General features: G+C 60.6%; 41 protein-coding genes (2 of these 41 running past the window's edge). 15 read left to right on the top strand and 26 right to left on the bottom strand.

Going from position 1 to position 57,671, the window contains the following annotated elements; all coding sequences use genetic code 11:
- The 5 genes from E5334_RS02345 to rsgA all read right to left on the bottom strand — a co-directional run.
- On the bottom strand, positions 1-224 hold the 5' end (the start) of the coding sequence (locus tag E5334_RS02345; RefSeq protein WP_136011988.1) for a type II secretion system F family protein. It extends 697 nt beyond the left edge of the window; only the first 224 of its 921 coding nucleotides appear in the window; it begins with the start codon at positions 222-224; its stop codon lies beyond the left edge, outside the window.
- Complete coding sequence (locus tag E5334_RS02340) at positions 200-1,519, bottom strand: TadA family conjugal transfer-associated ATPase (RefSeq protein WP_136011987.1); 1,320 nt, start codon at positions 1,517-1,519, stop codon at positions 200-202. Before E5334_RS02340 ends, E5334_RS02345 begins: the two co-directional genes overlap by 25 nt.
- The gene (locus E5334_RS02335; protein ID WP_136011986.1) at positions 1,519-2,841 is read right to left on the bottom strand and encodes a CpaE/TadZ family protein; all 1,323 of its coding nucleotides are present in this window, start codon (positions 2,839-2,841) and stop codon (positions 1,519-1,521) included. Before E5334_RS02335 ends, E5334_RS02340 begins: the two co-directional genes overlap by 1 nt.
- A 15-nt stretch (positions 2,842-2,856) precedes the next feature.
- Complete coding sequence (gene cpaB / locus E5334_RS02330; protein ID WP_136011985.1) at positions 2,857-3,528, bottom strand: Flp pilus assembly protein CpaB; 672 nt, start codon at positions 3,526-3,528, stop codon at positions 2,857-2,859.
- 400 nt (positions 3,529-3,928) lie between these two features.
- On the bottom strand, positions 3,929-5,131 hold the full coding sequence (rsgA, locus tag E5334_RS02325; protein WP_136011984.1) for a ribosome small subunit-dependent GTPase A: 1,203 nt from the start codon (positions 5,129-5,131) through the stop codon (positions 3,929-3,931).
- Between the two features lie 230 nt (positions 5,132-5,361).
- Here rsgA and E5334_RS02320 point away from each other — a divergent pair, with 230 nt between their 5' ends.
- Positions 5,362-6,456 (top strand): glycerol dehydrogenase, encoded by a 1,095-nt coding sequence (locus tag E5334_RS02320; RefSeq protein ID WP_136011983.1) that lies wholly within the window; start codon positions 5,362-5,364, stop codon positions 6,454-6,456.
- A 187-nt stretch (positions 6,457-6,643) separates the two neighbouring features.
- Here the strand turns inward: E5334_RS02320 and E5334_RS02315 are convergent, their stop codons facing one another.
- Complete coding sequence (locus tag E5334_RS02315; protein WP_136011982.1) at positions 6,644-9,337, bottom strand: calcium-translocating P-type ATPase, PMCA-type; 2,694 nt, start codon at positions 9,335-9,337, stop codon at positions 6,644-6,646.
- 445 nt (positions 9,338-9,782) lie between these two features.
- Between E5334_RS02315 and E5334_RS02310 the strand changes: the two genes are divergently transcribed.
- On the top strand, positions 9,783-10,781 hold the full coding sequence (locus tag E5334_RS02310; RefSeq protein WP_136011981.1) for a 2-hydroxyacid dehydrogenase: 999 nt from the start codon (positions 9,783-9,785) through the stop codon (positions 10,779-10,781).
- Positions 10,782-10,949: 168 nt separating this feature from the next.
- The gene (gene pyk, locus E5334_RS02305; protein WP_136011980.1) at positions 10,950-12,395 is read left to right on the top strand and encodes a pyruvate kinase; all 1,446 of its coding nucleotides are present in this window, start codon (positions 10,950-10,952) and stop codon (positions 12,393-12,395) included.
- 460 nt (positions 12,396-12,855) lie between these two features.
- On the opposite strand, the gene E5334_RS02300 is transcribed toward pyk, so the two are convergent.
- Entirely contained in the window at positions 12,856-13,944 is a 1,089-nt protein-coding gene (locus E5334_RS02300) for an SPFH domain-containing protein (RefSeq protein WP_136011979.1), read from the bottom strand.
- A gap of 126 nt (positions 13,945-14,070) precedes the next feature.
- Positions 14,071-15,243 (bottom strand): iron-containing alcohol dehydrogenase family protein, encoded by a 1,173-nt coding sequence (locus E5334_RS02295; RefSeq protein WP_167604267.1) that lies wholly within the window; start codon positions 15,241-15,243, stop codon positions 14,071-14,073.
- Between the two features lie 654 nt (positions 15,244-15,897).
- On the opposite strand from E5334_RS02295, the gene E5334_RS02290 reads away from it, so the two are divergent.
- Together E5334_RS02290 and E5334_RS02285 are read left to right on the top strand one after the other, a co-directional pair.
- Positions 15,898-16,734: a DegV family protein gene (locus tag E5334_RS02290; RefSeq protein WP_136011977.1), complete on the top strand. Its 837-nt coding sequence runs from the start codon at positions 15,898-15,900 to the stop codon at positions 16,732-16,734.
- A 295-nt stretch (positions 16,735-17,029) separates the two neighbouring features.
- Positions 17,030-18,124, top strand: a complete 1,095-nt coding sequence (locus E5334_RS02285) for a hypothetical protein (RefSeq protein WP_136011976.1) — start codon at positions 17,030-17,032, stop codon at positions 18,122-18,124.
- 77 nt (positions 18,125-18,201) lie between these two features.
- On the opposite strand, the gene E5334_RS02280 is transcribed toward E5334_RS02285, so the two are convergent.
- Both E5334_RS02280 and E5334_RS08620 read right to left on the bottom strand, forming a co-directional pair.
- Positions 18,202-18,939 carry a GntR family transcriptional regulator gene (locus E5334_RS02280; protein ID WP_136011975.1) on the bottom strand — a complete coding sequence of 246 codons (738 nt, stop codon included), beginning with the start codon at positions 18,937-18,939 and terminating at the stop codon, positions 18,202-18,204.
- A 145-nt stretch (positions 18,940-19,084) separates the two neighbouring features.
- Positions 19,085-19,885, bottom strand: coding sequence for a hypothetical protein (locus tag E5334_RS08620; RefSeq protein ID WP_167604266.1), 801 nt, complete (start codon positions 19,883-19,885; stop codon positions 19,085-19,087).
- 219 nt (positions 19,886-20,104) lie between these two features.
- On the opposite strand from E5334_RS08620, the gene E5334_RS08615 reads away from it, so the two are divergent.
- Positions 20,105-20,563, top strand: a complete 459-nt coding sequence (locus tag E5334_RS08615) for a NanQ anomerase/TabA/YiaL family protein (protein WP_167604265.1) — start codon at positions 20,105-20,107, stop codon at positions 20,561-20,563.
- 116 nt (positions 20,564-20,679) lie between these two features.
- Here the strand turns inward: E5334_RS08615 and pheT are convergent, their stop codons facing one another.
- From pheT to E5334_RS02255, 3 genes are all read right to left on the bottom strand, one after another.
- The gene (pheT, locus tag E5334_RS02265) at positions 20,680-23,142 is read right to left on the bottom strand and encodes a phenylalanine--tRNA ligase subunit beta (protein ID WP_136011972.1); all 2,463 of its coding nucleotides are present in this window, start codon (positions 23,140-23,142) and stop codon (positions 20,680-20,682) included.
- A 42-nt stretch (positions 23,143-23,184) separates the two neighbouring features.
- Complete coding sequence (pheS, locus tag E5334_RS02260) at positions 23,185-24,243, bottom strand: phenylalanine--tRNA ligase subunit alpha (protein ID WP_136011971.1); 1,059 nt, start codon at positions 24,241-24,243, stop codon at positions 23,185-23,187.
- Positions 24,244-24,672: 429 nt separating this feature from the next.
- Positions 24,673-25,431, bottom strand: coding sequence for a DeoR/GlpR family DNA-binding transcription regulator (locus E5334_RS02255; RefSeq protein ID WP_136011970.1), 759 nt, complete (start codon positions 25,429-25,431; stop codon positions 24,673-24,675).
- Between the two features lie 161 nt (positions 25,432-25,592).
- Here E5334_RS02255 and E5334_RS02250 point away from each other — a divergent pair, with 161 nt between their 5' ends.
- Both E5334_RS02250 and E5334_RS02245 read left to right on the top strand, forming a co-directional pair.
- Complete coding sequence (locus E5334_RS02250; RefSeq protein ID WP_136011969.1) at positions 25,593-26,369, top strand: GntR family transcriptional regulator; 777 nt, start codon at positions 25,593-25,595, stop codon at positions 26,367-26,369.
- Positions 26,370-26,474: 105 nt separating this feature from the next.
- Entirely contained in the window at positions 26,475-27,254 is a 780-nt protein-coding gene (locus E5334_RS02245) for a GntR family transcriptional regulator (protein ID WP_136011968.1), read from the top strand.
- 13 nt (positions 27,255-27,267) lie between these two features.
- On the opposite strand, the gene E5334_RS02240 is transcribed toward E5334_RS02245, so the two are convergent.
- The gene (locus E5334_RS02240) at positions 27,268-28,317 is read right to left on the bottom strand and encodes a glycyl-radical enzyme activating protein (RefSeq protein ID WP_136011967.1); all 1,050 of its coding nucleotides are present in this window, start codon (positions 28,315-28,317) and stop codon (positions 27,268-27,270) included.
- A 119-nt stretch (positions 28,318-28,436) separates the two neighbouring features.
- Between E5334_RS02240 and E5334_RS02235 the strand changes: the two genes are divergently transcribed.
- Both E5334_RS02235 and E5334_RS02225 read left to right on the top strand, forming a co-directional pair.
- Positions 28,437-30,875, top strand: a complete 2,439-nt coding sequence (locus E5334_RS02235) for a glycyl radical protein (protein ID WP_136011966.1) — start codon at positions 28,437-28,439, stop codon at positions 30,873-30,875.
- Between the two features lie 667 nt (positions 30,876-31,542).
- Complete coding sequence (locus E5334_RS02225; protein ID WP_136011964.1) at positions 31,543-32,544, top strand: PDDEXK family nuclease; 1,002 nt, start codon at positions 31,543-31,545, stop codon at positions 32,542-32,544.
- Between the two features lie 237 nt (positions 32,545-32,781).
- On the opposite strand, the gene E5334_RS02220 is transcribed toward E5334_RS02225, so the two are convergent.
- From E5334_RS02220 to E5334_RS02210, 3 genes are all read right to left on the bottom strand, one after another.
- Positions 32,782-39,555, bottom strand: a complete 6,774-nt coding sequence (locus E5334_RS02220) for a SpaA isopeptide-forming pilin-related protein (protein WP_167604264.1) — start codon at positions 39,553-39,555, stop codon at positions 32,782-32,784.
- Between the two features lie 12 nt (positions 39,556-39,567).
- Complete coding sequence (locus E5334_RS02215) at positions 39,568-41,700, bottom strand: hypothetical protein (RefSeq protein ID WP_136011962.1); 2,133 nt, start codon at positions 41,698-41,700, stop codon at positions 39,568-39,570.
- 455 nt (positions 41,701-42,155) lie between these two features.
- Positions 42,156-42,950, bottom strand: coding sequence for a sulfite exporter TauE/SafE family protein (locus E5334_RS02210; protein ID WP_136011961.1), 795 nt, complete (start codon positions 42,948-42,950; stop codon positions 42,156-42,158).
- A 138-nt stretch (positions 42,951-43,088) separates the two neighbouring features.
- Between E5334_RS02210 and E5334_RS08890 the strand changes: the two genes are divergently transcribed.
- Positions 43,089-43,352 carry a PfkB family carbohydrate kinase gene (locus E5334_RS08890; RefSeq protein ID WP_420812477.1) on the top strand — a complete coding sequence of 88 codons (264 nt, stop codon included), beginning with the start codon at positions 43,089-43,091 and terminating at the stop codon, positions 43,350-43,352.
- Between the two features lie 132 nt (positions 43,353-43,484).
- On the opposite strand, the gene E5334_RS02200 is transcribed toward E5334_RS08890, so the two are convergent.
- Positions 43,485-44,336: a DeoR/GlpR family DNA-binding transcription regulator gene (locus tag E5334_RS02200; protein WP_136011960.1), complete on the bottom strand. Its 852-nt coding sequence runs from the start codon at positions 44,334-44,336 to the stop codon at positions 43,485-43,487.
- Positions 44,337-44,663: 327 nt separating this feature from the next.
- Here E5334_RS02200 and E5334_RS02195 point away from each other — a divergent pair, with 327 nt between their 5' ends.
- A complete protein-coding gene (locus tag E5334_RS02195; protein WP_136011959.1) occupies positions 44,664-45,515 on the top strand; it encodes a class II fructose-bisphosphate aldolase in 852 nt (283 codons plus the stop codon).
- A gap of 160 nt (positions 45,516-45,675) precedes the next feature.
- Here the strand turns inward: E5334_RS02195 and E5334_RS02190 are convergent, their stop codons facing one another.
- Positions 45,676-46,557 (bottom strand): hypothetical protein, encoded by an 882-nt coding sequence (locus tag E5334_RS02190; protein WP_136011958.1) that lies wholly within the window; start codon positions 46,555-46,557, stop codon positions 45,676-45,678.
- Complete coding sequence (locus tag E5334_RS02185; protein WP_136011957.1) at positions 46,547-47,212, bottom strand: MerR family transcriptional regulator; 666 nt, start codon at positions 47,210-47,212, stop codon at positions 46,547-46,549. Before E5334_RS02185 ends, E5334_RS02190 begins: the two co-directional genes overlap by 11 nt.
- A gap of 532 nt (positions 47,213-47,744) precedes the next feature.
- Here E5334_RS02185 and E5334_RS02180 point away from each other — a divergent pair.
- The gene (locus tag E5334_RS02180) at positions 47,745-49,211 is read left to right on the top strand and encodes an ATP-dependent DNA helicase (RefSeq protein WP_167604262.1); all 1,467 of its coding nucleotides are present in this window, start codon (positions 47,745-47,747) and stop codon (positions 49,209-49,211) included.
- Here E5334_RS02180 and E5334_RS02175 read toward each other — a convergent pair.
- On the bottom strand, positions 49,183-49,938 hold the full coding sequence (locus E5334_RS02175; RefSeq protein WP_167604261.1) for a class I SAM-dependent methyltransferase: 756 nt from the start codon (positions 49,936-49,938) through the stop codon (positions 49,183-49,185). The genes E5334_RS02180 and E5334_RS02175 overlap by 29 nt on opposite strands.
- A gap of 169 nt (positions 49,939-50,107) precedes the next feature.
- Here E5334_RS02175 and E5334_RS02170 point away from each other — a divergent pair, with 169 nt between their 5' ends.
- Positions 50,108-51,967: an elongator complex protein 3 gene (locus E5334_RS02170; RefSeq protein WP_275438882.1), complete on the top strand. Its 1,860-nt coding sequence runs from the start codon at positions 50,108-50,110 to the stop codon at positions 51,965-51,967.
- A gap of 93 nt (positions 51,968-52,060) precedes the next feature.
- Here the strand turns inward: E5334_RS02170 and E5334_RS02165 are convergent, their stop codons facing one another.
- From E5334_RS02165 to E5334_RS02155, 3 genes are all read right to left on the bottom strand, one after another.
- Positions 52,061-52,384: a hypothetical protein gene (locus tag E5334_RS02165; protein ID WP_136011954.1), complete on the bottom strand. Its 324-nt coding sequence runs from the start codon at positions 52,382-52,384 to the stop codon at positions 52,061-52,063.
- Between the two features lie 212 nt (positions 52,385-52,596).
- A complete protein-coding gene (nagA, locus tag E5334_RS02160; protein ID WP_136011953.1) occupies positions 52,597-53,748 on the bottom strand; it encodes an N-acetylglucosamine-6-phosphate deacetylase in 1,152 nt (383 codons plus the stop codon).
- Positions 53,749-53,897: 149 nt separating this feature from the next.
- The gene (locus tag E5334_RS02155; RefSeq protein ID WP_136011952.1) at positions 53,898-55,055 is read right to left on the bottom strand and encodes a hypothetical protein; all 1,158 of its coding nucleotides are present in this window, start codon (positions 55,053-55,055) and stop codon (positions 53,898-53,900) included.
- 176 nt (positions 55,056-55,231) lie between these two features.
- On the opposite strand from E5334_RS02155, the gene E5334_RS02150 reads away from it, so the two are divergent.
- Positions 55,232-56,503 (top strand): helix-turn-helix domain-containing protein, encoded by a 1,272-nt coding sequence (locus tag E5334_RS02150; RefSeq protein ID WP_136011951.1) that lies wholly within the window; start codon positions 55,232-55,234, stop codon positions 56,501-56,503.
- A gap of 143 nt (positions 56,504-56,646) precedes the next feature.
- Here E5334_RS02150 and E5334_RS02145 read toward each other — a convergent pair whose 3' ends face one another.
- Positions 56,647-56,826, bottom strand: a complete 180-nt coding sequence (locus E5334_RS02145) for a hypothetical protein (RefSeq protein WP_136011950.1) — start codon at positions 56,824-56,826, stop codon at positions 56,647-56,649.
- 82 nt (positions 56,827-56,908) lie between these two features.
- Positions 56,909-57,671, bottom strand: partial view of a Wadjet anti-phage system protein JetD domain-containing protein gene (locus E5334_RS02140; RefSeq protein ID WP_136011949.1) — the 3' end only. The gene runs 1,373 nt beyond the window's last position; the window shows 763 of its 2,136 coding nt (coding positions 1,374-2,136); the start codon falls outside the window, past its right edge; it ends in the stop codon at positions 56,909-56,911.

Below are 57,671 nucleotides of genomic sequence, written 5' to 3'. Positions count from 1 at the left end.
AGCGTATCCCCGTGATTCCAGGCAAGCTGAGAGAGCCAGTCCGCCGCAGGGGCCACTGCCTCCCATGAACAAAGTTCTTGTGCAAAAGGCTGGGCCCCAACGAGCTCCAGCGCGCTTCCTAGGGGGCTTTGACCCACTCTGGCACGGACCTTGCTATGACTCGCCCACGCAAGCTGACATGCGCTGCCTGCCGCAAGGGCTACGCCCCAAAGCCAGAGCGCCATCGTGCCACCTCCTCGTCACCCAGCTGTCCTGTTGCCAACGCTTGGCCGATAAAGGGAGGCTCCTGCACCAGCTGCCAGCGATTATTCGCCTCATCAAAGCTCACTATCTCTGTCAGGCGAACCCCGCCGCCTTCGCTTCGCTCCACCAGGCTGGTAGAAGTCACTCGCCGCTGCCCCTTGGCCAGCCGCTTGCTCATCACGATGAGGTCTACGGCAGTAGCCACCTGCTCCTCGATAAGATCGGCCGGCAAGTCCATGCCAAAACGCGACATCAATACCAAACGTGAAACTGCTTCTTGAGCACTCCCTGCATGAAGGGTAGTAAGCGACCCATCATGGCCTGTATTCATGGCCTGCAACATGTCGATGGCCTCCTCGCCGCGCACCTCGCCCACCACAATGCGATCGGGGCGCATACGCAAGGCATTGGTCACCAAATCGCGAATGGTGATGGCACCTCGGCCTTCGATGGAAGCGCTTCGGGCTTCCAACCTCACCACATGAAGGGCTGCATCGAAGGACAGCTCGGCAGAGTCTTCGATGGTCACAATGCGCTCGCCGGCAGGAATTGCCAGTGACAACGCGTTAAGCAGCGTGGTTTTGCCAGACCCGGTGCCTCCCGCTACCGCCACGTCTTGCCTAAGGCGCACCGCCCAACTCAAGAGCCGGGCGTACCAAGCTGGCAAAGATCCCAGCTCCACAAGCTTTTGCAGCGAGGCGATCCGACCGCTAAAGCGCCTGATAGTCATCACCGGCCCATCAATGGCAATGGGCGCCATCACGGCGTTTACTCGGTCTCCGTTGGGAAGGCGGGCATTTACGATGGGCGAGGACTCGTCCAGCCTGCGCCCTAAAGGAGCCAAGATCCTATCGATCACCAGCATGATCTGATCTGCCGTCTCAAAGACCCGGCGTGCCCCGTGGATCTGCCCGTCGCGCTCAAAATAGAGCGAGCGCGTGCCATTGACCATGATCTCCGTGATGGAGGGGTCGTCCATCAAAGGTTGCAACACTCCCAGACCCAAGATGTCATCGAGCACCTCTTGGACCAGGCCTGCTCGCTCCTCTCCCTCAGTAATCCCAAAGTCCTGGCCGTTGAGCACCGCTTCGCAGGCCACCTTGAGCTCTTCTCGGGCGCGTTCCGGCCGCTCTTCGGTTACCAACCTTGCGACTGCCGACAAACCCAACCTGTCTACCAGGGCTTTTCTAAGCTGCTCTCTACGCTTTCTATCCTGTCCACCCAACGGTTCCTCTTCGAGAACCCCCGCGGCCTGGACGCGCTCCAGCAGGCTCATCAGCCGGCCGCCTTGGCAAAGCTAAAGACCGAGCGCCGCCTGACCACCCGCGCATCTCGGGCTTTGCGCGCTTCTGGATGGTCGGGCAGGCGCCCCATCTCTGCCAGCAGCTTGGCCAAGGTGGCCGCACAGGAATTGGAAAACTCGTTGTCCAACTCGGCTAGCTCCACCGCATGGCCGGAGCTCAGCAGTTCAGAGACATCCACCGTGCCCTCAAGCACCCTAAAAGAGCTGGTGGTTTCCAGCCCCAACGAAGCCCGCGTCATGAACTCCTCGTCGCGGCAGCGAGGGTCGCAGCGATTCATGAGGCGCACGATGCGAGTCCTTGCCACCCCTAGGCGCACGGCCAACTTGGCGGCTCTCGCTAAAGAGCCAATGGCCCCCGCACGCTCGTCTCCCACAATGGCCACGCGGTCGGCCACCTGTACCGCCTGAGCCACCGCATCGGCCCAAACAGAGGAGGTGTCTACTATCACTAAGTCAAAGGCGCGTTTGGCAGCCACCACCAGCTGGAGCGCATGAGGGGCCACCAGCTCGGCATATTCTGGGGCAGCACAGGGGCCGTACAGCGTAAGGCCTTCAGTCACCTCTACTCCCGAGCCCGCCAGCGACAAGCGCCCCGGATCGGAAGTGGCGCCCAACCGAATCACATCCATGAGGTCTACGGGAGCCGGATGGCCAAAAAAGCCGTAAAGATCGCCAAATGCCAGGTCGAAGTCCAAAAGAGCCACGCGCAGACCCCAACGAGCCGCACACACTCCCATAAGCGCGGCAATGGAGCTTTTCCCCACGCCCCCGCGGGCAGAAGCCAGCACGACTACCGGCGCCCCCTCAGACTCAGCCGCCTCTTGTGTCTCCTCGTGAAGTCTCACAGGAGTCACACCGGCGTCCTCTGGCTCGTCTAAATCCTCGCAGAGAGACTCCTTAAGTTGACCCTTGGGCTCCTGGGATAGCTTTCCGTCCTCTTCCTCAGCCTCTTTTAGAGCCAAAGGCGCCCCAGGAGCCTCTCCCGCAAGGTCGTAGACATCGCTCACACCCACTGCCTGTGCCCAAAAGCGCTGCTCAGGAGTAATGTGCGATGCAACTACCACTACTCGGGCCGCCTGGCCATCACAGGCCAGCGCTGCGCCCAGATTAAAGGGGTCCATCGTAAGCCCCGGACCCACTGCCACAAAAGGACGTCCTCGCCGCGCAACTTCAGCCCGCAGCTGCCAGACATCGGACACAAAGGTGATCGAAGTGCGCGCTCCAACCGGGACTGCACAATGTATCACCTGGGATTTCTCTTGTTCCCCTGCGCATACGATCCAGGTAGCACCCATGGGACCCCCCTTGCCTCACTCGACTGCCGGGCTCGCCGCAGCCACGCCCAATAAGCCTTCCGCCTCGTCCGATACCATCACCAACCGCAGGCTGCCGTCAGAGCCTGCAGCCATGAGAGGCGACACGTCCTCAGCCTCCACCGATAACGTGATCTGCCCCGCTTGTCCCGAGCTACGCCCATCGACCGCAAGCACTTCCACCACTTCAGAGATAAGACGGGTCTCGCCATCGCTCACCTTGAACGCCGCCAGCGAGGTGCCCGGCGCCACCTGTGCGGTGACGCCGGTCTTGTCGTTGACCGGGACCGAGAGAGCCACGCAACCAGGCGGCACTTTTACCGGCGCTGCCGCATCACTTTGAAGGTTGACACTGCATACCGGTGAACCTTTGGCGACAGGACCCGCCGCGACAGCTCCGGTGACATCATCCAGGGATGCCAGCGCACCCTCGGGCACAAGGTCCACCAACCAGTCTTTGAGGGCGCAATTGGAGGCATCCAACGCCTCGCCCTCGGCAACAGGCTGCGTGGCGACTACGACATGAGCCACCTCGCCGCCGTAACGCTCGAGCGCCTCACTTCTAGAGGCCTCGACCTGCGCGCGCACTTCCTCCCCATAGGCCACGGCGCAAAGCACCGCCAGCAACGCGCAGGCGCCCGTCAAAAGCCATCGAAACCGCTTGGACATCGAACCTCCCCTCGCTTCCCGATGCGGCCATAATCCCCCAGCGAAGCCGCCTTCTCGTCAGCTGCAGACAGGTCATCTGTCCGCTTTTTGACAAATTTCTGACCATTTTCCAACCAAGGCGATCATCGCCGCAGCTCAGAGGCGTCTCCATCGACGCATATCAATGGGCCTTTTTAGGCAACCTATTACATGGTTTTTCACAGTCCAACCACGCAACCAGTTTCCTCAATATTTAGTTTTAGTTTGATATTTATATGCGCAACGACTGCCCCTCGCCCGCAGCTCCTCGCCAGCGGCCCGTCGCCAAAGCCACCTGCGGCGAAAGGCGCACGAGGTCAAAGCCATGCAGGGCGCACGACGCAGGAGGACGCATGGCGCGCGCTGCCAAAGATGCACGTCGCTAAAGGCGCACGTCGGGATCCAAGCTGTCGGCCGACTGGCGCATCTCGTCTGCCAGAGCTCGATAGACGCCCAGTGCCGCTGCCGAGAAGAGCCCCTCCTCGCAGGCTTCAATAACCCCGCAGCCCGGCTCGTGGGAGTGGGTGCAATCCCTGAATTTGCACCGGGTTGCTGCCTGGGCCACCTGGGGCAACACCTGTGCGAGACCCCGCTCATGGCCCACCAACGGCAGGCTTCTGAGTCCCGGGCAGTCGATGATGACGCCGGCGCCCGGCAGCTTCACCATCCGACGCGTCACCGTGGTATGCCGTCCCGCGTCGTCGCGCTGGCGCACCTCGCCGGTCTCCAGCGCCTCATGGCCCAAAAGGGCGTTGAGCAGCGTCGATTTGCCCGCACCCGACTGCCCCAGCACCATGCCCACTTTGCGAGGCGGCACGAGGTCTCGCACGGCGTCAAGCCCCCAGGCAGCCCCTTCCCCCAACACGGCCTCAGCCAGCGAGGCTAAGGGCTTCTCGGCAGGGATGGATTCTTTGGCAGCGGGACCTTCCAGCAGGCTGGCGCAGGCCACTACGGGGGCGTCGAGGCCCAAGACCTCGTGGATGGAGGCGATGTCGGCGGCCAAGGCCTCGGGGCTGGCGGCGCGGTCAGCCTTGGTGAGCACCACGGCCCAAGCGCTGTGGCTGTCGGCGGCGATGGTGGCAGAGCGGGCGATGCGATCCAGCGAGATGCCGCGGTCGGACTCCGCCTGGGCGATGAGCACGATATCGACGTTTGCCGCTAATGTCTGGCGCTCGCCTCGGGTTGTCCCACGCCAACGTGCCACGTCGCTCCAACGAGGAAGTACCTGCTCGATGACCGCGCGATCATGATCTTGAGGACAGCGCAGCGCCACCCAGTCGCCCACCGCAGGCTTGAGCAGATCGGACTCTTTGGCAATCTGCACCGCATGCTCGGCGCGGACGGGCCCTTGCGGGGTCAACACCGCCGGAAACCCGCGATCCAGCCTGCACACGCAGCCCAGCGCCAACTCGTCTGCCGCCTCAGGATGGGCCGTGCACACCGCCTCGAAGGCCGCCACCTGCTCAGCCGAGGGCGCCACATCCTCATAGGAAGGCACATCTAGGAGCTTGTCCAGAGCAGGCAGGTTCACGGCATGTTCCTGCCAAGAAGATCTCCGCTTCTTTGCTGCACGGGCTTTGGCCATGGGGCAACTCCTTGAAAGTGGCGCGACTCTTTTGGCACCATACCCCAACTCCTCTCACACAGACTCCCCACAGCCCAAGGCCCCACAACCTAGAGACTCGCGTTTGTTTTAAGATGCTTTCAGTCTTAGCGGGCGACAGGTTGCCCAGCTCACCCATTGAGCTGGGACGAGGCAGAGTGTGCCTGAGCATGCCTCGCCTTGCTCGCCCACACTTCAAGAAAGGTCTCGCTATGGCAAAAGTGTTCAACAGCCCCTCCAAATACGTCCAAGGCCCCGACGCCCTCTCTGACCTGGGTGGCTTCGTAGCCCGCCTGGGTTCCAAGGCCCTGGTGCTCATCACTGCCTCGGGCAAGCGCCGCGTGGGCGACAAGATCGAGGCTGGCTTTGCCTCTGTAGACGCCGTCTGCGTCTTCGAGGAATTTGGCGGCGAGTGCTCCAAGAACGAGGTGGCCCGCCTGCGCGACGTGGTAGCCGAGAAGGGCTGCGACGTCATCGTGGGCGTGGGCGGCGGCAAGACGCTGGATACCGCCAAGGCGGTGGCCTTCTACGAGTCACTGCCGGTGGCCATCTGCCCCACCATCGCCAGCTCGGATGCTCCCTGCTCCGCCCTCTCGGTCCTCTATACCGACGACGGCGCTTTCGATGAGTACCTGTTCTTGCCCTCCAACCCCAACCTGGTGCTGATGGACACCACCGTCATCGCCGCCAGCCCGGTGCGCCTGACGGTCTCTGGCATGGGCGACGCCCTGGCCACCTATTTTGAGGCCCGCGCCTGCGTGAACTCCGATGCCGACACCTGCGCCGGCGGCAAGTCCACCCTGGCGGCCTATGCGCTGGCCAAGCTGTGCTACGAGACCCTGCTGGAAGACGGCCTCAAAGCCAAGATCGCCTTGGATGCCGGCGCCAACACCAGCGCGGTGGACCACATTGTCGAGGCCAACACTCTGCTTTCCGGCATTGGCTTTGAGTCCTGCGGCCTGGCCGGCGCTCACGCCATCCACAACGGCCTTACCCTGCTGCCCGAGACCCACGAGCTCTACCACGGCGAGAAGGTGGCCTTTGGCACCCTCACCCAGCTGGTGCTTGAAGACGTTCCCACCGACGAGCTAGAAGAGGTCCTGGACTTCTGCTGCGAGTTGGGCCTTCCTGTGACCTTTGCCCAGGTAGGCATCGAGGATCCCACGCCCGAGAAGCTCATGACCGTGGCTCAGGGCGCCTGCGCCGAGGGCGACACGATGGGCAACATGCCCTTCGAGGTCACCCCTCAGATGGTGGTGGATGCGCTCAAGGGCGCCGACGCTCTGGGTCGCGCCGCCCTCGCCTAAAGGCGCAGCGCTCACAGCGTCCAGACCACGTCCCCTCACGCGCTTGCCCCTCGCAATCAGCTCTGCGCATGCGGTCTGAGCTACTGCATCACTGCTCTCGCGCCACAAAAAATCGGCTCTCGCACAGGTTTCGCGAGAGCCGATTTTATTTGCTGTGTCAGAGAGCGTTGAGCGTGCAGCCTAGGGATTAGGCGGCAGGAGCGTCGACCTTCTTGCGATCGTGGGCACGCCAGCAGGCCTTGTAGATCTCCATGATGGGGATGATGAGGAAGGCCAGGCCCATAGCCATCAGATAGTTGGGCATGTCCAGCTCGGCGAAGCCAAAGATGGCAGCCACTGCCGGCACCTCGATGACCACGTAGGTGAGCACCAGCGACAGCGCGAAGGAGCCCCAAAGCCAGGGGTTCTGGTTGCCCAGCTTGAAGATGGACTGACGGCGCGAGCGCATGTTGAAGGAGTGGAACATCTCCACCATGGAAAGCGTCAGGAAAGCCATGGTCATGCCCTCGATGCCCGCCTCGGGGTTGTTGGCGATGAAACCCAGGTCGATGGTGCCAAACTGGTGTTGAATGCCAATGAAGTAGCTCGCCAGGGTCATGAGAGAGATGATGACGCCCTGGAACACCACGTCTACACCCATGCCGCCGGCAAAGATGCCGTCAGAGGCCTTGCGGGGCTGGCGACGCATGACGCCGGGCTCGGCCTTCTCCATGCCCAAAGCCAGTGCCGGGAAGCAGTCGGTGATGAGGTTGATCCACAGCAGGTGCACGGGCTCCAAAATCACAAAGCCCACCATGGTTGCCACAAAGACAGCGATGACCTCGGCGATGTTTGAGGAGAGCAAGAACTGGATGGCCTTGCGGATGTTGTCGTAGACGTGACGGCCCTCTTCCACGGCGGTCACGATGGTGGCGAAGTTGTCGTCTGCCAGCACCATGTCGGCCACGTTCTTGGTGACGTCGGTGCCGGTGATGCCCATGCCAATGCCAATGTCGGCGCGCTTGATGGAGGGGGCGTCGTTCACGCCGTCGCCGGTCATGGCGACGATCTGGTCCTGGGCCTTCCAAGCCTCGACGATGCGCACCTTATGCTCCGGCTGCACGCGAGCGTACACGCCGTAGTTGGCGATCTTCTCGGCAAGCTCTTCATCGGAAAGCTTATCGAGCTCGCTGCCGGTGATGGCCTGGGAGCGATCGGAGATGATGCCCAGCTCGCGGGCGATGGCCACTGCGGTGTCGATGTGGTCGCCGGTGATCATGACCACGCGGATACCTGCGTCGTGGGCCTCTTGGATGGAGGGGCCTACCTCGGGGCGCACCGGGTCGATCATGCCGCAAAGGCCGATGAAGGTGAGGTTTTGCTCCAGGTAGGCGGCGTCCTCAGACTCAGGGGCGGCCGGCCACTGGCGCTTGGCGGCAGCCAGCACGCGCAGGGCGTCGTCTGCCATACCCTTGTTCTCCTCCAGGATGGCGGAGCGGATCTCGTCGGTGAGGGGCACCACACCGTCGGAAGTCACCACAGAGACGCAGCGCTTAAGCACCTCGTCAGGGGCGCCCTTGGTGTACTGGACCAGGTCGCCCTCAACATCCTTGAGCACCACAGACATCATCTTGCGGCCGGAGTCGAAGGGGGCCTCGCCCACGCGCTGGAAGCGGGCGTCCAGGTCGGTCTTGGGCTGGCCGTGCTTGGCGGCGTCTGCCACCAGGGCCGCCTCAGTAGGCTCGCCCTTGGCAGACTCCTCGGCCAGCACCCACTGGGCGTCGTTGCACAGCGCCATGGCGCGCACCAGCTCGTCCTCGTCTGCGCCGGTGTGACGCACCACGGTCATCTTGTTCTGGGTGAGGGTGCCGGTCTTATCGGAGCAGATCACCTGGGTGCAGCCCAAGGTCTCCACGGCGGTGAGCTTGCGGATGATGGCCGCCTCATGGCTCATCTTGGTGACGCCAATGGAGAGCACGATGGTGACCACGGCCACCAGACCCTCGGGGATTGCGGCTACCGCCAAGGACACGGCCACCATGAAGGTGTCGATGATCAGGCGCGGGTCAGCCATGAACTCGGCGCCGTGCTTGATAAAGTCGACGATGAAGATGAAGATGCAGATGGCGATGACGCCAATGGTGAGGATGCGAGAGAGCTCGGCCAGCTTGATTTGGAGCGGCGTCTGCTCGTCTTTGGCCTGGTTGATGGAGTCTGCGATCTTGCCCATCTCGGTGTCCATGCCGGTGGCTACCACCACGGCGCGGCCGCGGCCATAGACCACGGTGGAACCCATGTACACCATGTTCTTGCGGTCGCCCAGAGGAATGTCGTCCCCTTGGGCCACCAGCGCTTCCACTACCTTATCTACGGGCAGCGACTCGCCGGTAAGCGCAGACTCTTCCACCTTGAGGCTGGCGCTCTCCAAAATGCGGCAGTCTGCCGGCACCGCGTCGCCTGCCTCCAGCACCACGATGTCGCCCACGACCAGATCCTCGCTCTTTACATCGAGGATCTTGCCGTCGCGCACCACTTTTGAGGTGCTGGCGGCCATTTGCTGCAGAGCCTCCAAGGCTTCCTCCGCCTTGGACTCCTGCACCACGCCCAGCACGGCATTGACCACCACCACAAAGAGGATGATGATCACGTCGGCAATGTCAGATTCGCCCTGGGCAGCGCCGGCCACCGCGCTGATGACGGCAGCGGCCAGAAGCAGGATGATCATAGGGTCGGCCAGCTGGGCGAGCAGGCGCTTCCAAAGCGGGTCTTTCTCGGCTTCGTCCAGTTTGTTGGGGCCGTTGACCTCCAGGCGCTTGGCCGCCTGGGCCGGGGTGAGGCCCGTCTCCGAGTTGCTCTCTAGCTCTGAGAGCACCTCGTCGCTGGTAGAAACATATGCTTTCAAATTACCCTCCTGGTGGTATTCGCTTATCGCCAGATCGGCGCCCGATCATAATTCCCCAGGAGGGGCAAGGGCTCGCCAAGGTTGCCATGGCGCAAGCACATATAAGACGCAAGTCATTTTACCCAGTTGGCCTGAGCGGCCCAGCCCTCTCATCCGACCTACAAAAACCCCGTGACCCTTATAAAAACTGCTGCCGAGAAAAGCTACGTTCAAAGGCTCTGAGACATTCATAGGCTGGGTCCGTGCCTTTCGAAAGCCAAAATCCCCTATTATCAGTATTTATGCAGGTAGATGTTCTTGTTTCCTAGGCAACTTTTCTCATGTTCATGGGATATTCGTTGAAAATAATGGAGTCTGAGAACCTAGAATAAGTCGCTGGAATAATTGGGAATCGAGGATTGGACCGCGCCGCGGTCTGGCCACGCCAAGCTGAAAGAGGCATTCCATGAAGATCCTGTTCTACGACACCTTCGACTATGACAAGGAATCGTTCGAGAACGCCCTTAAGGACTATCCAGAGCTCACCATCGACTTTCTCGAGGCAGACCTCAACCCTATGACCGCCACTTTGGCCAACGGCTACGACGCCGTCTGCGGCTTTGTGAACTCCGACATCAAAGCCATGACCTTGGAGATCTTGGCCGGCTTCGACATCAAGCTCATCCTCATGCGCTGCGCCGGCTTTGACGCCGTGAACCTGGACGTGGCCCGCGACCTGGGCATGCGCGTGCTGCGCGTCCCCGGCTACAGCCCTGAGGCCATCGCCGAGTTCGCCCTGGGCCTGGCTCTGGCCGCAGACCGCCACATCGTGCGCGGCTACAACCGCGTGCGCGAGAACGACTACTCGCTCTCCGGCCTTCTGGGCACCACCTTCCACGGCAAGACCGCGGGCATCGTGGGCACCGGCAAGATCGGCGCCGCCATGTGCAAGATCGTGGCCGGCCTGGGCATGAAGGTGCTGGGCTACGACCCCTACCCCAACCCCTCGCTGGAGGGCATCGTCGAGTACGTGGAGCTGGACGAGCTTTTGGCAAAATCTGACCTCATCTCGCTGCACAGCCCGCTGTTCGAGAGCAACTACCACATGATCAACGACGAGGCCATCTCCAAGATGAAGGATGGCGTGGTCTTTGTGAACACCGGCCGCGGCGGCCTGGTGGACACCCAGGCGCTTATCCGCGGCATTCGCTCCCACAAGATCGGCGCCGCCGGCATCGACGTCTACGAGGAAGAGGGTCCCAACGTCTTCAAGAACCGCTCCAGCGCGGTCTTCGAGTCTGTGACCTCCACCCTGTGCGCCTTCCCCAACGTGGTAGTCACCTCGCACCAGGCGTTCTTCACCCGCGAGGCCCTGGATGCCATCGCTCGCACCACCCTTTCCAATGCCATGGCCTACGTCAACGACGACCTGGACTCGCTGCCCAAGCCCAACGTGGTCTGCTAGCAGCGTATAAGCAAGTATCTGGGGCGGCTTTACACCTAGCCGCCCCGTTTCTTGGACGTCTCCTCGCCAGGTCCGCACGCATGACGGACTTGGCAGCTATAAGAAGCGGCGCCATAGAGGATAAAACAACGGACAGCGGCGCCAAATCCCTCAATCGGAAGGATTACCATGCAACAAACTAAGAGGACGAAGATCGTGTGCACCATGGGCCCGGCTACCGAGGACGAGAACGTCCTGCGTGAGCTCATCAAAGCCGGCATGAACGTGGCACGGTTCAACTTCTCCCACGGGTCGCACGAGTACCACAAGGCCGGCATCGAGCGCGTCCGCCGCATCTCCGACGAGCTCGGCGCCAACGTGGCCATCCTCCTCGACACCAAGGGCCCCGAGATCCGCACCGGCCTGCTCGAGGACGGCCAGAAGGTCGCCCTCGCCACCGGCGACCACGTGGTCGTGACCACCGACGACGACGTCGTGGGCAACGCCGAGCGCTTCTCCCTCGACTACAAGGCCCTTCCCTCCGAGGTCAAGAAGGGCTCCATCATCCTCATCGACGACGGCCTCATCGGCCTCGAGGTCGACCACGTCGAGGGCAACGACATCTACTGCGTCGTCACCAACGGCGGCGAGCTCGGCGAGCACAAGGGCGTCAACGTCCCCAACGTGAACGTGGGCCTGCCCGCGGTCACCGAGCAGGACAAGGCCGACATCGCCTTCGGCTGCGAGATGGGCATCGACGCCATCGCCGCCTCCTTCATCCGCGACGCCGAGGGCGTGCGCGTCATCCGCCAGCTCTGCGCCGACCACGGCTGCCCCCGCGTCTCGGTCTACCCCAAGATCGAGTGCGCCATGGGCGTCACCAACTTCGACGAGATCCTCGAGGTCTCCTCGGGCATCATGGTGGCCCGCGGCGACCTGGGTGTGGAGATTCCCCCCGAGAAGGTGCCGCACATCCAAAAGGCCATCATCCGCAAGTGCAACGAGGCCTACAAGCCTGCCATTACCGCCACGCAAATGCTGGATTCCATGATCCGCAACCCCCGTCCCACCCGCGCCGAGGTGACCGACGTCGCCAACGCAGTGCTCGACGGCACCGACTGCGTCATGCTCTCCGGTGAGACCGCTGCCGGCAAGTACCCCGTCGAGGCCGTGAAGATGATGGCCTCCGTGTGCACCGAGACCGAGCACTTCCTCGAGGAGCGCCACCGCTACTTCGACCGCGGCGGCGTGCGCAACGTCAACGGTGCCATCGGCTTTGCCTCGGTGACCACCGCCGACCGCTGCGGCGCCATCTGCATCATCGCCCCCACCGCCACCGGCCGCACCGCGCGCATCGTCTCCAACTTCCGCCCCAAGCTGCCGGTCTACGCCGTGTCTCCCTCTGAGATCACCATTCGCAAGTGCTCCTTCTACTGGGGTGTGGAAGCCTTCAAGTCCACCACCCAGGGCACCCTGTCTGCCACCATCTACGACGCCCTTAACGTGGTGAAGAAGAACGGTCGCGTGGACACCGGCGACCTGGCAGTGGTCACCGCCGGCGACCCCCAGACTTCCCCCAGCCAAGGCGACTACATCACCAGCACCAACATGATGATGGTGGCCCAGGTTTCCTAACGCGTAAGCGCCGCGGCTGCTACCTGCTTGTAGATTGCTACAAAACGCTATGGGCACTCCCGCTCCTTTGGGAGTGCCCTTTTATATGGCTGAGTAAAACCCATAGTGGCGGACATTAACGGTGCAGGCAGACGGAACAATGTAGCTAGGAATTCAAACTGGCAAAGAATCTGGCAGAAGTTGATCCTAAGCCCCTCTAAAAATATACTGCATTAGCTACATTATGTTGTAGCTAATGCAGTACTTAGAAAGTACCGATTTTTTATTAATCTACTTTTGCCACACACCTATATGTAGCAAAAGTAGATTTTTTTCTCAGGGCAATCAACCCTAGTTCTTCGGTCCCAGTTTCATGGAACTCAGTGTTGCAAAGCCTAGTCACACGACCGCAGCCATCCAAGCATGGCTACTCAGACAACCACAACCGCTCCTCATAGCCCTGAGACCACCCCACGCGCTCCTACTTTTGGTTGTTGGCCTTCTCGGCAGCCATCATCTGGGTGAGGATGTCGGTGGAGCCCATGTCCTCGGGGATGACCAGGGTGCTTGAGCCGCCCTCGGCGAACTTCTCCATCATGCCTATGCGCTGGGTGAACATGAGCAGCATGTTGGCCTCCTCGCTGGAGAGGCCGGAGTCCTGGATGGTGGCCAAAGATTGGGCAAGGCCTTCGGCGATGGCGATACGCTGGTTGGCGATGCCTTCGCCCTGGATCTTCATGGACTCGGCCTCGGCCTGGGCGGCGATGACCGCCTTGGCCTTGGCGGCCTCGGCCTCGTTGGTGGCGCTGATGCGGTCGTTGGCCGTGGTGATGATGCGGTTCATGGACGTTTGCACGTCTTTGGGCAGCTTGATGGAGGTGATGAGCGTGGTGACGATCTGATAGCCGTAGCCGATCATCTTCTCGCGTACATCCTCGCCAATGGCGGAGGCGATGGCGTCCTTCTCGGAGAAGACGGTCTCCAGGTCGCGGGTAGGGATTTGAGAGCGCAGGGCGTCGGCGAAGTAGTCTTTGATCTGGGCCTCGGGCGACACCAGCGTGTAGACCGAGCGGTAGATGCCTGACTCGCGCACGTTGTTGGTGGGTGCCATGTCCACGTGGTACTGCACGGCCACGTCCATGCCAATGGTGACGTTGTCTTTGGTTTTGGCGTCGAACTCAAAGTGCAGGTCCTGGGTCATGAGAGAAACGGTGCGCATGGTCTCCACCAGGGGGATGAGCACCGTGAGGCCCGGGTTGGCGATGCGAGAGAAGCGGCCAAAAGACTCGATGACGCCAACGTTTTGCTGGCGCACCACGCGCACGCAAAAGACGAAGAAGAGCACGATGAGTATTGCAAGCAACACAATCATGAGGGAATCCTCCATAAACTGAGTGAAAGGAAGTACGACAGATGAGGCGTCGATGGCAGGGACATCGATATCGGGGATCTCCAGATCCATCTCATCGATGGCGCCCAGAAGCGCAGAGACAACGATGATCACCGCAAAGACGATCCAGGTGCCTCCGCTGTGCCTGCGGCCATGCCCGCCCGAACCCCCGTGGGCCATAGACTCTCCTTTGAACGAGGCCAACCGCGCTTAAAAAACGACCGCCATACCTTATGGCAAGGTCAGCGGCCGTTTTAGGTGTCCATAGTATAAAGATTTCCTTTTGCAGTGAACAGTGGTGCAGCCTTACAGTTGCGCGGCGTGGGTGTCCATGCGCAGACGCGCCACCTCTTCGCCCAGCTCATCGCCGGCTAGGACGGCACGGCTGTAAAAGTCGGCATCCAAGATGGCCTGCTTGAAGCGCTCGGGAGTGAAAGGATAGGGAGCTTTGCCCCACTCGGTGGTGGACTGGGCACGCGCTACCAGCGCGTCTAGGTCTGCGTCGGCAGCCCCAATCTCCTCCAGCGTCACCGGGAAGCCCATCTCGCGGTTGAACTGGAAGAACCGTTCCAAATCTTGATGCCTGCCGTCGAAGGCCATGAGCACCAGGTTGCCAAAGGCCACCACGGCGCCATGGGGATGGGCCTCCACCAACTCCGGTGAGATGCCGGTCCAAGCATTGTAAAAGCCGTGGGCCACGCTGGAGTTGTAGTAATAAGGCTCAGGTTCGAGCATGCCCGTGGTGAGGTTGGAGACCAGCCCGCAGGTCACGATGATATCGAGTACCACCGCCTCGAAGGCGACCGAGGTGCGATGGCGGCGCTTATCGGCCAGGGCGTCTTTGCCATAGGCGAACAGAGGCTCTCCGCAGGCCTCGGCCAGCGCGCGGCCCATAGCGGGTACCGGGGCCAGAGCCTGGGAGCGGCTGGCGAGCTCTACCTCGGGCTCCTTGGAGAGCGCGTCGCCGATGCCCGCCCAAAAGTAGAGGTCGGGGCTGTCGGCGATCACCTGCAGGTCGATAAATGTGTGTACCGGCGGCGCCGACGGGAAGAAGTAGCCATCTGCATGGCCGTCGTCGCCATAGAACACCCCGATGGCTGTCACCGGCGCGCAGTTGGACGCCACCGTGGGGAAGGTGAACAGCGGGATGCCGAGAAGCTCTGCCGCCTCTTTGCAGCAGTCTATGGCGCGGCCGCCACCCATGGCGAAGAGCATCTGGGCCTCTTGGGCCTGGGGTGCCTGGGCGATGCGGCGAGCGTTCTCATGGGTGCACTCGGTGCCGTAGACCAGCTTGCCGCAGAGCTCGATTGGCGTGCCTTTGAGCGCGTTTTCGAGCTTGGGAGCTCCAGCCTCGAGCGCCTTGGAGCCGCCTACTAAAAGCGCCTTGCGCCCAAAGGCCCCTACTACCTGCGCTACGGCATCATAGGCCTGGGTTCCCACTGTGTAGCTGGGCAGATACTGAGTGCATACCGCTTTCATAGGGCTCCTCTCATGAGCTGAATGCCCTTTAGAGTTACCCCATTGGTGATGCGCATGCATGTCGATTGGCCACCGTTAACACAACTGCCCCAGAGCAATAGGCTGCAGCGTCCTGGGGCTATGGTCACTTTGACGGAATTTGGACACGCTCCCGCGCGATGGCGGTCTTTGAAACACCCCTCCACGGCCCTCTGAATTTTTACTACATTAGCTACGTTTTATAAACACTCTGGGGAATTACGTACAATGAAACAAACGTAGTATTTTTTCTGAGGGCTACGAGAGCCTCTTAGCTACGAGCAGAGCCTCTTGCTATCCCTTCCCATCTGCCCCCCTTCCCCCATCATCTTCATCCGTTTCCTTGCAGCCCCCGGGCCCAGAGCATTTCCTACGTTCAACTCAGATATTTGCAGATACTTCGCCATTCAGGCGCATACTATTGTTCACTTTGTATACCATCTATAGGGGCTTTGGCTGCCTGCGCTGCCTATAGGGGCTTTGGCTGCCTACGCTGCCCTTCCCGCTCAAAGGCATCCAAAGCACTGTCTGTCGTCGTGCTCGATGGCCGCCGAGCAACCCTTGCGCCCGCAACGCCGTTGCCCGGCTGCCGTCGCAGCCCGCCGACAGCACCCTGTTCCCTAGAGAAAGGCCCTCATGGCTATCCGCATCATCACCGATTCCGCCTCGGACCTCGCCCCTTCGACCTCCCTCACGGTGGTTCCGCTCACCGTGACCTTTGGCGAGACCAGCTACCTGGACGGGGTCGACCTCTCGGCCCACCGCTTCTACGAGCTGTTGGTGGAAGGCGACCAGCTGCCCTCCACCAGCCAGATCAATCCCGGCACCTGGGACGAGGCGTTTCGCGAGGCCACAGCCGCAGGCGATGAGGTAGTGTGCATCACCCTGTCGTCCAAGCTCTCAGGCACCTATCAAAGCGCGTGCATCGCCGCCGAGGCCTACCCCACCGTTCATGTTGTCGACTCTCTGAACGTCACCGTGGGCGAAGGCGTGCTGGTACGCCGTGCGCTGGAACTCGCCCAAGCAGGCCTTGAGGCAGACGAACTTGTGGACGCCCTCGATGCCGAGAAGCGCTCCATCCGCGTGGTGGCCCTCTTGGATACCCTGGAATACCTCAAGCGCGGGGGCCGGGTGTCGGGCAGGGCAGCGCTTGTAGGCACCATGCTTTCCATCAAGCCGGTGGTGGCCGTCCAGGATGGATTGGTGGAGGTTATCGGCAAGGCCCGCGGCCCTAAAAACGGCCATAACCTGCTGGTCCGCGAGATTCAAAATGGCGGCGGCATCGATGTGAGCCGTCCTCTAGCCACTGGATTCACCGGCTTGGATGACCGTATCTTGCGCAAGTACATCCAAGATGCCGGCTGGCTCTGGGAAGACCTGGTGAGCGAGGTGCCGGTCTATGAAGTGGGTTCCACCATCGGCACCCATGCAGGGCCGGGCGCCATTGCCGTGGCGTTTTTCTCCCAGGAATAGTCGCGGCAACCGAGCGACCGCGACAATCGAGCAACCGTTATGGGCAGCTCCTTAGGATGCTGCCCTATTTCTGGCCAATCGTCACCATTGTGAAGATGTCTCGCAGGTGGTGTAAAAACCCCGGCTCCGGGGCACAAAACCAGCGATCGCAGGACGATGCGCTGCCCCATCTCCCCCGGATCCCGCAGCTCCCTCTACATCGTTACTGTGTGAGTCCGCATGTCAGCGTTTCTCTCATCTCTCTCTTTCTCTCCGCTGACATGCGGGCTCAGTTTTGCTGCAAGGGGTTGTGCTTATGGCAAAGTTGCTTTCCGGATCATCGCGTGCTACCACCGCCACCTGGATTTTCAATTTCGAGTCCTCGGCCTCGCTGCTTTTAGCGCTGGGCAGTTTGTTGGCAGCGTGGCACGCTCGGCAGATCCTGCCAGCAAATAGCCTTTATCGCTTTTGGGAGTCCTGCCTGCTACCGGTGCAGTTACCGGTGTTCTACTTTGGCTACGGCTACCTCTACCAGCGCCAATGGCGGGTCACAAGCCTGCGCAGCTGGTGGGGATCGGTGCGCTATGAGCTGGCGAACCTGCTCACTCCCTTCGCGTTCATCACCGTGCTCACCCTGGCAGTTCGCAGCTGGCTGCACACGGGAGCAGGGCTTACACCAGAGCATCTGGCAGTGGCGCTCTTTGTCGATCCCGTGATCCCTGTGGGCTTCTTCCTGGTTGCGCTGGTCTTTTATCTGCTGATCCCCAACTTCACTTCCAAGCGCGCAGCGGCAGTGGGAGTGGGCGTCTCGCTGCTGCTCAAAATTGCCGTGGTCATAGCAGCTCGCAGCCCGGAGGGGCAAGGGCTTCTCGGCAGTTTGCCCTATGTGGTGGCCAACGGCTGCGACAACGCTCTCTGGTTTTGCGGCGGCATGGCCTTGGCGCTGGAGGAATGCCAAGGGCAGATCTCGCAGCACATGCGAGGGGCAAGGCTGCCTCGAGCGGTGAAGATAACGGGACCTCTGGCGCTGTGGCTTGGGCTGGCGCTGGGATGCTGGTGGCTTTACGGGCAGGAGCGTATGAACCTCGGCTGCCTGGAGGCGGTGTTGGTGGGTGCCGGCTTGGGGGCAGGCACCTTGCTCTATAGGGAGCTGTTTGGGATGCAGGGGCGTCAATGGCGGTTCTTTAGCCTGGTAGACGGCTATACCAAAGGCATCTGGCTGCTGCATCCGCTCTGCCTGGAGCTGTGGTTTTTCTGGGCCCAAGAAGCGCATTTAGGCACCGTCGGGATAGTGGCAGGCAGCTTGGCAGCCGCCTATCTGGTGCCGGTGGCCATCAACGTGATGCTCGATCATCTGGGGCGTCTGGGCTTTTTGATCAATCCCAACCGCTATCTGTCCAAGCCGCGCTAGGGGCGCACGACAGAAGAACTCCCGCACAGACGTCGCGCTGAAGGCGCTTTGCTGGAGCGATAGCCGTGCTGGAGCCGTCAATCGCGCTGGGTGGAAGAGCTGATGACACAGCGATTGGCGGGCATCCAGATGCTGCCCCACTCGAAGGGCGTGCCGTCTTCAAGATAGACGGTCTGATCCATTTGGAGGGCCGGGGAGCGCTCGTCGCACTGGAGCCATTCGGCGCGGCGCTTGCCGCAGACGCAGGCGCTGTAGACCTGGTTGGAGTAGCCGATCTTTTGGCCGCTCGTGCGCGCGACGGCTTCAAAGAGGCCCTCGGCGGTGAAGTCCACCTCTTCGATGCCCGGGCAGCGGCTCATGGCAATGTGGCTCTCGATGAACATGACGGGCTCGCCAAAGACCGAGCGCACGCGGGCCAAATAAAGGTAAGGCGTGCCGCGGGGGATTTGCAGGGCCCAGGCACAGGCCTTGTTTGCCGGCTCTACGCGGCTCTCCACCACCACGGTGGTGTAGGGAATGCCCTGGCTGGCCATGGACTCGGCAAAGGAGAGCAGGTGGTTTGAGGTGGGACGGGCCATGATGGGCTGCACCACATAGGTGCCGCGGCCGCGCTGCTGCACCAGCAACCCCTCGTCCACCAGTGACCGGATGCCCTTTTGCACCGTACCGCGAGACAGATGCAGCATGGCCATGAGCTCGTGCTCTGAGGGGATTCGCTCGTCCACGCCCCACTCGTGGCTATAGATCTTCTCACGTACGAAATCGGCAACCTGCACGTAGAGCAGGCTGTTGTCGGAGCGCTCAAAATCAGCCACGGTCTCCTCCGAACCTATCTTTTGACCACTCTCGCTCCACGCGCGGCGGCCGAGCACACATCCATCGATTTTTCATTTTACCTAATAATGCACCCTAATAAAGCTGCTGCACCGCTTTGTAACCTAGAAGGGCCAGGGAGACGCCTTAAGAAGCGGTGTTGTGGGCAGCCCCTGCCTGGTAGTCTTTGGCGAAGCGCACGGAAGGCTCAGGAAGCACCTCGAGGTTGGGGCGGCGGAGCGGCAGAGCCGGCGCGGGGGCCAGAGGGTCGAAGCCCGCTACCTTGAGGCGCTCCACGTAGTCTTTGAGGCCCACCTGAGTGTCGTGGGTGATCTCGTCAAAGACGTCAGCGATGAGCTGACGGGGTAACAACACATAGTCTTGGGACACCGGAGGCTTCTGAGCTGCGGCGACTATGTCCTTATCGGCGGCTATACAGGCTTCAAGGTCGAGAGGGTCCAGGGCATAGTGGGGGTAGCGAGCCGCCTCGGCGAGCACCTGGGGCGTGAGATCCAGCGTGCGATGGATGCCCAGCGAATGGCCAAAGAGATCGAAGTCTCCCTGCTTGGCGATGCGGGTCTTGTCGCCGCTGGGGATGTGGTGAGCGGCGTTGTAGGCGCGCACCCGCTGGTTGTAGTGGTGGTCGGCCAAGAGGTGGGCCCAGGTGCCCAGCACCATGTCGTCCACCGGGCCATAAGCCATCGCAGGCTCGATCCAGTCGTTCCAAAAAGCCTGGGCGTCGGGTATGGGGATGGACACCGGCTGGCTGTAGTGGGTGTCCACATAGCGCAGCGTGTGGCCCACGGCGGGCACCATGTAACCCACGTAGAGGTCGGGCAGGAGGTTTCCCCACAGGTAGCTGTCCTCATGACGGACGCCCAGCTGAGAGGCGTGGCCGGAGTCGAGGATCTTCTCGGCGAGGCCGGTATGTATGTTCCAAGACGGCATTGGGGCTCTTTCTTTGACAGGCACTGCACTCACAAAAGGGTAGCCGAGAATCGCCTGCCACAGGCGGCTGGCACCTGGGCAAGGTTGCAGCTTCCATGCGAGCTTCTTACCTTTAAGCCGCCCACAGGATCCGCCTGCATAATTTTTGCGATCTGGGACGAAACTAAGGCGCTATTAGGGGCACAAGTCCCAGGCGTTCGTCACGACCAAAGGAGCCTCATGATCTTTGCACCCCTCGACCTCTACGGACTCGACCCCGTCACCTCTGCCCGCCTGGACCGTGCGCTGGACTGGCTGCGCACGGTAGACCCCTCCACCCTGGAGCTGGGCCGAAACGACATCGACGGCGACGACATCTTCGCCAACGTCCTGCGCTTTGAGACCAGCCCCGCCGGCTCCAAGAGCTACGAGGCCCACCACCTCTACCTAGACGTGCACTACGTCTTCGAGGGCACCGAGGTCATTGGCATCACTCCTACCAAAGACTGCCTGCCCCAGGGCGACTACAACCAGGAAGACGACTACTGCATGTACGACGACGGCTCCCAGGAGAGCTGGGTCACGCTCAAGCCTGGCGACTTTTGCGTCACGCCGCCCTATGACGCCCACAAGCCCGGCTGCTGCGCCGAGAAACCCGAGCCCCTCTACAAGGCCGTGGTGAAGGTGAAGATAGGCTAGACTACCGGCGCATCCCCAGCGTCTTTCCAGTTGGTGCCCAATGAAAGCGGCTGCCCTCCCCTTGGGGAAGGCAGCCGCTTTTTCGTGCCGCAGGTTGTGGCCGAAAAACGGCCAGGCTAATTGCGCACCTCGGCGCCCAGCGACTTGGAGATCTTCTTGACCAGCTTGCCCATGACCTTCTCCACATCCTCGGCAGTGAGGGTGCGCTTGGGATCGCGGAAGGTGAGGGCGAAGGCCATGGACTTCTTATGGGGCCCCACGCGCACAGGGTCGCGATAGACGTCGAAGAGACGTACGTCTACCAGCAGCTTGCCGCCGGCAGACCCAATGCGCTGAATGCAGGTCTCATAATCCACATCCTCGTCCACCACGATGGCCAGGTCTTGCTCTACCCCTGGCAGCGTGGGGATGTCCTGGTAGGGCAGCATGTCCTGGGCATGGCTCAAGAGGGCGTCCTGGTCTATCTCGAAGGCCACCACGTCCTGGTCGATGTCGAAGTTCGCCAGGCTCAGAGGGTGGATGTTGCCAAGCCAGCCCACGCACTGCTTGCCCACCATGATCTGGGCGGCGCGGCCCGGCTGGAGCCAGGGGTACTTCTCGGGCGAGGCGGCCTTGAAGCGCAGGCGCTCGATCTTGAGGGCCTCTGCCAGCTGCTCGATGGCGCCCTTGCCGTCGAAGAAGTCCAGCGGGCGCGCCTTTTGGTCCCAGCTGTCCTTGTGCCAGGCGCCGCAGAGCACGCCGGCCACATGTTGGGGCTCGGCAGGCTGCGAGGCCTCAGAAGAGCCGTAGAAGACGCGTCCCTGCTCGTAGAGGGCCACATTGTCTTGCCCATGCGCCAGGTTGTAGGCCACCGAGCGAAGCAGGCCCGGGATCATGGTGCGGCGCATCTGGCCCTGGTCGGCGGTAAGGGGGTTCAAGATGACCACCGGCTGGCCCAGACGCTCGTCAGGCATGCGCAGGCGCTCCAGGTCGCCAGTATCGGCAAAGTTGTAGGTGAGCGTCTCGCAAAGGCCGCTGGCGCGCAGGGCCTCCCCCACCATGTGGGCGTAGCGCTGAAGATCGGTCAGGCCGCCGGGGTGGTTGGGGGCGCCGGGGATGGTAGGCTCCACGCGGTCCATGCCCCAGAGGCGCAGCACCTCTTCTACCAGGTCGATCTCACGGGTGAGGTCCGGACGGTTGGTGGGAGCCACCACGTCCAAGTAAGAGCCCAGGCGGCTGGGCACCACCGAGCAACCCAGGCGCGCCAAGGCCTCCACCATGAAGTCATTGGGGATGTCGGCGCCGCACAGCTCCCTCACCCGAGAAGGGCGCAGGCTGATGGTCGCAGCCTCCACGGGCTCGGGATAGACATCCACCACGCCGCGGCAGACCTCGGCCTCGCAGCAGGACTCGAAGAGGGCGGCAGCGATGTCTGCCACCTCGACGCAGTCTGCGGCATCCACGCCGCGCTCGAAGCGGATGGAAGCCTCGCTCATGAGCCCCAGGTCGCGGCTGGTGCGGCTGGTATGGCCCGGCGAGAAGCAGGCGCTTTCCAGAAGGATGTTGACGGTCTTCTCGGTAACCTCAGAGTTCTCGCCGCCCATGACGCCGGCCAGAGCCACGGCAGTATCGCCGTCGTCGGAGATGACCGTCATATCGGGGGTCAAGGTGCGGTCCTGGCCGTCGAGGGTACGCAGGACCTCGCCGTCTGTCGCCGGGCGCACCACGATGTGGCGCTTGCCGTCGCGCTGGGTGAGGGTGTCCAAGTCAAAGGCGTGAAGCGGCTGGCCGGTGAGGTACATGACGTAGTTGGTGATGTCCACCACGTTGTTGATGGGGCGGCTGCCTGCAGCCACTATGCGGCGGGCGAGCCAGGCCGGCGAAGGGCCGATCTTGACGTTTCGCACCACGCGGGCGCAGTAGCGGCTGCAGCGCTCAGGATCGGCGATGGCCACGTCCACCAGGTCTTTGGTGGCAGGCTTGACCTCATGGGCAATGGCGGGCACCTCGATATGGGTGGGCTCGCTCAAAATGGCGCCCACCTCGCAGGCAAAGCCGGTCATGGAGAGGCAGTCAGGGCGGTTGGGGGTGATCTCGCAGTCGATCACAGTGTCGGAGAGGCCCAGGTAGTCGCCGGCAGGCACGCCGATGGGGGCGTCCTCGGGAAGCACCATGATGCCGTCGTGCTCAGAGCCAATGCCCAGCTCGCGGGCGGAGCAGTTCATGCCGCAGGACTCCACGCCGCGCAGCTTGCTCTTCTTGATCTTGAAGTCGCCGGGAAGCACCGCGCCTTCCATGGCCACGATGACATGCTGGTGAGCCGCCACGTTGGGGGCGCCGCAGACGATTTGCAGCGGCACGGGATCGCCCTGGTCGTCCACATTGTGGGGCCCCACGTCCACCATGGTGACCTTCATATGGTCGGAGTCGGGATGAGGCACGCAGGAGAGGATGTAGCCGGTGACCACGTGGTCCAGCGAGGCGCCGGTATGCTCGACGGCCTCTACCTCGGTACCCGTGCGGATAAGCTCAGCCACCAGATCAGAGACCTGTTGGGGCAGGTCCACCATAGTGGAGAGCCACTCATAAGAAACGCGCATGGATGCATCGCCTTTCTCGGTAGTAGAAGTTGGAAGGGGCCGTTAGAACTGGCGCAGGAAGCGCATGTCGCCAGTCATGAGCATGCGTAGGTCGGGCAGGTCGTAGCGCAGGGCGGCGATGCGCTCGGCGCCCATGCCAAAGGCAAAGCCGCTGTAGCGCTCCGGGTCGATGCCGGCGTAGCCAAAGACGTTGGGGTCTACCAGGCCGCAACCTAGGATCTCGATCCAACCGGTGTGGTTGCAAAAACGGCAGCCGGACCCGCCGCACACCCCGCAGGACACGTCCAGCTCGCAGCTGGGCTCGGTGAAGGGGAAGAAGTGGGGGCGATAGCGGGTGGCGCGATCGGGCCCGAAGAGCTCCTTGGCCATATGGTCCAGCGTGCCCTTGAGGTCGCCGAAGGTGATGCCCTCGTCTACCACCAGGCCCTCGATCTGGGTGAACTGGGGCAGGTGGTTGGCGTCGGCGGTGTCGGGCCTAAAGACGCGGCCGGGCGACAGCATGTAAATAGGGGGCTTTTGGGCCTCCATGGTGCGCATCTGCACCGGGGAAGTCTGGGTGCGCAGCAGCACGTCGGAGACCAGCGAGCCAGCCGAGGGATTGAGCGGGTCTTCCACATAGAAGGTGTCGCGCGGCGAGCGCGAAGGGTGGTCTGCAGGAGCGTTGAGCGACGTGAAGTTGTAGTACTCGGTCTCTACGTAGGGGCCGGACTCGATGGAGTAGCCCAGGCCGATGAAGATGTCCTGGATCTCGTCCACGATCTGCGAGATCAGGTGCTGGGTGCCCACATGGGGCCTGCGACCCGGCAGCGTCACGTCCACCGAGGACGCCTCGATGCGTGCCGCCAGCTCCGCCGCTTCCAGTTGGGCCTTGCGCTCTGCCAGCTCGGCCTCCACCTGGCGGCGCACCTCGTTGGCCAGCTTGCCCACCTGGGGGCGCTCCTCAGGCGTGAGGCTGCCCATAGAGCGCAGCACGGCTGTGAGCTGGCCTTTCTTGCCGGTTACCGCCACGCGCACGGCATCCAGCGCCTCCAAGCTCTGCGCCTGCTCGATGCGCTCGCGGGCGCTGGCAGCAATGCCTTCGAGCTCGTCGATCATCGACATCGATAAATCTCCCTTCTTCAAGAGCCGCCCCCTGTCGGAGGGCAGGTCTTCTCGGCAGCTTTAGGCCGCCTTTCCATGAAGGCCACCGAGGCAACAAAAAACCGCCCCTGGCCTGAAGTGTGAGCCAAGGACGGACGAATCCGCGGTACCACCTTGATTGACGCTGGGTGCAAGAGTCCCGAGCGACCACTCGTTGTGCCCGTTCCGTGGGCCAGACGGCTTGCCTACTGGGTAAAGATGCCGAGAAACCCTTGAACATCCCTGCCGTTAAGCTCGCAGCTGGTAGAGTGAACGCCACAACCCGTCGACCCCGGAGGTCTTCCAGCCTAGGACCCCTTCTCTGGTGAGGACGACACGCAGGGTCGCAACCCTCTCCGTCATCGCTTAGCAGCCTATGGTAGCACAGCTTGAGGCCCTTAGGCGGCCGGTCTAGTCTTCTCGGGGCACGCAGATGAGCTGCACGCCGGCGCCCTGGATGGCCTGGGCGATGAGGGGGTCCAAGCCGTCGTCGGTCACTACGCAGGCGATCTTTCCGGCAAGGCGCATGGGCACGACGCCGTGGCGCAAGAACTTGTCGGACTCGGTGAGCACGATTACCTGCTGGGCCTGAGCCGCCATGTCGAGCACCGCCTGGGCGCGCATCTGATCGCTGTTGGTGAAGCCTTGGTTGGGCATGTAGCCGTCCACGCCTATGAAGAGCCGGTCCACGCAAAAGTTCTTGGCGCTCTGGGCCACCATAGGCCCCACGTTCACCTGGGCGTCGTTTTGGTAGGTGCCGCCCAAAAGGATGGTTTTCGCACCTGGCTCGCGGCGCACGTAGCCGGCGATGAACGCCGAGTTGGTGACCATGGTGACGCCCATAGAAGCGCTGGCGAGCTCCTGGGCCAGCAGGGCGCAGCAGGACCCGGACTCCACCATTACCGTCTCGCCCGAGCCCACAAGGCCTGCCGCCGCTGCGGCGATGGAGCGCTTGGTCTCATAGTGGTAGGCCAGCCGGCCGTTGATGTCGTTGGGGTTGCCCAAGACCGCGTAGCCGTGCTCGCGCTTGATAACGTCGCGGGACTCCAGATCGTCCAGATCCTTGCGCATGGTGACCGAGGAGACTCCCAACTCTCGGGCCAACTGAGCCACCTCAAGGCGCTCATGCTCTGTGAGCAGTTCTAATATACGAGCATCGCGCTTGCCCATGTTTCTCCTTAGGACAAATCATAATTATATGCTCAGTATACAGGTTTCGTTTCTATGTGTTTATGCTTTCGTATGAATCTACTCAAGAAACCTACCTTGAACCTTGTGCAATCGCTGCAAAACCAGCTGACATGACAGTTTCCTTTCAGTAAAGTTGTGGCATGAACTCCATAGACTACATCAAACATCATTTTGACTTCGAGAGTCCTCAGCCACCGGGCATGCAGCTGGCCGTGGTGGTGGCCGAGACCATCAAGGCTGGCGTCTTAACGCCCGGCGACCCCCTCCCCACCGAGCGGGAGCTTTGCGACGCCCTTTTGTTGCCGCGCTCTGCCGTGCGCGAAGCCATGGAAATCCTGTGCACCTCCGGCGAGATCACCCGCATGGCGGGGCTGGGCACCTTTGTGGCCCCCTCGTTCATGCGCCGGCAGCTGGACTCGGTCTACGACTTCACGCGCTCTGTGAAGGCCGAGGGCATGGAGCCCTCCACAAAGGTGCTGCTGTTTCAGCACACTTACCCTGCAGGCTTCTCTTCTCGCACCCTGGACTTGCCCTTGGATGAGCCCTCTATTTTTAGGATAGAGCGCCTGCGCTATGCCGACGACGTGCCCATGTCGCTGGAGATAGAGCATATTCCCTGTTTGCGCTTCCCCAACCTCACCCAGGCCGATGTCTCAGGCTCCCTCTATGAGATGCTCGCGCGCAAATACGGCGTCCAGATTGGAGATGCCGACGAATACTACCAGGCCATTCTTTTGGGCAAGCGCGAGGCCAAGCTGCTGGACCGCCAGTACAGAAGCCCCGCGTTCCGCATTGTGCGCGTGGTGCGCGACACCTCCGGCCAGGTATTCAACATCACCGAGGCCTTTGTCCCCGGCGATCACACACGCCTTGGCGTGCACCTCGAAGGGCGCACCCCGCCCCCGAACCTCGACTGAGCCCTAGCCTGGCAAGCTGAGCCAACCTCTCACAAGCCTTTGGCGCGCCATAAGCCTCTCGCCGGATATACGGGCACCTGTCTCTATATATGTTATATATAAGGCATGGATACGCTCGCCTCGATCGCCCGCGAGCTTTCTCGCGCTGGCGCTCGCCCCAACTCCTCGCATATCGCCGCCTCCCTGCGCGATCTCATCGACCGGGGGCTCTTGGCGGCCGACGACCCCCTGCCCTCCGAGCACGACCTATGCCGTGCTCTAGGCGTGGGCCGATCCACCGTGCGCGCCGCACTGGCATCGCTGGTGGACGAAGGCCTGGTAGTGCGCAAGTCTGGCAGCGGCACTTTTGTGGCCCCCGCCACCATGCGCCGCTCCCTAAACAGCCTCTACGACTTTTCTGGCGAAGTGAAAAAGGCTGGCATGACCCCTACCAGCCAGGTGCTGTCCTTCGAGTGCGTGCAGCCGCCCAGCGGGGTGGCTCGGGCCTTGCAACTTTTTGATACCGAGAAACCCACCTACCGCATTGAGCGCCTTCGCTTAGCCGACGACATCGTGATGTCGCTGGAAACCAGTTATCTGCCCTGCGAGCTCTTCCCCGGGCTTACGCGCGAGCAAGTGGCAGGGTCGCTCTACCGCGCGCTTCAGAAAGGCTGGGGCGTCGAAGCTGCCTCGGCTCAAGAGGTCTACGAAAGCGTGCTTTTAGGCAAACGCGAGGCGGCTCTATTGGGAAGGCCTGCCCGCAGCGCCGCTTTCAAGGTCACCCGCACTGCCTTTGACAAGCTGGCGCACCCCTTTGAGGTAAGCCAGGTCATCGCGCCCGGCGACCACACCCGCTATGCGGCTGAACTCAAGCCGGCTCACACCCAGTGGGGACCCCGGCAATAGGGCATATTCGCCTTTACACAAAGGCATCCACGCCCCGCTCCCTCAGCGCCTCTGCCAGTGGCTCAACATCTTTCACGCTCAGCTGTGCGACGCCTTCCATCCCGTAATCCCGGCCCAAAAGCTTGTATTTGTTTTCGCCAAACTGGTGGAAGGGCAGCAATTGGAGACGGGGCTTCTCGGTATTTGAACGTCCCGCAGTCTGCCAGGCGTCGAGGATATGGGCAGCCAGGCCCTCGGCGGTGGCAGCCACTGCGCTGGCCGAGAGCGACGGGTCGATGTTGAACCCCGGGATCACCGGCGTGCGGAAGAGCACCTGGGCGCCAGAGGCACACGCGCGGCGCAGATTGTCCTTGATGAGCCCCAGGCCTACACCGGTACCTGCCTTGTGCGCCGCTTCATCCCAGTGCTTCACATCAAAGAGCAGGATGTCCATGGCGTCCAGCACCTGCTCGAAGACCTCCGGCGCAGCATAGCCGGTGGTCTCCATGGCGCAGGAGACGCCCTGGGCATGCAGCCGCCGTGCCACCTGGCCCACAAACTCCGGCCACAGCAGCGCCTCTCCTCCCGAGAAGGTTACCCCTCCGCCCGACTGCTCATAGAAAGCCTGGTCTTGAAGGCATTGGGCCACCACCTCATCCACCGATCTCTCGGCTCCCACCAGGCTCATGGCTCCCCACACGCAGGCCTCGGCTACTTGGGGCTGGCGCTTCTCGGCAGCAAGGCGTACGTGGTCCACAGTTACCTGGGGCAGTCTGCCCTCATCAAAGGCCAAAGTCACTGCCTGGCTTGCGGCAGCACAGCATCCGCAGCCTTTGCAGGAGCGGCCGTCCCACTCTAGCTGGGAGTAGGCCAACTGACTTTCGGGGTTGGCACACCAGGCGCAACGCAGCGGGCAGCCCTTGAGAAAGACCACCGTGCGAATGCCGGGACCATCGTCCAAGCTGAACTTTTGAACGTTAAACACCGGGGCTTTGAGCGGAAGCTCTCTTTGGGACGCGCCACCTCTGCGGACAGGTGACAACGACTCGATGGAGCACTGCTTCGTACCGGAATGAGGCTGCATGGGTCCTCCATATTAACTTACGTTCGAAAGTATTTCTTGTTTCGTCTGTGAGTTTAGACTAGACTTCGGGTTGTAGCAAGCGCTCGGCGCCCTTCAGGCCCCATTCACAGGAGGAACTCATGGCTTCTGCCGCATCCCAGCTTTTGGCACACTTTGGCTCGCTGACCCCTCGTATGGCGCAGTTTCGCGAGGAGGTTCTGGCCGAGCGCCCCTATGTGGACGGCGAGCGTGCCATCCTGTGCACCCAGGCTTACGAGGCCCACAAGGCGCAGCCGCCGGTGATGAAGCGCGCCTACATGCTGTCGCACATCCTGGACCATATGAGCATCTATATTGAGCCGCAAAGCCTTTTATGCGGCAACCAGGCCACCAAGAACTGCAACGCGCCGGTGTTCCCTGAGTACACCTTGGAATTCGTGCTCAACGAGCTGGACCTCTTCGAGAAGCGCGACGGCGACGTCTTCTACATCACCCAGGAAACCAAAGACCAAATCCGCTCCATCGCCCCCTTCTGGGAGGACAACAACCTGCGCGCCCGCGGCGAGGCCCTGCTGCCCGAGGAGGTCTCCGTCTTCATGGAGACCGGCCTCTTTGGCATGGAAGGCAAACTCGACGCCGGCGACGCCCACCTGGCCGTGAACCACCGCCGCGTGCTCTCCTGTGGCCTGCGCGCCTACGAGGAGCGCGCCCGCACCCTAAGCGCGCAGCTCGACCTCACCGACCCGGCCTCCATCGACAAGCGCGTCTTTTACAACGCCGTACTCGAGGTCATCGCCGCGGTGAGGCGTTTCTCGGCACGCTATGCCCAGCTGGCTCGCACCCAAGCCGCTTCCGAGAAGGACCCCCAACGGGCCGCCGAGCTTCTTGAGATGGCCCGCATCTGCGACAAAGTGCCCTACGAGCCGGCCGAGACCTTTGGCGAGGCGGTGCAGGCGGTGTGGTTCTTGCAGGTGGTGCTGCAGATCGAGTCCAACGGCCACTCGCTGTCCTACGGGCGCATGGACCAGTACCTGCTCCCCTACTATGAAGCCGATCTGGCAGCCGGCCGCATCACCCAGGATGAGGCGCTCGAGCTTCTCTGCAACCTGTGGATCAAATCTCTCACCGTCAACAAGATTCGCAGCCAGGCACACACGCTCTCCTCGGCAGGCTCGCCTATGTACCAAAACGTTACCATCGGCGGTCAGCGTCTGGTAGATGGCGAGCCGACAGATGCGGTGAACCCGCTGTCTTGGCTCATCCTGCGCTCGGTGGCCCAGACGCGCCTCACCCAGCCCAACCTCACCGTGCGCTATCACGCGGGCATCGATCCCGCCTTCCTGGACGAGTGCATCGAGGTCATGCGCCTGGGCTTTGGCATGCCGGCCATGAACAACGACGAAGTCATCATCCCCAGCTTCATCGATTGGGGTGTGGCTCGCGAGGATGCCTACGATTACTCCGCCATCGGCTGCGTGGAGACCGCCGTGCCCGGCAAGTGGGGCTACCGCTGCACCGGCATGAGCTATCTTAACTTCCCGCGCCTGCTCCTCTGCTGCATGAACGGCGGCGTGGACCTTACCTCCGGCCGCCGCTTCACCAAGGATTACGGTCGCTTCACCCAGATGAAAAGCTACGACGAGCTTTTGCGCGCCTGGGACAAGACCATCCGCGAGATGTGCCGCTACTCGGTGATTGTGGAGAACGCCATCGACCTGGCCAGCGAGCGCGACGTGCCCGACATCCTGTGCTCCGCCCTCACCGACGACTGCATTGGCCGCGGCAAGACCATCAAGGAAGGCGGCGCCGTCTACGACTTCATCAGCGGCCTGCAGGTGGGCATCGCCAACATGGCCGACTCTTTGGCCGCCATGAAGAAGCTGGTCTTTGAGGAGGGCCGCATCACGCCCCAGCAGCTCTGGGACGCCATTTTGGATGACTTCCAAAGCCCTGAGAACCAGCGCATCCAGGCGATGCTTGAGAATTGCGCCCCCAAGTACGGCAACGACGACGACTACGTAGACCAGCTGGTAGTCGAGGCCTACGACTCCTACATCGACGAGGTGGCCAAGTACCCCAGCACCCGCTACGGCCGAGGCCCCATCGGCGGCATCCGCTATGCCGGCACCAGCTCCATCAGCGCCAACGTGGGCCAGGGCATGGGCACAATGGCCACCCCCGACGGCCGCCACGCCCACGAGCCTTTGGCCGAAGGCTGCAGCCCAGCCCACAACCGCGACCTCCACGGCCCCACCGCGGTCTTCAAGTCCATCACCAAGCTGCCCACGCGCAAGATCACCGGCGGCGTGCTGCTCAACCAGAAGGTGAACCCCTCCACCCTGGAAAAGCCCGAGAACAAGCGCAAGCTCGAAGCCATGATCCAGGCCTACTTCAACGCGCTCCACGGCTACCATGTGCAGTTCAACGTGGTCTCCCGCGAGACCCTGCTGGACGCCCAAGCCCATCCCGAGAACCACCGCGACCTCATCGTGCGCGTCGCCGGCTACTCGGCCTTCTTCAACGTGCTCTCCCGCGCCACCCAAGACGACATCATCGCCCGCACCGAGCAGGCGCTCTAAGGGCGAGGACGCTGCGGTGCACTCGCGCGTTGCACTGCAGCGGGAGGCGGGGGTGCACGCCGTGCAGCGCCAGACCGAGCTGCGTGGAGCCACTGGAGGCTCTCTGTCTGCCGGAAAGTGCGGCTTTGGGGATGGCCCTTCTGCCGGAAAGTGCGGCTTTGGGGATCGCCCTTCTGGCGGAAAGTGCGGCTTTGGGGATCGCCCATCTGCCGGAAAGTGCGGCTTTGGCACGAAAACCGACTAAGGCATGGATTTCCAAGCCTTTGGCACGAAGGGCCGATAGGAGGTGGATTGTCGCGCTTTTGACATAGAACGCCAATAGGAGGTCTTTAAGCTGCCACAACTCGCGGATAGGAGGTAGATTGGGCTCAAATCTACCTCCTATCTTGGCTTTCTGCCAAAAATACCACCTCCTACGCGCGACTTGTGCCAACAGTCCACGCAGCTCCTACCACCAGTTCAATCTGAAGCAGATCCCTTCCCCAATAGTAAATCATATACTTATCTTTTTCTGACACTTTTCTGTCACAGCAATTGCTGCTTATGCATAATTTCTCATAGCGTTATAGGGCATTTATGTAGTCCCTTATTTAATGCGTCATCCCTCAAGTCCTCGTGATATCTTCCAGGAATGACGATAGTTCTGGCTGGTATAAGCGCGATCAACGTGTACCTCTCGCGCACTTCTCTCATCCCGGTACATTCGCAAAATGAGTGTGCCTTCATCCTCAACGAGTCCATAGGTTCCACTGCTGCAATTGCACAGCTAAAGACGCTGCCTTTCTATAATTCTGGAATTATTCCCTCAGCAGCTCTCGCCGGTGTTTCTCATGAACATCTATCTGTTGAGTTGCTTATTTCCTGCAAGGCTCACCGCCGAAAGCTTCCCCACCTCGTCAATCATCTCTGGCAAAGCCCACTCTTCCCCAAGGCGCTATACCGCGTCAACACCACCCAGACCACCGAGCCGCTCTATGTAGTCTCCCCGGAGCTCCACTTTTTACTTCGATGCCGAGAAACCCGCGCCCCCGCTCAAGCCCTTCTGCTCGCCCTGCAACTTTGCGGCACCTATGAGCTGCGCCCCGACATCCCAGAAGGCTTCGCAACTCGCCCCGTGCCGCTCACCTGCGCGCAGTCGCTGCAAAACGCCGTGCAATGGCTTCCCACAGGCGCCCGCGGCCAAAAGATCGCCCGCTACGCTGCATCCCTCGCACTCGACGGATCGGCCTCTCCACGCGAGTCCGGCTTTGCCGCATTCGCCATCACTTCCCGAAGGCACGGCGGCGCCGGCCTGCCAGCTCCCCGCCTCAATTATGAAAAGTCGCTTTCTCCGCTCGCCAAGGCGCATCTGCCCCAACGAACCTCCATTCGCTACGACTTTTATTGGCCCGAGAAACACCTGGCCTGCGAGTACGACTCCAGCTGGTGGCACTCTGACCCTCTCCGCGCCGGAGCCGACGACCAGCGCCGCCTGGCCGCCCGCGCCCTCAACGACGACCTCATCGGAGTCGCCCGCCAAACTCTCAGCACGCTGCCCACCGCCACGGCGCTCTTCGACCAGCTGGCCCACCTCCTGCAAGGCCGCGCACCCCGCCCGCTCTCAGCGCGCTCCCTCGCCTGCCGAGAAGAGCTCTTTCGCCTCTGCTTTGGCCACCACAGCTTCTGGTAGCCCACGGGTTCTGATAGGCCGCCCACACCTGCTGGCTCATCGTGCTGCCGAGAAGATCCTCCACTGCATCCAGCTACCATCTCGCAGACCGTACGCCACCCCTGCCGAGAAGCACCACCATCCCGCTCCGCAACTTGCCCTTTGCCGCGGCACAAAAAGCCGGCCCCGCTCCCAAAGGAGCGAGGCCGGTTCTCGTTGCAGGTGGTTGCCTCAGGCATTATTCCTGATGGCTGAGGATTACTCCTGATTGCGCTTGCGCTTCACCACTACCAGCACGGTGGCGCCCACAAAGACCACTGCCACCAGACCCAGGATGATGGGTGCGATGTTGGCGGTGTCGCCGGTCTTGGCGATGCGGGTGGTGCGGTCGTTGTCCTCATCGGTGCGGGTGATGCGGTTGATCTCTTCCACATCCAGCCTGCGGTCAAAGAGAACCACGGTGGTGTCGTTGAGCGAGGCGTTGCCGTCCTCGGTGCCAGAGGTCACCGAGAGCTTGCCGTAAGCGTCGATAACAAACTCCACGTCCCTGGCCACTGCGTAGCCGTCGGGAGCGGACACCTCATGAAGGATATAGGGGGTGTCCACATTGAGCTTGGCGGTGAGCACCTCACCGGAGGCCTTGGTGGTCCACTCCTCCACCACCGTGCCGGTAGCCTTCTCAATCACCTGAAGCTTGGCGCCCTCCACCCAGTTGTGGGTATTGGTCTCCTGCTTGTTGAAGGTGATGGTGGTGGCTTCGTCGTAGACACCGCCATCCTTGGCATAGGTGTAGAGAGCGTTGCCGTCGCCATCCACCTCGGGTTTGGTGTAGAGGGCATTATCCTGCCCAGCCTCAGCAGCATCAGTCTCAGCCTCGTCGCCCTCAGCGGTGACCATGATGCCGGGCTCTACGTCCTTGGTGTCGGAGTAGGCCATGGAGTAGCCGTTGGGCGACGCGGTGTCGGGTACCAGATAGAAGTAGGGGCTCCTGAACTCACTCACGGTGTGGCCGGCCGGAGCAGCGAACTCCTTGAAGTAGTAGAGCTGCCCTGCCTGCAGGTTCACGTCGTCAAACTGGATCCAACCGTCCTCGTCGGAGACGCCGGTGGCCAGCTTGATGTCATCCTGCGGGCCGTTGTTGACCATGAAGAGGCTGTAGGTGGCACCCTCCAGGCCGTTGTCGCGATCGAGCACGGAGGTCTTGCGCACCTTGAGGCTCATGCCACGGGCCTTGTTGGTCATGGTGGGGTGCCAGTCGGGGTCTGCCGACTCGGCGAAGCGCACGTTGGTGCCGTCTTTGTACTCGCCGTAGTACATGTCGGTGGCCTTGAGGCTGCCGCCCTCACGCTCCACCACCACGGTGAAGGTGATGATCTGGTCGCTGTAGATCACCGAGGGATCGCGATTGGCGTCCGGGTTCTCCACCACGCGGTAGCGATAGGTGCCGGGGGCGGTGAACTCGAGGCAGCAGGGGTCGTCCTCGGTGCCGGCCACAGGATTGGCGGCGTCGAAGTCCACCATACCGTAACGGTCGTTCTTTGCGGTGGAGATGACGGTGCCGGTGGTGTCGGTGTAATCCTTCACCTGGATGAGGTCAAAGGTGTACTCGCCCTCCTGCAGGGTACGACCCTCAAGGACCTTCCACATCTTGGGGTCTACCAGGCACTTCTGGTCTACCGCCTGATCACTGGCCGCAAAGGCGCGATAGGAGGCGAACTTTAGTGCACCGGAGGTGTTCACAAATTGCGGCACCACAGGGTCAGTAGCGCTAGGCACGCCATATTCATGGATGCCCGCGGTATCAAAGCTGTCGGCGTAGTACACCTTAGTACTCTTCACCTCGAGCCCGCGGCTATCGGAAGTCTGACCCACCTCGACGCGAATTACGTACACGGTGGGATCGGTGCCGCCGTCCTCAGAGAGCGCGTACCAATAGGTGCCCGACTTGGTGTAGGTGACAGGAGTGGCAAACTCCACTGCCTCCTCGCCCCTGTTGTTCACAGAGACAGAGCCGGTTACCTTCACCGCATTCTCGCCGGTGTCCTCAGAAGAGGCCTCACCTTGGTTGCGGAGAAGATCGGCCACCTTGGCAGTGCTCAGCTCGACACCGGTCAGATCTTTCAGGCTCTGAACCGTGAAGCTAAAGCTTCCGGTTGCCTCGCCAAAGTAGAGCTTGGAAGCCTGAGGGGTCCAGCTGCCGCGCAGCTGCCACTGGTTAGTCACCGTGTTGTTGGTGAGCGAAGGAATGGTCACGCTCACGTCCTGGCAGCTATAGGTCGTGGTGGTGAGGCTGGCATTGGCCATAGAGGGGCGCTCGATGGCGGGGGTAAGGGCCACGACGACCTGATGGGCCTCACCGTCGGTGAGCATATCCTTATCGGTAGAGGGAACCTCGCGAATGTAGAGGTTGTTGTAAGTCTGAGGGGTACCCACCTTGTCCTTGAGGTAGGACTTGAGCAGGATCTCATCGGTTACCGAGAAGATCACCTTGTCGCTCAAGTGAGGGGTGACGCCCTCGTACCGCTCGTTGCTGAAGGTGCCCAGGTTGCGGGAGCCGGTCTCGCCAGGGACGCCGTCCCAGAGCTCGAACTCGAATTTCTCCATGGGCAGAGGTGCACCCTCGGTGTTCTGGAACGCCTTGGTGATGTCGAACTCAAAGCCGGTGTAGGCGAATCCGGTGTTGTAGAAGGTCGGGGTGGGCAGCTCGCCGCCGTCGTTGACTACGGGAGTCAGGCCGGGCTCGCTCATGGACTTCGCGCTGTAGACGGCGCCCACCTGGGCAGACATGGACTTGCCGTCAGCTGCAAGCTTCACGTCCACGCGGATGACTGCCACGGAGGTGTCGGAGGCGATGGTGTCAGTGTCGCTGGTGGTCTCGCGCAGGGCGTACCAATAGGCACCCGGCTGCTCGTAGGTGATCTCGGGGAAGGTCACCTCAGCAGTGCCGTCCTGAGTGAACTGGGTAGAGGCATTGAGAAGCAGCTCATCCTTGCCGTTGTCGACGATCTTGCCGTCGGTGGCAATGAAGTCATCAGAGCTACGCAGGTAGTTCTCGACAGTGACCAAATTGAAGTCAACGCTCGCAGGATCGAGCTGCTTCAGGCCCTGGAGCTCGAACTTGAAGAGCGCAGTCTCGCCCTGAGCTAGGCCGGTGAGGTGCTTTTGAGCCTTGGGCACAAAGGAAGTGCTCACGTCGATGGTATTGGTAACGGTAGGGACGTCTTCGGAAGTCCACTCGTTGCCATCCCAGGTCTGCTTAGTGATCACAGGTTTATAGAAGGTCTTGTCGTTATTGGCTACGTTTTCGCTGTTTACTACACGCTCGGCTTCGGTCTTCACCGTGAGGACAACCTTGTGGGTCTTCTGGTCGAAGGAGATCTTGTCATTGTTGGGATCAACCTCGGTGACGGTGAACTCGTAGTCCTTGGCATCACCCAACGATTTGTCGATGTAGTTCTTGCCAGGGATCTCGAAGGTCACCAGGCCCTCTGCGTTGGCGGTAGACTCAGAAACCAGATCGCCCTTGGCGTCTTTGAGCTGGAAGGCGAACTTCTCGTCCTCGATCTTGAGATCGTTGTTCAGGCTGTTCTTGAAGAGCTTCTTGATATTGAAGCTCATGGACAGATAGGCATCGTCGGTGTTGTGGAAGACCATGGGGTCGTCCGTATTGGTGATCTCGGCGATATCAAGCTTTCCATCGACCGACGAGGTCATGCGGTAATAGGTAGCCGTAGGAACGATCTCGCGGTCCGCAGCAGTGAGCTCGACCTTCGCCACATAGACCGTGGGGTCATAGGAGATGGCAGAAGAGTTGTCCAGGAAGTTCTCGGTCACCTTGTACCAATAGGTCTTGCAGGCGTCGTAAGACTCCTTGGTATAAGTGATGTTGCCAAAGCTCACAGGAGCCAACGAACCAGCGAAGTCGCCGTTAGCAGCCTCGAGCTTGATGGCGCCAGTGCCGTCGTCCACCAGCTTGCCGGTGGAATCAGCCACGAGAGCATCGCCCTTGCGAACCTCGAAGGTCTTGTTCTCTACCGACGCCGCATCTAGTGCCTCAAAGGTGAACTTGAAGGCGCCAGACTTGTCGGTGGTGTTGCCGTTGTAGCGCTTCGTTGCCGAGAAGGGCACCTGTGCGTCCGCAACTTTGATCTTGTTGATGAAGGTGAACCCAGCGGCAGTCAGCTCTTTCCCGTCCACCATGGTTACCTTTGCAGTGGCGCCAATGACGGGTTTGGTGATGCCCATATCGCTCTTGGTGCCCTGGGTCACCTTAAGCTCTAGGCTGATGGAATGAGCCTCGGTGTCATAGGTAACACCTGGGACATTGCCCTGAACCTCGCGGAAGTAGAGGGTGGTGTAGATTAGAGCGCCAGGCTTCATGCCTTTAAGCTCGTTCTGGAGATAGGTCTGATTCTCTACCTTGAACTCCACCTGTCCAGAAGCATTGTTCTTAGCAGTGGCCAAAGGCTCGCCAGAGCACTCAGGGTTGTCAAAGAGCTCGAAGGTGAACTCGCCGTTATCAGGTCTAAACTGGCTATTTAGATCATTCTCCAGCATCTTGGTGATAGAGAAGTCGAAGCCCTCATAGAGATAGTTGGTATTGGTGAAAGCAGGCTTCTGGGTGTTGCTCACCTTTTTAAGCTCGCTATTGGCATCGGCAGCCTTGTAAGTTTCCACTACCTCTGCCTTTAGAGCCTTCTTGCCGTTCTTTTTGACATTGACCTTTACCAAATACACAGAGGAGTCGAAGGCGGTAACAGTCCTATCGCCGTCTGCCTTCTCTCGAATGCGATACCAGTGGTCGCCTTCGGCGGTATAGGTCATTTTCTTAAAGAGTTGCTCGACAGTCTGGTTTGTAGAGGCAGACTCATTCACAGAGAAAGACTGGCTGTCGCTTACACCATCGGATTTGATCTCTTGGTCCGCAATGGACTTGCCCTTCATTTCCTGAAGTTCAAAGGTGTAGGAGCCGGCAGGCAGACCAGAGACGGTCTTGGTGATTCCCAGCTGAGCTGCGCCCTTCACATTGAAGGTGTTGGAGAAGGGGGCGCTGCCGGGAGCCTTGCCGTCCACCTTCACGCTCTGAAGCACAGGCGTTTTTGTGGTCACTGGAAACGCCGCGGTGGGCGAGGTTTTTGACTGGATGCTGGAAATATTCACTGTAATGGTGTGAACCTTGGTGTCGTAGGCAATGGATGGATCGTTGCCTTTGACTTCGCGCGCATAGAAGGTCCAGGTTTGTGCGCCATCACCCTTGATCTGGCTGTCATAGGCGCCATGGGTGAGCGTGAAAGCGATTTTGCCGTTGGCGTCATTGGTGGCCTCTGCAACCTTGTTGGTGCAGCTCTTATCAGTGAAGAGCTCAAACCTATAGGCATTCGCCGCCATAGAGAGCTTGTCGCCCAAAGAGGTCACCAAGCTCTTTTGGAGCTCAATGTTGAACGCGCCGTACTCGACCTTGGGCACATAGTTGATCTTCAGGGTGCCATTACAGCCAATGCCGCCGCCGTGAGTCGCGCTGTAGTTGCCCGTCACAGTGACGTTCGTTGAAGGGGCTGCCCCTTTATAGGTGTTGGTGAGACCCACAGACTCGCTGGTCGCAGAGAAGGTCTCCCCTTTTTGGATTGTGACCGGCTCACCCTTCATATTGGAAGCGCTTGCACGGTAGCCGGTCCACACGGTATCCCCTGCTTGACCCATATCCGCACCCATGACCACACTGGCTCGCGTGCAGTAATAATCCATGGCCTTGTCTGCAGAGAATCTCGAAGCAGCATGGTCCCAGGCATAGACGTCGCCGGTAATGACGTTGTCCACCTCGAGGGAATAGAGCACGCTATTGGAAGGACGGCGCACCTTTTTGGCAGTGTTCCCATAGATCGCAGCACCTGTGTTGGCCTCGAGCAAGCCCACACCCATGCGTGCATGGGGGCAGCCGGCAATGCCGCCGCCCAAGCCATCGGCAGTATTGCCGTTGACCAAAACGCTGTCTACCCGCAATACGCCCTGGGACTCGATGAAGATGCCGCCGCCGCCCCAGGAGAAGGTGGTATTGCATTTATTGTTAGTAATGACACCCTTTTTGATTACAGCCTCAGAACCCTTGTTGTTGCCGTTTTTGGCGGCAGCAATATACAGGCCACCACCCTCGGAGTACTGGCAGGAGTTGTTGGTGACTGTTCCGTTCTCCATAGTGAAGCCGCAGAGGCCATCCACGAAGATGCCGCCACCGGCAGAATGCACGTTGTTGTTGGTGATGGTGCCACTCTTAAAAATGAAGGTGGCGTTGCCATAATCTTTATGGGTACGACGAACAAGCACGCCGCCGCCACACTTCAAATAACGCTGGTTACCGGATCCATCGTAGGTGGTATGCCTGAGCTCCGAACCTGAACCGTTGGTGAGCGTAGGCCCGTCAAGGGTGAGATGACTGACTTTGCTGCTGTCCTTAGTGCCCTCGACAATAATGACAGAGCCTTGCTTGTTGCCATTAATGGTGCCTTTGCCGTTTACGGTTACCTTGGCACCACCAGAGATTTCAATACGGCCATAGAAGGTGACGCCGTCCTTGACAGTAAGCGTATAGGTGCCTGCTTTGTCGTACTTGATGACCTTGAAGCCAGCAGCCGTATTAGAGCTCGAGATCTCCTGGCTCTTATTGTCCTGCAGCTGGGCAGGCGCCACGCGCGCAGGGCCAGCTGCCGCAGTATCGACAGCAGCAGCGGCGACCTCCGGGGCTTGCTCGAGCGCAAGCTCCTTCTCAGGAGCAGCATCCTCCTGAGAAGGGGCGTCCTGCTCGGCAGCAGGGGCATCGCTGTCAGCAGCGTCGTCAGCTGCAGGATCTGAGGTGGGGTTCTCGGCATCGACCTGCACCAGGTCCTCGTCGGAGATCACCACAGGAGCGGTGTCGATGTTCATGTCCTGCCCGGCATAAGCCAGGGGCGCCACCGGCGTGGAGGTGACTACCATCACAAAGGAGAGCGCGAAGGCGAGAATCCTTTTGAGCAGCATGTTCTTAGAAGTGTTGTTCATAGTCTCCATCCCCTAAGCGTTCTTGGTGCCGGAGGCATCGGCGTTCTTCTTGCGCTTGAAGAGGAAGAAGAACAGCAGGGCCAAAAGGGCAGCGAGACCAGCGATGGATCCCGCCATGACGACCGGGTTTTGGAAGCCGGCGGCCAGGGGGTTCGCATCGTCGTCGATGCGCTGCTCGGCGGTGGACTGACCCTCGGGGGAAGCCAGAGGGTTGCCGTCGTCGTTGATGATGGTGGTGGCGTCGCCGGGAGCTACGCCGGCGTCGGTGGCAGGCAAAGCTGCACCGGTAGCGGCAGCGGCGATAGGAGCTGCGGTGATACCGCCACCCGCAGTGCCAGCAGCTGCGGCACGAGGGGTCTCGATGATCTGAGTGCGCTGAATGGTCACGTTGGCATTGAGCTGGTCGTTCACGTTGCGGTAGTAGACCGTGTAGACGCGGGTGGGCGAATAGAAGGCATGGCGAATGCCGGACTCCTGGCCAGGCAGGCGCACATAGCGCTCGCCGTCCTCTGCCGAGAAGTTCTCATCTCCCACTACTGTGAGGAAGTCGGTCATCTCGGGATTCACCGGGTAGGTGTCGGTCTTGAGGATGGCACCGGTGGCAATGTCTTGATAGCGCACCTGGATGTCGTAGCCCGCGCCAGGCACGTAGTCCTCGGGCACGTAGTAGACGTAGACCATGAGGTCTTTGCCGGCGGTGAGGTCGTCCCACTTATAAGAGATAGCCTGAGTGTTGGAGGCGGCGGGCACATAGGTGGCGCCGTTGTGCTCGAAGGAAGCCGGCTCGTAGATGAAGTCTTGATCGGGAGTCACCAGGCCAGACTTGCGACCGATCTCGGTGGCGTTGGTGCCGTCGATCTCCACCACGGTGAAGGTGGCCTCTTTGGTGTCCTCGGAGGAGCTATAGAGGGCGTGGAGCACGCGATGACCGTTGGCGTCCTGGTCAAAGAGGGCCTCGGAGAGGTCGCCGGTGAGCACCAGGGGGTTGCCCCACTCGTGATCAACGCGAGCCGTGCTGTTGCCCTCAACGCCGGTGAAGCTGTAGAAGGCGACGCCCTCGGAGCGGCTGGCTGCACTGGAGAAGGAAAGCGGCAGCGAATACTGGTAGCCAGCGCCATGAATGTCGACGGAGTCGGTCCAGAGCACCTGGTTGGGGCCATTGCTATTCTCGGCCTCATAGCTGATGGTGAGCTGGTAGGCGTTGGCTTGAGCCATGTCTTCCACCGCCACCACGCGCACGGTGACGTTGGGCTGGGCTACGGTAAGACGTTTGGTGGAACCCAGCGAGGAGAGCGTGCGGAAATACTGGCCGTTGGAGAAGAAGGACTGGTCGATGGGAACATCCAAGCCCTCGCCCTCGATGCCGGCGAACGACTCGGTACGCACGATGTCGCCCTCGTCGGTCTTATAGGTGACGGTGCCGGTGACCGCATCGGCCGCAGTCTTCTCATAGGTGGCTACAAAGGCGTTGAGATTCTCGTCGAACGCATTGTCGACCTTCTTCTCGCCGACGCGCTGGAGCCCATAGGCGTTGCGGCCGCCATCGGCTTCTTTATAGATGGTGTTGCCTACGCCAAGATTCTTTGAGACGTCCCGCTCAGTCTTATTGGCAGTGCGGATGCCGAGAAGCACATAACCCTCATCCTCAACTTGACCCTCAGATGTGAGGTGTCCATAGACAGGGTAGACGGTACCCTCATAGAGGGGATTCCCGTTGCGCTGGGCGTCCCACACCGCGATTTGGTAGCGGGTCGTGGTAGTGGCGGAACCATAGAGCTCCTCGGGCGTGGCATCCTCCAGCGCCAGAGACAGAATGTGCGAGAGCGCCACACCATTCTCGGGGGCAGGACCGTTTGTGTGCGCCTGACCGAGATCGTACTTCTGGCGATAGGAAAGATAGGTCTGCTGACTGCCCTCATCCTTGATCACATCTATATAGAGCGGCTCGCCTTGGTGGTCTCCGATGCGGATGAGCTCCCACTCTGTGGCAGTGGTTTCCAAAGAATCGGTGCCTCGCACATTGGTCTGCATGGCGACTTCATCGGCCAGCGCCGAGAGCGGGAAGCCCAGGGTTCCCAAGATGCAGATCACGGCCATGAAGACCGCCAGCGTAGCCCGCGTGCTTCGCTGAATGAAAGTACGCATAGGTTCCTCCGTCTATCATCCACGGCTCTAGTCCGGCCGCAGAACTTCCTTCAGTAGGCTGCTTAGACGATCTATTAGAGTGCGAGATCCTCTAAATTCAGAGTTATTGCAGCTTATTTTATGATTAGGTTAATAAACGAATCGCGAGAAATCAATCTATTCTTGAAAATATGCCACGTAATATATATGCATCTGTTTTACTTATTACGCTATCTACCAGGTATTTTATATTTTTTATCGCGTATGATTATCTATTTCAATAGTTATGTATTAGGTGGCATATTTACTTATTATCATTCTATTTTGATATATATGTAACTTGGAGCATTTTGGTGTTTTATTTAGGGTCTTATTGATGCAGACGAAACTGAAGCACACGAAAACCTATCCCGTATACCGTTCATCTGTTTTTATATAGATGTACATAGATCCATTAATCAGCTCTATAGTTTACGTTATATCGCAGCAAATCCTATAAAATTCGCGATGGTTATGCCAATTATGACAACCAGAAGCCCAATAAACAGCCTGTCCACTATTTCGTTGGAAAGCTGCGCGTTAAGGGTGCGCCCACCAGCCGCACCGGCAATGCCAAAGCCCACCATGCCCAGGAAAAGCAGCGGGTCGATCCCCGAAAGATCCTGAGTGAAAAGCGACATCAGCGTGGCTGCGGTCTGGGAGTACAAGATGATGTAAAGGGAAGCCTGAGCAGCGTCCTTGCTGGTCATGGCAAAAAAGAACGTCATGGCGACGATATTGACCGGACCTCCGCCAATGCCCAAAAAGGCAGAGATCGCACCCAGTCCCACCCCAACCAGAGCTCCCGCCCACCAGCCGGACAGATGGCGCTCGCGCACTTCATCCTCATCTCGCCTAAGCGTATAGACGATGGTGAACAGACATACCGCAAACAGAGCCGCCGCCTGCGTGCACCCCACGATGCGCGGATAGGGAAAGGCCGTGCTCAATACCGAGAAAAGCTGCTTTCCCGCAAGACCACCTACCACAGCTCCTACCGCCACAGAAGTATCAACCTTAGCTTCAGCCCTAAGGTTTCCCTTGGCACGGGCTCGCAGCACCGAATAGAGAGCCATGGCAAGCACCGTGCACCCAGAAAGAAAGCTCACCTGGGCCACATCCATATGGCCAAAGAGGTCCAGTGCCGGCTTGATGATGACGCCGCCGCCTAGGCCGCAAATGGAGCCGACAAAACATGCCGCAAGGCAGATGGGCCAGATGATCCAATACATGGGGGGCTTTCCGTTAGGAGGGTCAAGGGTTTCTCGGCATTTTTACCCACACTGGCCTATGGCAAAAGCCAGGAGAGCGTCTCTTTGAGACGCTCTCCTGGCTGTGAAGAACTCGCAGGTTGTCGCAGTTAGCTAATCGTGGTAGCAGCCCTCGTCCCACTTCACCAGGAACTCGTCGAAGAAGTCGAGGGCTGCTTGGGCTTCAGCGTCGCCCTGCCAGACGACGTCGATCGAGGCGTCGCCTCGCACATCCAGGCAGTAAATCCTGTGGGTTCCGGAGATACCCTGGTGGGCGCCTTCGCCGTGGCACTGGAGCGCACCATGGATGACGCCTGCGCCCTCGCCTTTGCCATGGCCGCCGCCACTGCCAACTGCCTCCCCCCCCGCTACCGGCAACTTTGATCCTCAGGTGGCGCAGGAAGTGCGCAATCAGGTGAAAGTCCACAGGCTCGCCTAGAGGCGGGCGCCTGCCGGCCCAGCCCCGCGGCCCCGCAGGCCACCTTGCCGAGAAACCCTTCCCTTCCGCTTCCCTGACTAGCCCTGAGCCAGGATAAGCTGAGCTTCCGGTGCTTGCTCTTGAAGCTCTGTGGCCAGAAGGCCGCCAGGATCGTTGTCAGTCACTACCGCATCCACGTGAGCCAGAGTATCTACCAGCAGCAATCCCGGCGCGTTCACCTTGGTGGCATCCATGAGCACCACTGTGCGGGCGGCGCAGGAGAGCATGGCCCGCTTGATCTGAGCCATGGGGGCGAAGTTGGTCATAAGGCCGCGACCGGGCACATAGCTGGTAGGGCATACAAAGGAGATCTGGGGGTGCAAAAGCGCCAAGGCCTGCTCTGTCATGGGGCCGTAGGTGTAGCGGTGGCCTTTGCGCAGCTCGCCGCCCAGCAAGATGACATCCAGAGACGGCATGGAGCGGTCGATGAAATCCGCCACCGTAAAGTCGCAGGTCACCACCGTCACCTCGTTGCAGCCCCCCAGCGCGCGCACCAACTCCAGCGCCGTAGTGCCCGAGTCCACCAGCACGGAGTCGCCGTCTGACACCATGGCTGCCGCCGTGCGGCCAATGGCCTGCTTGGCCTCGACGTTCACGTTCACACGCTGGTCCTGGATAGACACCGTGAGCGCCCGCGAGAGCGACACCGCACCGCCATGGGTGCGCCGCAGGCGCCCCGCCGCCTCAAGCTCGTCCAAGTCCGAGCGCACCGTCACCCGCGACACTCCAAAGAGTTTCGCGAGGTCAGTCACCTGCACCGAAGCCTCGCGCCCCAATAGGTCCATGATGGCAGCGCGGCGTTCCTCGGCAAAAGAATGTCCCGACCCATGAGTGGAACCAGGTGTCGCGGGGCCGGGCAACGAAGTGTCATTGGGAGCAGGGGCGGTCATAAGAGCTTTCCTTTGCGAAGGTTCTGTGAACCCTTATCTTTCTTTATTTTGCATTTTAGCAAGGATTCGACTTTCTTTTAGCTTCCACAGCAAGATTTCGTCACAGCCGGAAGGAACCTTAGCTTTCATTGACGGCCACTGGCGTTTCGTTTGCTTGCTGAGAAACCCCTTCTTCGCCACCAGTGCGGCCACACAAATCGCGCTACATTGCCATCAGCAAGTAACGGCGCAGGTTTTTGGTGCGCAGGAGCACCCCGATCGCCTCCTCCCAGATTGGCGCCCCGTTCTCACCAAGGCCCAAAGCCGCAGACGCAGAAAGGAACTGCAATGCTTGTCACCACCAAAGAAATGCTGCTCGATGCTCAGAAGAACCATTACGCCGTTGGCGCCTTCAACGTGGAAGACCTGGAGTTTGTGATGGCCGTGCTGGCCGCCGCAGAAGAGCGTCGCTCTCCGGTGATCATGCAGACCACCCCCAGCACCGTGAAGTATGCCAACCTGGACTACTTCTACGGCATGGTGCACGCTGCGGCCAAGAATGCCAGCGTGCCAGTGGCGCTGCACCTCGATCACGGCGACGGCTTCGAGCGCTGCATGCAGGCCATGCACGCCGGCTACACCTCCGTCATGATCGACGGCAGCCACGAGTCCTTTGAGGACAACATCAAGATCACCGAGTCTGTGGCTCGCGTAGGCGCCGCCATGGGCATCCCCGTAGAAGCCGAGCTGGGCCGCGTGGGCGGCAAAGAGGACGACGGTCCCGACGCCGGCCACGGCAATCCCTTCACCGATCCCGCCGAGGCCGAGGAGTTCGTGCGCCGCACCGGCTGCACCTCCCTGGCAGTGGGCGTGGGCACCGCGCACGGCGTCTACCACGGCACTCCCCACATCGAGCAGGAAGTGCTCAAGGCCATCCGCGAACGCGTCGACGTGCCCCTGGTGCTCCATGGCACCTCCGGCGTACCCGACGACCAGGTCAAAGAGGCCATCGCCAACGGCGTGTGCAAGGTGAACTACGCTACCGAGCTTCGTCAGGAGTACATGAAGGGCTTCATGGCCTACATGGCCGCCAACCCCGAGGTCTTCGACCCCAAGAAGCCCGCCAAGGCCGGCATGGCCAACATCACCTCCATCGTGGCCAGCCACATGGACAACCTGGGCTCCACCGGTCGCGCCTAATTGTCGCAGGGAGCCTCCCAGTCCCGCATCATCTGTTTAAGGAACACCCAGCTGCACCTCCTCCCAGCAGCTGGGTGTTTTCTTGTGGCGATGGAGGGGTTTCTCGGCAAGGAACGCAGGAGCTCGGCTCAGCCCTCCCCTTCGACTGGATCCTCGCCCCCTACCCTTTGGCTTCCAGCTTGCGCACCGTCAGCGTCACCGTATCGATGGATTGCGAGCCGATAAGATCGTAGACCTCGCCGTTGGCAGCCGTCGTGGGCTCCATGGTGAACTGCGTATTGGGGGCCACGTCCTGAGACACCACCACATAGCTGGCGAGGGCCTCTTTGTCTGCAGGGTCGATGTAGGCGCCGTCGTCGCTCACTGTGGCCAGGTGGATGAAGCCGGGGCCATAGGCGTCGGTAAGGTTGCCCGCAGCGGAGTTGTAGCCGCATTCGGCCAGGTTGCGCCCTGTGTAGTCGCGAATATAGTTCGTATATCTATCGGGAGCCCCATCGATGGCAGTCATGTCCACCGGAGTTGGGTCGGGACTTCCCGTGGCCTTTACCGCCAACACTACCTGCTCGTGGCTTTGCCAGCGGGCGATGGTCTGAAGCTCGTTTCCTTCTTTGTCCTGCCTAAACTCGATGTCTACCTGGGTATTGGGCGCCAGGTTTTGGTCGAAGACCACATAGCCTTTGAGCTGCTCCTCGTCTTCTGGATCCACAAAGACGCCCGAGGGGTCCACGTAGACCAGGCGCAGATAGATCGCTCCCAGTTTTTCCATGCGAAAGGTGTTGGCCGCCGCATAGCCCAGAGCCGCAGCGTTTTGCCCTTTGTAGTTCTTGATGTAGACCACATGAGGATCAGAAGATACTTTAGGGGCTTCTTCCTGGGGCTTTGCCTCCGGAGCCCCACTTGTCTGCGACCCCTGGGCATCGCCACTTGTCAAAGTCTTCGCCCCGCATCCGCATAGGCCTGCGCTTATCGCCAGCACTCCTCCCAGAAAAGCGCGCCTGGTGAAGGCATGGACACCCTGGGCTTTTGCCATCTTACTTTTCATGTTCTCCTCCATTGCTTTGAATTTTTTCATGTTCTCCTCCATTGCTTTGAATTCTTAGGCTGGCTGCCTCTGCAGCGCTTCTCAGCATCTCTGCAGATCCAGGCCCCAGCCACACATCCATAGCCAATGCCACCCCCGAGCTATCGATGAGCCCTGGGGTATAGAGCAGCGTCTCTATAGAGGAAGCCGGGTTCTTCTCCGGCGGCGTAGAGAGGCTTGGATCCAGCGCACTGCGAATTCCCAGGTGCCGAGAGACCAGCTTTTCCAGCGAAGTCCCCTCGTCACCCTTTGCTGCAGCCAGCAGCGCCTCGGCCTGAAGCAGCTGCCCAGTCACTTCCTCTGCCTGCTCCTTGAGCCTCGACACCTGCACACCCAGTAAGTCTTCGATGCTTTTGCCGGCTTCCTTTTGCTCTTCGATCTCCGCTTTGACCTCTGGCAGGCTCAATCCCTGACGCCGATACTGCTTCACCACATAGAGCTGTGCGAGATCTTCTAGGTCGTAGCTACGACGACCCCAAGTTGTGTCTTGGGGACTCAAGATCGCCACTCCACCTTGGCCGCCATAGCAGGCTCGCTGGATGTCTCGGCGGCTAAGGCCGATAAGCGCCTCCACCTCCGAGATACTCCATCCGCCCACACGCCTGCTCTGCCACATAGATTCGCCTCCTGCATCCAAGCCAAGCTGTTCAATGTATGAACAGCAAGCCTCCAGAAGGCGATCCTTGTGGCCCCACAGATTTTTCTCATCCACTTTCGCTCCTCTCGTTCATGAGGGAGCGCCCTGCCCCCTCATTAGGAGCTGTGTAAAATCTGCGGGCTAAAAGCCCAGGTACATCTCGTGTTAGCAAGAATTACGAAGCCTCATCTCCCCACCTCGGCAAAAAAGCAGCCCACCCGGAGGAAGGTGGGCTGCTCGGGGCTGGAGGCGATGAACTGAGGTGAACTGAGCTCATACAATTATTGGGGCGCAACTACTGGGGTTAGAGTTTTGTCCCAAGACTCGAGTCTCCGGCTGGCGAGCTAAACCATTGGCCGCCGTCCATGTATGTCCGTTCGTTGATTAGAGCATACGAACAGTTGTTCTTATAGCAAGGCTGAGTCACAATGGAGACCTAAAACCGAGCGCTCTAGGTGCTCCTGCGATAGGGTTAGTAGACATTCCCATGCCCGTGAGAGGAGGGCGCCAAGTGGCAGAGAAGGCTTCAGAAAAACGAGCCTGCGCAGATGCAGAGCAACAGGCTGCCATCGACGCCATCCTCTCAGGGGAAAACGTCTTTCTTACCGGCGGGGCCGGCTGCGGCAAATCCTTCGTGATTGAAGAAGCCTTGCGCCTCCTGCGCAAAAAGCGACGCAATGTTGTGGTGTGCGCCCCTACAGGCATCGCGGCGCTCAATGTTGGCGGCACTACAGTGCACAGGGCCTTTAAGCTGGGCCTTGGAGTACAGGGGCGCGGCACGCGCCTTAGGGTGAGAGAGCCCATCTCTCAAGCAGATGTAATCATTATTGATGAGATATCCATGCTGCGATGCGATCTTTTCGATGCGGTGTCCACCATCATGCGCAAAGTGCGCCCCAGGCCTCAATTGGTGGTGGTAGGCGATTTCTCCCAGCTGCCTCCTGTGGTTGCCGGCGATGACGAAGCTCATCTCAAAGATGAGTATGGCATGCTCTACCACGGTCCCTTTGCGTTCCAAGGGCGCCGCTGGCAAGAATGGGACTTTCATCCCTTTATCCTCAGGGATCATCACAGGCAAGCAGACCCTTCATTCTTGGATGCCCTTACCGCCATTCGCAAGGGAGACCCTTCCGCCTGCCAATGGATAAGCCAGCATGCCTGCGATGAGTATATTGAAGGAGCTCCTTACATCGCCTCTACCAATCGCGTGGTAGACAGGATCAATTCCCGGCGACTGAGCGAACTCTCCGGGAAAGCCCATACCTTCAAAGCGCGCACCACCGGCTCCTTTGGCTCGGTTCATCCAGTGGACGAGACCATCACTCTCAAGCGTGGGGCACGAGTGGTGTGTTGCAAGAACGACCCTGACGATGCCTTTGTAAACGGCTCCATAGGCACTGTGATTGGATTCCCTGCAGACGGTCAGGTGCGCGTGGAGCTTGATAGCGGAGACACCGTTACCGTCGAAGCGATGAAATGGAGCGCTCTGGACTACGAAGAGGATGAGGAAGGCGGCCTTCGAGAAGTTGAGAAGGGCACCTATACACAAATACCCTTGAGGCTGGCCTGGGCCATGACTATTCATAAGACCCAGGGGCTCACTCTGGATTCTATGAATCTCGACCCCCATTGTTTTGAGAAAGGCCAGCTCTACGTAGCCCTTTCAAGGGTGAGATCTGTGAGCGATCTCTATCTCACCTGTCCTATAGATCCCACTTGGCTCATGGTAGACCCCGAGGTGCGCGCTTTCACGCGCCAGGTGTGGAACATCTCACAAAGCTGGGACCCTGAGGCCCACGCTTATAAGACCCAATGGAGAGAACCCGAGAAAAAGCTTGGCACTGCCACCAGCACTCAAAGGAGTGTTCGCAACAAAGAGAGCCGTGAGCGCTCAAAAGTCTCTCAACCCAAAGCGTTTGGGGCTGGACGCACTGGGCCTGCGAGCAAAGCTAAGGCTCGAACACCACATAGCGATTAAGGGTCCCAGAAGACCCATCTGCAAAGAAGCGCGCTCTTTCCTGCACTGGGCCCATAAGGCTATCGAGCTCTTCCTCATCTACGTGGTGACAAAAACGGACTACCTCGGTACTCCCTTGCCATCCCAGCAGCCAATCTTTTGGCCCAAAGCTGTCCACCAACTCTGGCCATCTTTTGCGAGCTTCTAGAGTTACCTGCTGCGCCTTTGTGGAGAGACGTCCGTCATCCATAAAGCGCCAGCAGGCAACGGCCGCCACCCCGCCCGGAGCCAAAAGGGAGCTTAGACGCTCTATCAATGCATGCCTCTGAGAGGCAAGAGGAAGGTGGTGTATAAGGCCAAAGCATACCGCCACATCAAAGTTTCCCTGCCACTCCACTGGAAGCGGCCCGAGAGAAGCGAGGTCGAACGAAGCCGTGCGCACCCCCTCTAGTCCCATCCCCTCTGCCACCAGCGGCAGACATCTGTCCACCCCTAACGCTTCAAAGGCCGCTTCTTGAGGCAACTTCCCTTTGAGCCATGTCTCAAAGCGCAAGTTCCCGCAACCTAAATCAATGAGACGAAGCGGGACTCCTTGGGCTGCACGGGTCTTGGCAAGAGGGGCAATATAAGGCAGCAGCAACTCCCAACCTTGCCAGCCTTGCTGGCGTGTAGCCGAGAAACTTGCAGCCTCATGCTCGTAAAACTGCGCAGTGAGTGAAGATGCCAATGCCGCCTGGGCACTATCCACGAGTTGCCCCTTTCTTTGATGAACGATGAGGGATGTATCTGGTGCTTTGGGGGTCTGCAGCTTAACCGCAAGCTACCAGAACCCACGCAGTTATACTAGCGTGGCCTAGAGGCTGGAGCCTAAGAAGATTTCTTATATAAAACACACTGTGATGTAAAGGGGAGGAGCCATGACACTCACCTATAAAGAGCGTTTGGAGCAAGCTCTCCTAGAGCTTGCCAGACAACTTTCTTGCCAAGAGGGCCAGCTTACCGAGAAGGAGTTCCTTAGGCTTATTAGACAGCAAAACACGGGAATTGTGGCGCCGGATGCGCCTGTGAAAAAGAGAGCGCTCCTCCCCTACTACCTGCACCAAGACGAGCTTCACCCCGGCATTTGGCAAAAGAAGGGCATCAGTGAAGCCTTGGAAGCGCGCATCAAGGAGCAACTTCGCGCCAAGCCTCGCAGAACCGCTTCTGGAGTAGCCACGGTCACCGTCATCGCAAAGCCTTGGCCTTGTTCTGGCAACTGTCGCTATTGCCCCAACGACTTGCGCATGCCAAAGAGCTATCTGGCTGACGAGCCCGCTTGCCAGCGAGCCGAACAATCATTCTTTGATCCTTTCTTGCAAGTCTCCGGAAGGCTGCGCGTACTTAGAGACATGGGCCATCACACCGACAAGGTGGAGCTTATCGTACTGGGTGGCACCTGGACAGACTACCCCGCCCCCTATCGCGCCTGGTTTGTGCGCGAGCTTTTTCGCGCCCTCAACTGCGCAGGTTCACCGGAAGAAAGGACGTTGGCGGCCGAGCGCCGGAAGCGCTACCTGGACGCGGGCTTCTCGGCAGATCCAGTAGGCTGTCAAAAGCGTGTAGCAGATCTGCAGCCGCAGGTAGATGCCGGTCTCCTCAGTTATAACGAAGGTTGGAAGCGCCTGTGGGCAGAAGATGAGGGTTGGCATGAGCTTGCGCGTGCGCAAACCGCCACCCTTGAAGAGGTCGAGGCCCAGCAGCACATAAACGAGCAAGCACGTTGCCGCTGCGTGGGCCTCTCCTTCGAAACGCAGCCCACTGCCATTAGCGCGACCTCTCTCGAAGAGATGCGGCGGCTCGGCTGCACAAAAGTGCAGATTGGCGTGCAGTCGGTGGACTTCCAGCGCCGGAGCGCCAGCAATAGGCCCATATCCGATGCCTCACTTGAGCAGGCCTTTGGACTCTTGCGCCTCTTTGGCTTCAAGATCCACGCGCACATTATGGCGAACCTCCCAGGAGCCACTCCAGAACAAGACAAGCGCGACTACCTGACTCTTGTCACTGATCGCGCCTTCGAGCCAGACGAAGTAAAGCTCTACCCCTGCGCACTTATCCGAGGCACCGCCCTAGAGCGCGATCATGCAAAGGGCTTGTGGCAGCCCTATAGTCGAGAAGAGCTTTTGGATACTCTGGCCCAAGATGTGCTTGTCACGCCACCTTTTGTGCGCATCTCCCGCATGATTAGGGATTTTTCTGCCCAAGACATCGTGGCGGGCAATCGCGAAGCCAATCTGCGACAGGCAGTAGAAGATACCGTGAACGCCTATGCAAAAGCCCAAGGAGTATCTGTCCAAGAGATTCGCATGAGGGAGATCGCGGGCGAGCAACCATCGGCAGACGAGCTTTCCATGAGCACCTACGAATACGAGACGCTGGTTTCCTGCGAGCGTTTCCTCTCATGGACCACTCCAGATGGATCCATTGCAGGCTTTTTGCGCCTCTCACTGCCCCACCCCCAGGAGGCTGAGGCTGTTCTAGGCTCCCCCGACGCCATGATCCGCGAAGTACATGTATACGGCCGCGTTTCTGAGCTGGGGCTTAAACAACCAGGCGCCCAGCATCGAGGTCTAGGGCGCACTCTGGTGGAAGAAGCTTGTCGTCAAGCTGCCGAGAAGGGCTATCCCGCCATCAAGGTGATCTCTGCGGTAGGCACGCGTGAGTACTACCGAGGCCTTGGTTTTAAAGATGCGGGTCTTTATCAAAGAAGGGAACTTCAAACGGGTAATTTACCTGCTTGAAGTTCCCAGATGTCCCAAATAAAAAACGCCTCTGCCCGGCGTTGCGCAGCGGGCAGAGGTATTGCCAAATAAAAAAGGAGAGAAGTTCCTGGTTTACTTGAGGTCTTCCTTGGCGGCGTCGACGCCAGCCTTGAGATCGTCTGCGGCGATATCTGCCTTGGCACTGTCAACCTCGGCCTTGGCACCTGCCTTTTCTGCAGAAACGCCCACTTTGTCGCCAGCCTCGCGGGCAGCGGCACTCGCCTTGTCGGCGAAATCGTGAGCCTTATGAGCCAGATCCTCAGCGCCATCGGCTACCTTATGCGCGCCTTCTGCGGCCTTGGAACCCAAATCCTTGACAGCTTCTGCGGCATCTCCACCAATTTCAGAAGCCTTGCTTGCGATCTTGTTGCCGATCTCGTTGAAATCAATACCCATAGTAGTGTCCTTCCACTGCTGAGGAGCGGAACGCCTGCGCGACACCGCTTTTTGCTTGACAGGTCTATACCCCTCGATAAATGAGAGACGCCCCGGAATGCCCAAGGGGAGAAAACGGAGGTCTTCTCCGCAAGGCCTTCACGGGGCGCCTTTCAGAAAACTCAGAAGTGACACTGGGAGAGTGGAAGGACTCGCAGACGCTTTTCCCTGCCTTAGAGCGCGCTCCAGGCCACCTCGCCACCCACATAGGTGGCTTCCAGCTCCATAGAGCTGGTGAAGCAGGCGAGGTCAGCGTCGCGGCCGGGCTTGATGGCGCCGCACACATCATCGATGCCTACGCTCTTGGCAGGAACGATCGAGGCCATGGCCACAGCCTCTGCAGGAGTGGCCAGACCCCAGTCCACCACGTTCTTCACGCATTGGCACAGGCCCACGATGGAGCCAGCCAGGTTGCCGCCCTCCTTAAGGCGGGCCTGACCATCCTTTACCACAATGGGCAGGCCCTCCATCACGTAATCGCCCTCGGGCATGCCGCCAGCAGCCAAACAGTCGGTAATGAGGCAAACCTGGTCTTTGCCACGAGCGCGCATCACCACATTGACAGACACCGGGTTCACATGGTTGCCGTCGCAAATAAGCTCGTCATAGACATTGGGGCAGGTAAGGGCTGCGCCCACCATGCCCGGCTCGCGGTGGTGCAACGGGCTCATGGCGTTATAGGTGTGCACGAAGACCGTGGCTCCGGCATCCACTGCGCAGCGAGCCTCCTCGTAAGTGGCGTTGGAGTGGCCCAGGGCCACGATGGCACCCATCGCGGTGGCCTGAGCGATGAAGTCGGAGGCGCCGTCGTTCTCTGGCGCCAGGGCGATCTTGAAGGTAAGGCCGTCGGCGCACTCCATCCAGTGCTCCAACACATGGATGTCGGGGTTTCCCATATAGGCGGGGTTCTGAGCGCCTTTGTACTTCTCGGAGAACCAGGGGCCTTCCAGATAGATTCCCTGCACGCGGGCGGTCTTGGGCTTGTTCACGTGCGCGGCGGCGATAGTGCAGGCCTCGGCGATGCGCTCAGTGGGAGCGGTAAGGGTGGTGGGGAAGAAGCTGGTGCAGCCGTTACGCACTAGGCCTGCGGCGATGGCGTCGAGTCCCTCAGCAGAGAGATCCATGACGTCGTGGCCGTCAAAGCCATGAATATGGGTGTCTACCAGGCCAGGAGCCACCCAATCGCGCTCGTCGATGCGGTCTGCGTTGGCAGGCATCTGAGTGCTAAAGGCGCCAAAGACGCCGTCATGAACGGTGAGATATCCAGGGCCGGTTGGGCCAGAGGGGAGGAAGAAGGAGTTGGCATGGATAGCAAAGGTCGACATAGGTCCTCCTTGAGCAGCAAAGCTCGGTAATTGACTGGAGTACAGGGCCCAAAAGCCCCACAGGGGTTCTTAAGGGCGCGCGAAGGCGGGAGCGCCAAGGGCCATTGCGCCCGGGGTTTCCTTATCCGCAGTCTAGAACTATGGCGACCCTACTTTACCGATGCGGCCAGCAGAAGCACCTGAACGGCCATGAGGTATGGCAACCCTAAGTAGCTGCAAGGCAGCGCCGCAAAACCATCAAAGGTGAAGCTGCGGCCGGTGAAATGCGGGGCCTGCTCTGGCTGGAGAGCCACCAGCGTGCAGCCGTTGTCTGCGGCAGTCTCATCCATCTCTTGAAGGGCTGCCACCTGGCTTGCGCGATCGTCGTCGGTGCCGCCCACCAAAGCGACGCCCAGCGCATCGTGGAGCGCCTTGTTATCCAGCGCAGCCGACTGCACGTCGCCCAGACGCACCTCGATAGAGCGCTCGTTAAGGCCACAGAAGTTCTTCGCCTCGTCGCGAGCCTCGCGCGCAACCCCCGCGAAAGCAGAACCGTCGCTCAATACGCACAGCGCGTCAAAGGGAGAGAGTGCCAGGCTTGCCAGCGCCGCCTCGTCCATGATGACCTTGTCGCCCATGGCGGCCGCCTGGTTGGCATGGGAGAGCTTCTCGGCCACAGGAGCGGTGTCCAGGCACAGAGTGGCAAAGAGCGCCAGGCACGTGAAGCCCGCCAGCTGCACAGGCTCGCTGTCCACCGGGGCAGTGGAAGCATCGTCTGCAGCAGAGGCGACCAGCGGCAGGGCCACTACCAGACCGTCATCCTCGGGTGCGAGAGCGGTGGCCAGAGGGTCGTCAGAGCTGCAGGTAACCCCCAGCACAAAGAGGTTCTTGGTCTGGGAGCGCACCTGGACGACAGCCGACAAAAGATCCTCATCGTCGCCGCGGGAAAGAGCTACGAGCAGGACGGTCTCCTGATCGCGAACGTAGTCTGCGGGAGCGGAGGCAAGGTCTGCGCAAGAGACGCAGGTGAAGTCGCAACCCTTGATTGGCTGAGCCACGGCAGCGTTGCAGGCAGCTTGTGCAGCATTGAGGGCGAGATCAGAACCCGTAAGCACCACCAGCAGCTGGCCGTCAATGCCGTCTTGGGCCTCGTCGCCGCCCATCACGCCGGCTGCCGCGCGAGCACGGCCAATGAGATCGTTGACGTCTTCTGTCGCGTCGCGGTAAAGCGCGGCCACCTCTCGCCAGAGCGCCGGCTGGCGGCGAATTTGGGAGGCAGGAGCCTGGGCATGGTTGTGAATGAGCTGGATAAGGTCGTGTTCGAGCATGGGTCCTCCCCCACATGGATTACTAAGAACGTCCTTGAGGCAGATACCCGCCGAACACCCCCTCCTTGCGCGCAAACTGGCCAGAAAAGCTGTGGTTGGCATTGTGTGGGCCAGAAATGTGCGGTCACCGTGGCATAGTGGAGGTGCGCCTTTGACGGTGCGAAGAAAGGAGCTTCATGAACACTTCCGACTTCGAAGTGCAGGACCTGCGCGCCTACGACGCCGATCCCCTGCTGGGACAGCGCCTGGCCGCCCTGCGCTCCCAACTACATATGGACGTCAATGCGCTGGCAGCAGCCTCAGACGTCCCCGCCGACATGATCGTTGCCTACGAGTCCGGCGCCGCCCTGCCCGACCCTGCGGCTGCCGACGATCTGGCAGAGGCCTTAGACGTGTCGGTCGAGCAGCTTATGGCCGGCTGGCGCACCCCCGAGGAGGCCGAGGAGCCCATGGTAGGCCCCATCGCCGGCCGCATCCGGGTGCTGCGCGCCTCACGCGCCCTCTCGCGCGAGGACTTGGCCCAGCTCTGCAACGTGACCTTGGACCAGGTGGATGACTGGGAGAGCGGCCACTGGATCCCCTCCCGCGAACAGGTGGCCCGCATCTGCCGCGTCTTTGGTATCACCCGCGACCGCCTCATGATGAACAACGCCCTCCAACTCTCCCAGCAGCTGCAGCAAACCCTGCCGCGCCGCGAGCGCAAGCCGGCTCGCCCCGAGCGCCCGAACCTCGAAGAGGCCCCCGAGGACGAGGCAGCTCCCGCAGAGGCAGAAGAGGTAGAGGCCATCGAGACAGAGCCTGAGGCAGAGGCACGTCCTTCTCGGCCAGCTCGTCGTCCTCGCAAGGATGCCGCTGCCGAGAAGCCCGAGCCTTCCCACGATGAGGCTGCCGCTGAGCCTGAGGCGCCCTCTGAGTCTCCCTCTGCCGAGAAGCCCGAGCCTTCAAAACCTGCCAAGCGCACCCGTCGCCCGCGCACCCAGCGCGCCGAGACTCAAGAACCTGCAGCTCAAACGCTGCCCTGGGATGAGTCGGCGCAAGCGGCCTCAGAGCCCAGCGATGGCCAAGCGGCCATGGATCTCGACGAGGGCGCGGCTCCGGCCGATAAGACAAAGCCTCGCAAGACGCGCGCCCGCCGTCCTAGCAGCGCCAAGGCCGCCAAGCCCAAGGCTGCCGGCAAGGCTGAGGATGCTGCCGAGCCTGCCACCCAAGAGGCCCCGGCTTCTGACGGAGCCCCAGAGGCCGATGCAGCCACCAACGCCGCAGACCTGGGCGAGCGCATCAAGAGCCTGCGCAAGCAGCGCAAGATGACCCAAAAGGATCTGGCGGCAGCCGCCGGCACCTCCACCGGCTCGATCTCTAAGTGGGAGGCCGGCGCGCAGCCGCGCGCCTACATGCTGCCGCGCCTGGCAAAGGCACTGGGAGTATCGGTGGCAGAGCTTAGGGGCTAGGCCTGCAGGGTTGCATCATAAGCGCCCTCTTGCCAGCTCATAGACAACGCCCGTGAGTCGGAATATGTCCAACTCGCGGGCGTTGTGATGTTATCGCAGGCCAAGCGGCGCGCACAGGGGGCTCCCTGCACTTTGAGTCCTCATTAGGCCTGATAGCGGCCCTTTACCAGATACCAAATGATGTAGGCCACAAAGAGCACCACGCCGATGGGCAAGAGGGTGTTCACAAAGAACCTGAGGCCGGTGACGAAAAGGCCCAAAAGGACCATGAGGACGACAAAGACGACGAAGCCTGTGATGACAGACTGCAGGGTATTGTTCATGAAACTCCTTTGGCGTTAAGAAAAGCGTGCATGCAAGTGATTTTACGCCCAGATGCTTTAAGGGGCGTCTGGGCCCTGAGCTTTACGCATGCTCCTTGATGGCCTCGCGCACCCGCGCCTGTTGGCGTTTGCCCAAACCGCGCAGGGTGCGGCCATGGCTGATGGACTCCTGGTCCATAAAGGCTTGGGCGCGCTCATGGTCCCATCCGGGAAGCGCCGCTAAAAGCTGAATCACCGGAATGGAGCGCGCCAAGTCATCCACGGCGTCCATGAGATCGAGGGCAGAGACTTTACCGGCAGAGACGTTGGCCAAGAGACCTTGGCGCTGCTGCTCCGTCTCGCGACGATGCTGGCGGGACGCCTTGGCTTTGGACGCTTTGGGCTGGGGTGGCTCAGCACTCGCGGCTTCTGGCTGCTCGGCAGGGACAACCTCTGGCTGCTCAGAGGCCTCCTGGGGAGAGTCGGGAGTTGCTGGCGCGTCAGCAGCCTCAGCACCCTTGGAAGCGGCAGCTTTAGCACGCGGCTTGCGAGTGCGCCGACGAGTGCGTTTCTCGGGTTCTGGAGCAGCCGCGTCTTCGCCGGTTACTGCCGTCTCAGAGGCTGCGGCGGCGTCTTGGGCGGGAGGCGCGGGCTTCTCGGCAGCCTGAGACGTGGCGGGAGCAGGCGCGGCTTTGGCAGGCGCAGGCTTTTGAGTAGCTGCAACATTTTTAGATTGGGTGCGAGCTGGGGTTTCCTCTTGTGCAGAGGCGGCCGCGGCGGGGGCTTCGACGCGAGAAGGGGCGTTTTGGCGCGCCTGACGCTTGTAGGTGCCCTCGTTGGAGCGGCGGGCGCGGCTGCGCGAGGCA

The organism is Muricaecibacterium torontonense, assembly GCF_004793925.1.
GTDB classification, from domain to species: domain Bacteria; phylum Actinomycetota; class Coriobacteriia; order Coriobacteriales; family Atopobiaceae; genus Leptogranulimonas; species Leptogranulimonas caecicola.
The sequence above is the reverse complement of the archived record's forward strand: the minus strand, read 5'-3'. Positions and strand labels throughout refer to the sequence as shown.

Bases quoted from the DNA above. Each gene is read 5' to 3' on its own strand.
- E5334_RS02340 (WP_136011987.1), bottom strand. From the start codon at position 1,519: ATGAGCCTGCTGGAGCGCGTCCAGGCCGCGGGGGTTCTCGAAGAGGAA.
- E5334_RS02335 (WP_136011986.1), bottom strand. From the start codon at position 2,841: ATGGGTGCTACCTGGATCGTATGCGCAGGGGAACAAGAGAAATCCCAG.
- cpaB (WP_136011985.1), bottom strand. From the start codon at position 3,528: ATGTCCAAGCGGTTTCGATGGCTTTTGACGGGCGCCTGCGCGTTGCTG.
- rsgA (WP_136011984.1), bottom strand. From the start codon at position 5,131: ATGGCCAAAGCCCGTGCAGCAAAGAAGCGGAGATCTTCTTGGCAGGAA.
- E5334_RS02320 (WP_136011983.1), top strand. From the start codon at position 5,362: ATGGCAAAAGTGTTCAACAGCCCCTCCAAATACGTCCAAGGCCCCGAC.
- E5334_RS02310 (WP_136011981.1), top strand. From the start codon at position 9,783: ATGAAGATCCTGTTCTACGACACCTTCGACTATGACAAGGAATCGTTC.
- pyk (WP_136011980.1), top strand. From the start codon at position 10,950: ATGCAACAAACTAAGAGGACGAAGATCGTGTGCACCATGGGCCCGGCT.
- E5334_RS02300 (WP_136011979.1), bottom strand. From the start codon at position 13,944: ATGGCCCACGGGGGTTCGGGCGGGCATGGCCGCAGGCACAGCGGAGGC.
- E5334_RS02295 (WP_167604267.1), bottom strand. From the start codon at position 15,243: ATGAAAGCGGTATGCACTCAGTATCTGCCCAGCTACACAGTGGGAACC.
- E5334_RS02290 (WP_136011977.1), top strand. From the start codon at position 15,898: ATGGCTATCCGCATCATCACCGATTCCGCCTCGGACCTCGCCCCTTCG.
- E5334_RS02285 (WP_136011976.1), top strand. From the start codon at position 17,030: ATGGCAAAGTTGCTTTCCGGATCATCGCGTGCTACCACCGCCACCTGG.
- E5334_RS08620 (WP_167604266.1), bottom strand. From the start codon at position 19,885: ATGCCGTCTTGGAACATACATACCGGCCTCGCCGAGAAGATCCTCGAC.
- E5334_RS08615 (WP_167604265.1), top strand. From the start codon at position 20,105: ATGATCTTTGCACCCCTCGACCTCTACGGACTCGACCCCGTCACCTCT.
- pheT (WP_136011972.1), bottom strand. From the start codon at position 23,142: ATGCGCGTTTCTTATGAGTGGCTCTCCACTATGGTGGACCTGCCCCAA.
- pheS (WP_136011971.1), bottom strand. From the start codon at position 24,243: ATGTCGATGATCGACGAGCTCGAAGGCATTGCTGCCAGCGCCCGCGAG.
- E5334_RS02255 (WP_136011970.1), bottom strand. From the start codon at position 25,431: ATGGGCAAGCGCGATGCTCGTATATTAGAACTGCTCACAGAGCATGAG.
- E5334_RS02250 (WP_136011969.1), top strand. From the start codon at position 25,593: ATGAACTCCATAGACTACATCAAACATCATTTTGACTTCGAGAGTCCT.
- E5334_RS02245 (WP_136011968.1), top strand. From the start codon at position 26,475: ATGGATACGCTCGCCTCGATCGCCCGCGAGCTTTCTCGCGCTGGCGCT.
- E5334_RS02240 (WP_136011967.1), bottom strand. From the start codon at position 28,317: ATGCAGCCTCATTCCGGTACGAAGCAGTGCTCCATCGAGTCGTTGTCA.
- E5334_RS02235 (WP_136011966.1), top strand. From the start codon at position 28,437: ATGGCTTCTGCCGCATCCCAGCTTTTGGCACACTTTGGCTCGCTGACC.
- E5334_RS02220 (WP_167604264.1), bottom strand. From the start codon at position 39,555: ATGAACAACACTTCTAAGAACATGCTGCTCAAAAGGATTCTCGCCTTC.
- E5334_RS02215 (WP_136011962.1), bottom strand. From the start codon at position 41,700: ATGCGTACTTTCATTCAGCGAAGCACGCGGGCTACGCTGGCGGTCTTC.
- E5334_RS02210 (WP_136011961.1), bottom strand. From the start codon at position 42,950: ATGTATTGGATCATCTGGCCCATCTGCCTTGCGGCATGTTTTGTCGGC.
- E5334_RS02200 (WP_136011960.1), bottom strand. From the start codon at position 44,336: ATGACCGCCCCTGCTCCCAATGACACTTCGTTGCCCGGCCCCGCGACA.
- E5334_RS02195 (WP_136011959.1), top strand. From the start codon at position 44,664: ATGCTTGTCACCACCAAAGAAATGCTGCTCGATGCTCAGAAGAACCAT.
- E5334_RS02190 (WP_136011958.1), bottom strand. From the start codon at position 46,557: ATGAAAAGTAAGATGGCAAAAGCCCAGGGTGTCCATGCCTTCACCAGG.
- E5334_RS02185 (WP_136011957.1), bottom strand. From the start codon at position 47,212: ATGTGGCAGAGCAGGCGTGTGGGCGGATGGAGTATCTCGGAGGTGGAG.
- E5334_RS02170 (WP_275438882.1), top strand. From the start codon at position 50,108: ATGACACTCACCTATAAAGAGCGTTTGGAGCAAGCTCTCCTAGAGCTT.
- E5334_RS02165 (WP_136011954.1), bottom strand. From the start codon at position 52,384: ATGGGTATTGATTTCAACGAGATCGGCAACAAGATCGCAAGCAAGGCT.
- nagA (WP_136011953.1), bottom strand. From the start codon at position 53,748: ATGTCGACCTTTGCTATCCATGCCAACTCCTTCTTCCTCCCCTCTGGC.
- E5334_RS02155 (WP_136011952.1), bottom strand. From the start codon at position 55,055: ATGCTCGAACACGACCTTATCCAGCTCATTCACAACCATGCCCAGGCT.
- E5334_RS02150 (WP_136011951.1), top strand. From the start codon at position 55,232: ATGAACACTTCCGACTTCGAAGTGCAGGACCTGCGCGCCTACGACGCC.
- E5334_RS02145 (WP_136011950.1), bottom strand. From the start codon at position 56,826: ATGAACAATACCCTGCAGTCTGTCATCACAGGCTTCGTCGTCTTTGTC.